The organism is Streptomyces sp. NPDC088246, assembly GCF_044741025.1.
Lineage (GTDB): Bacteria > Actinomycetota > Actinomycetes > Streptomycetales > Streptomycetaceae > Streptomyces.
This window is the reverse complement of the sequence record NZ_JBIURV010000032.1, coordinates 1-56,225: the sequence shown is the minus strand read 5'-3', so window position 1 is coordinate 56,225 and position 56,225 is coordinate 1. Positions and strand designations below refer to the sequence as shown.

The window sequence follows — 56,225 nt, the reverse complement described above, 5'->3', positions numbered from 1 at the left end:
GCGTTCGACCCGGAGCGTCAGGGGCGTTGGTCGTTCTCCTCGCAGCAGGCGACCTTGCGCCGGTTGGACAAGGCGTTTGCGGCGTTCTTCCGGCGGATCAAGGCTGGGGAGACGCCTGGATACCCGCGTTTTCGTGGGGTGAACTGGTTCGACACGGTGGAGTTCCCGAAGGACGGGGACGGCTGCCGCTGGGATTCCACCCCGCACGACCCTGTCACCCGCGTGCGCTTGCAGGGTGTCGGACATGTCAAGGTCAACCAGCACCGGCCCGTAGTGGGCAACGTCAAGACGGTCAGCGTCAAGCGCGAGGGCCACAAATGGTTCGTCGTACTGACCGCCGAGCAGGAGCGGCCCGAGCCACTGCCGCCAACGGGCAGCGTGGCCGGCATCGACCTGGGCATCGCCAACTTCCTCGCCGACTCCAACGGCGGGTTCGTGGAGAACCCCAGGCACGGACGCCGCGCTGCCGCGAGGCTCGAAGCCGCCCAGCAGGCGCTGTCCCGGTTCCCGCGCCGCAAGGCGAAGGACCGCACCGCCAACCACCGGCGGGCCGTGGAGCAGGTCGCCAAACTGCATGGCAAGGTGCGCCGTCAGCGCCTGGACCACACGCACAAGACCGCCCTCGGCCTGGTCCGCGCGCACGACTTCATCGCGCACGAAGATCTCAAGATCCGCAACATGAGCAGGGCCCCCGCCTCCAGGCCGGACCCCGACCGGCCAGGCACCTTCCTGCCCAACGGTGCCGCCGCGAAGGCCGGGCTGAACCGCTCGATCAACGATGCCGGGTGGGGGGTGTTCCTGACGATCCTGCACGCAAAGGCTGAAAGCGCCGGGCGGGAAGTGATCGCCGTGGACCCCCGCAACACCTCCCGTACGTGCCCCGAATGCGGGCACACCGCGAAGGAGAACCGGCCCACACAGGAGAAGTTCCACTGCGTCGCATGCGGCCACAGCGCACACGCCGACACAGTCGGGGCTCTCAACGTCCTACGGGCCGGGCTGGTCCGTCGCGAAGCCCAACCGGCATAGCGAGAAGCCCCGCTCTTCAGAGCGGGGAGGAGTCACGTGAGCCCGCACCCCGTCGGCGTCCCGGAGGAACAGGACGTGCCGCAGCTGGTTGACCTTGTCGGGGCCGATCGACCGCTTGGTGTTGTTGTCGAGCGGCCACTGCACGTTGGCGGGCGACGAGCCGAAGAAGGCGACGCCCGCGCCCGCCGCTGTGATCTTCGAGGCGGAACCGAACGCGAACGCCCGGTCCGGGTTCCCGGCCCCGATGCAGGTGGCGAGCAGGTCGGCGATCTCGACGGGCTCGTCGGTGAGGTGGTGGGCGGCGTAGGCGTTGTCCCAGAAGATCCGGAAGTCGGGCGCGGTGGCGCTCATCGAGGCGAGCCGCTCGGGCGTCGGGGCCGGTCCTGTCGAACCGAGTCGCTGATCTCCAGGTCCCGTGTGTAACCGAACTCGGCCCGCTCCGCAGGGGCCACCGGAGATGCCTCGGGGCGGGCCCGATCATGCCGCCTCGGGCGGGCTCGGCCCTGCGGCTGACCGCGAGGCGGGGGCAGGCCACCCGCTTGCGACATCGCATGGCATCACATGACGTCGGGTGGCGCGGCTTGGCGCCACCCGGTGTCACCCGGTGCCGCCTGGCGCCATTCCACGCGCCCAAATGCGCATGAGCACGCATGGTGCCACAATCACTCAGGTAGGCAGCAGTATGTTTTAGCAGGTCAGGGTGGTTACGTCGGGTGCCGGTCCGGAGATGTCACCTCACGGCTTGTATATAGAGCCATCGTGGTGCCATGATGGCGTCATGGACCTTACTCCGTATGTCGACACCCTCCGCCGCGAACTCGCGGTAGCCGCCGAAGCCGGCGGCGGCGAAGCCTGCGAGCTGGCCGAGAGGCTCACCGCTCCCCTGGAGTCGGCGGCCCGGCTGACCATGCTCAATGCGCTCTCCGCCGCGATGGACGAGATCACCCGTGAACTCGCCCCCGGCTCGGTCGACGTACGCCTGCGCGGGCTCGACCCCGACTTCGTGGTGACGCTGCCGCCCACCGACGGCGGCGCCCCCGCGGAGCCGGCCGCGCCCGTCGAACCGTTCAAGACCCCGGTCCCGGCCGACGGTGACGAGGGCGGCACCGCCCGCGTCAACCTGCGTCTGCCGGCCCACCTCAAGGCCCGCGCCGAGGAGGCCGCGAGCCGCGAGGGTCTGTCGGTCAACGCGTGGCTGGTGCGCGCCGTGTCGGCTGCGGTCGACGGCGGCACCCGGCCGCGTACGACGGAGAAGACCCGGACCATCGGACAGAGCTTCACGGGCTGGGTGCGCTAGCCGCGCCCCCGCCCGCACCGCTTCACCCACACCGCGTCCCACCGGCGGGGACGTCCCAGAGACCTAAGAGGGCGATAAGAGCCGGTTCCTCAGACTTGGTGCCGATCTGCCCCTCCTGATGGCGGGCTACCGCCTGCGGAATTCGCGTGGACGACCTCATTGGCGGGCTTCGACCCGTGACTCCCCACCTCGCTGGAGGGAGTTCTGTCCGGTAAGTCCCCCTGTGAGCCTCCGGAGTGATCGCGTAAATTGGGTCGAGCTGGCTCTTATCGCCCTCTAAGAGGACGGGGCGGCCATGCCTTCTTGACACTCCCGAACCGATCTCGGTCACCGCGCACGTGGAGGCCGGTTCCATCCAGTTCACCGCGGGCGACCGTCTCGGCACCGTCGTCCAGGTGCGACCCCGCGACCCGAAGCGGGACCAGGACCTACGGGCGGCCGACCAGACCGAGGTCACGTACGCGAGCGGCGTACTGACCGTCAGGACGCCCAAGTCATGCTGCTGCTCTTCGTCTACATCTTCGGCGATGTGATGAGGGCCGGGACCGGGGACGGCAGGGCGGAAGATGATCTGCGCCCGAGCGCGTGCCGACTCCTCGCGTAGTCGGAGCTGGTCCGGTGTCAGCTTTTTCCTACTCGTGACTGGCCGGGGCGGCGGATCACGGTGCGGCGCTCCGTCAGCGCCTGCGTGATCCTTTCAGCAGGGGCCGATCGTTACCGACCCGGGATTGCTTGTCGATGTCATGTGATTCCCCACCGCCGGCGTGGGCTTCCGGGCTTCGGACACCGTCCGTGCACGGTGTGTGTTGCGGGCAGACGGCGTTGCTTCGTCGTCGCTGGGAGGTGTCCTGGGTGTGTGTCGTTCCTCGGCAGCCGGAGGCTGCGGAGGAGGTATCCAGTGGCACGCGCTGCTCCGTCTCCAGTAGGTTCTGCGGATGCGGCAATTCGCGGACATCGAAGACCTGTCGGGGCTCGTGCGTGACGCACTGGGCGCGGGATGCCACGTCGTCGCAGTGGATCGGTTGCGCGGGGGGAGCAAGAAAGGGGTGTACCGGGTCCGCCTTGACGGAACCCGCACACCGAGCGTGATCGTCTACAGCTGGGCCGAAGCCGAGAACTTCTGGCCAGGCGCGCGCGAGGCCGACCCGGCTGACCCGTTCGCGCCCGCCTCCGGGCTGGTCCCGTTCCTGACCGCGCAGCGGAGCTTGGACAGCCTCGGGGCGCGGGTTCCGTGGATACTTCTGGCGGATGACAGCCGGCGTCGCTATCCGGCGGACGTCGCCGTGGTCGAGGACGTCTCCGGCGGCACGCTCGAAGCACTCTTCGAGACCGATCCCACGCGCGCTGCGGGAGCCCTGGGCGACCTCGCCGGGATCCTTGAGATGATGCACCGGCATCAGGGCGAGCACTACGGCAGGCTGGACCTGCTGGAGCGGGGCGGATCGGTGTCCGAGATCCCGTGCGAGCGGCGGGTCCTCGACCGCGCACTGCGGGACCTTGAGGAGGCGTCGGGGCGCGACCGCCGCATCGCGGCAGCCGGCGCCGCATTGCGCGACCGTCTGCAGGAGCTGGCCGATCGGGTGAGCCCTCGCACGGAATACGGGCTGATCCACGGAGAACTCGGACCCGACCACGTTCTGGTCGACGCCGACGGTCACCCCGTCCTGATCGACATCGAGGGCCTGATGTACTTCGACGTCGAGTGGGAGCACGTCTTCCTCCAGCTCCGTTTCGGCGAGCGGTATACCGCACTGGCCCGGCACGGTCTCGACCCGCAGCGGCTCGACCTCTATATGCTCGCGATGCGTCTGTCGCTGGTGGCCGGTCCGCTGCGTCTCCTCGACGGTGACTTCCCCGACCGGGCGTTCATGCAGGGGATCGCCGAGCACAACGCGAAAGAGGCGCTGGCGCTCCTGCCGTTGGTGTAGCCCTGGGATGCGCAGGACCGCGCGGAGCACTCGTCGACTCCTGCAAGAACCGGGCTGTCTGTTGCCGGGCCCACCCCTCCTTCATGGCGCGGACGACAGCGGGCGCCGGGTCCAAGTGGACGACGCCGGCCATCAGCACGAGACGCGCCGAGCCCGGTGCCTGAGTGACCACCCGCATGTCGTATCAAACGCAATATTATTGCGTCCATGCGCAGGCCTGCAGTTCACCGGCGCTGGTGAACCAACCCCTGGGTACACGCACTCAACTGACCCGAAAAGATGGAGAACTGGTCGCCTGCGGAATGTTGCAGCCGATGCAATTCATCCCGTTTCTCATCTTCGGCCAGGCCCGACGGACGGCGGAATCGCGCAGACCGGCGCGGCGAGCGGCCCCTCGTCGACAAGTTTTGCCATCATGGCGTCTGCTCTCCGAGCCGGAAAGCGAATGAACGTGTGGACCGCACGGGTGTGAAACATGATCGACTCCGCCGGTTCACGGCGATGGTCTTGCCCCGCTGTGTGACGGGGCTTACGTTCTCCTCTACGCACGTGTCTACGGGCGTAGAAACGCGTAGAGGCTCTCTGACGCCGCGTCGAAGGAGCAGCTCATGTCCCAAGTCGTACGCGCCGCACTCGTCCAGGCGACCTGGACCGGCGACACCGAATCCATGATCGCCAAGCATGAGGAGCGTGCGCGCGAGGCAGCCCGCCGGGGCGCGAAGATCATCGGCTTCCAGGAGGTGTTCAACGCCCCCTACTTCTGTCAGGTGCAGGAACCCGAGCACTACCGCTGGGCCGAGGCCGTCCCGGACGGGCCGACCGTCCGGCGGATGCAGGAACTCGCCCGCGAGACCGGCATGGTGATCGTCGTGCCGGTCTTCGAGATCGAACAGTCCGGCTTCTACTTCAACACCGCCGCCGTCATCGACGCCGACGGTTCTTATCTCGGCAAGTACCGCAAACATCACATCCCGCAGGTCAAAGGGTTCTGGGAGAAGTACTACTTCAAGCCCGGAAACGTCGGCTGGCCCGTCTTCGACACCGCCGTCGGCAAGGTCGGTGTCTATATCTGCTACGACCGGCACTTCCCCGAGGGCTGGCGTCAACTGGGGCTCAACGGAGCTCAGTTGGTGTACAATCCGTCCGCCACCTCGCGCGGCCTGTCCAGTTATCTCTGGCAGCTGGAACAGCCCGCGTCCGCTGTCGCCAACGAGTACTTCGTCGCCGCGATCAACCGCGTCGGCCAGGAGGAGTACGGCGACAACGACTTCTACGGAACCAGCTACTTCGTCGACCCGCGCGGCCAGTTCGTCGGCGAGGTCGCCAGCGACAAGGAGGAGGAACTCCTCGTCCGTGACCTCGACTTCGGGCTCATCGACGAGGTCCGCCAGCAGTGGGCGTTCTACCGGGACCGCCGACCCGACGCGTACGAAGGACTGGTGGAGCCGTGAGCAGCCTGCACCGACGCCATCTCGCCGTCAGCCCCGACTGGCTGGCGCTCTACTACAAGAACCCCCTGGAGATCACCCACGGGGAGGGCCGCCATGTCTGGGACGCAGACGGCAGGCGCTACCTCGACTTCTTCGGCGGCATCCTCACGACCATGACTGCCCACGCCCTGCCCGAGGTGACCAAGGCGGTCAGCGAGCAGGCCGGGCGGATCATCCACTCCTCCACGCTCTACCTCAACCGGCCGATGGTCGAGCTGGCCGAACGCATCGCCACGCTGTCCGGCATCCCGGACGCCCGGGTCTTCTTCACCACCTCCGGCACCGAGGCCAACGACACTGCCCTGCTGCTCGCCACCACGTACCGCAGGTCGAACCAGATCCTCGCGATGCGCAACAGCTACCACGGCAGATCCTTCTCCGCGGTCTCCATCACCGGTAACAGCGCCTGGTCGCCCACGAATCTGTCGCCGCTGCAGACGCTTTACGTGCACGGCGGCGTCCGCACCCGGGGACCGTACGCGCACCTCGGCGACGCGGAGTTCATCGCGGCCTGCGTCGCCGACCTGGAGGACCTGCTCGGCCACACCCGCGAGCCCGCCGCCCTGATCGCCGAACCCATCCAGGGCGTCGGCGGGTTCACCTCACCGCCGGACGGCCTGTACGCGGCCTTCCGCCGGGTCCTCGACCGCCACGGCATCCTGTGGATCTCCGACGAGGTGCAGACCGGCTGGGGCCGCTCCGGCGAACACTTCTGGGGCTGGCAGGCGCACGGCGAGAACGGGCCGCCGGACATCCTCACCTTCGCCAAGGGCATCGGCAACGGCATGTCGATCGGCGGTGTCGTGGCTCGCGCCGACGTCATGAACTGCCTCGACGCCAACTCCATTTCGACCTTCGGCGGCTCCCCGGTCACCATGGCGGCCGGCCTCGCCAACCTCTCGTACCTCCTCGAACATGATCTGCAGGGCAACGCCCGGCGAGTCGGCGGACTGCTGATCGAGCGGCTGCGTGCGATCGGCGCGGCCTCGGAGTGTGTACGGGAGGTGCGCGGCCGGGGACTGATGATCGGCATCGAGCTGGTGAAGCCCGGCACCGACGAGGCGAACCCGGAGGCGGCCGCCGCCGTACTCGAAGCAGCCAGGGAGGGCGGCCTGCTCATCGGCAAGGGCGGCGGCCACAACACCAGCGTGCTGCGGATCGCACCGCCGCTCTCGCTGACCATCCCGGAGGCGGAGGAGGGTGCGGAGATCCTGGCCGAGGCCCTTCGATCGGTGGCATGAGAAGCGACGGATGAGCGACGGGGGTGTGGGCGGCGGCCGGTACGCGGCTGTGTGGCTTGGTCGCCATCGCACCCCCGTGCAGCCATCGCACCCCCGTGTCCGCCCAGGAGCGCCACCACGCCCGAGAACACCCTCCCTCTCCCGTCCACCGCCAGGCCCGGCGCATCGGCAGCCGACGCCGACGCCGGGTCTTGGCCTGCTCGGTACCGGACGGCAGACAGGCGTACGGGGCGGCAGCTGTGGACTCCTGGGCGTGGGCGGCTGTGGTGGCGAGCGGCAGTGCGACGGCGGCGATGGTGGCGGCGGTCAGCACCGCAGGCGCGGAGCACGGCAGCGACACCTGATCTTCCCGGATCGGTCAGTGGATACCAGGCATCGGGGGCGTCCGGTGATGCGTCCGAGACTCGCCGTCGGTGGTGATCGGACCGCGCCGCGTAAGGGACGAGCGCATGAATCGCACCCAACATTTGGACCGGACCCGTCATCATTTCGTTATCTGACGGTGTCGCTATCATCGGCCGATGAACTACCGGCGCCTCCTCTATTTCCTCGCCGTCGTCGAGGCCGGGACCATCACTTCCGCCGCTGCCACCCTCCATGTCGCCCAGCCGGGACTGAGCCGTCAGCTCAAGACGCTGGAGCGCGAGGTCCGGATGACGCTCTTCGAGCCGCGCGGCAACCGGCTGGTGCTGACCGCCTCCGGACGCGCCTTCGTCCCCCTTGCCCGTCGGGTCATCGCGGAGACCCGCCAGATGGAGGCCGCGGTCGAGGGGCTCCGCTCCGGGCGGGTCGCGCAGTTGACGGTCGCCGCGACGGCGGCCACCATCCGGGGCTTCCTCGCGCCGTTCATCGCCACGACGGGCCCGGACGATCCGCCGCTGATCACCCGGCAGGCCGGCCACTTCGCGCTCAACGACGAACTCCTGGACGAGGCGGACTTCATCGTGTCCCCGACGCCGATGGTCGAGGGCTTCGAGACCGTCGACCTCGGCGGCACCGCGCTGAAGGCGCATGTCGCCCCCGACCACCCCTGGGCCGAGGAGGGTCGCACGGAGATCGGCCTCGCCGAGATCTGCGGCGACCGGCTGTTCGCCCACTCGCGCTCGAGCGTCAGCCGCGCCGTGCTCGACACCGCGCTCGGCGCGGCACATCTCGCACCCGAGCGACTCACCGAATGCGAGGACGGCCCGACCGTGGAGGCGCTCGCAGTGGCCGGGCACGGGATCGGGGTCAGCACGGATCTGCCGCGGTACGGGGCGCATGCGTTGTGGATCACGGTGGAAGGAGCCGGGCGCAGGGAGGTGCTTCAGGTACCACTCCATGTCGCCTGGCTGCCGGGGCACTTCGCGGCCGACACCATTCGCGCGACGGCGGTGCGACTGCGGGACTTTCTCGTGGGACAGGGGGACGCCGTGATCCCGGCGCCCCCGCGGCCCTGACAGTTCCGCGAAAGCGTGCGGATTCGCGGAAGCTACGGCGTGAGGCGGTCGAACTTCACCCAGCCGCCGTGGTTCTCGTCGTCCGTGCCCCAGATGGCCCGCCCGGCGCGCAGGAACGCGATCGCCTCGATCTTGCGGTCGTCCTGCTTGGTGAAGCGCCGCAGCGGGGTGAGCTCGTCCGTCTTCCTCAGTCGCAGAACGGCATGGTGCGCGCCGTTCACGGCGAGCCATCCGGCGTTGTAGACCGCGGAGCTGAACGGTCCGTCGTCCACGTTGGGATCCGATGCCGACGACACGAGGACGGTCCCGTCCGCCAGGACCTTCAGGTCACTGATGTGCCGCACCTCGTCCTCGTTCGGAAACGGTACGGCGAACTCCTGCCGCGCGGTGGGAGAGCCGAAGCCGAGGCTGAATGTGCCGATCCTTGCCGAAGCGGCGCGTACGACCGCCTTCCGCTCGCCGCTGCCGCGGTGGCCCACACGGCGAAAACCGTGCCCGACCTGTCGCGGTGCAACGCGAAGCTCTCGTAGCTGTCGCCGTCGTGCCTGTCCGGCACGGTGACGGGATCGCCCTGAACGGTCGCCCGGCCGTTCGCCACACGGATGTGGTACGCGTCGCCGTTGCTGGCCAGGGCGATGTAGTGGCCGGCGCGGCCGGGCACCGCGTCGAGCGCCTCCAAGTCCTTCGGCAGTACACCGAGCCAGGGCAGTTCGGTGGTCACGGGCGCTCTGCCGGGCCTCAGCCGCACAGTGGCCACCCGGCTCTCGCCATCCCCCTTGTTGTCCCGCACGATGACGGCATCGGCCCGGTTCGGCTCCACGGGGGCGCCCTCGGCCAGAGCCATGCCGCTGACGCCGCCCTGGATACCGGTCCCGACCTGTTGCCATCCGTCCGAAGGGCCGGCCGCCCGCGCCCCAGAGCCGCTGCGGCGATGGAGGCGCAGGCCACGGCCGACACGATGAGTCCATTTCTGATCACGGGGCCGAAGCAAGGCCGCGGACCCATCCACGGCCCGGACCGGTTCCGTGCCGCCCGGCAGATTCCCTCGCCCGGTGGCACGTTCGCCACCTTGCTTTCATGCTCAATGGTTATGATCGGGCTGCTATTTGTGTATTGGACGGCATGACCGATGCCTTCCGATACTGGGGGACCTGCCGAGCGCTTCCGTATCCGCAGTTGCGCCGCACCTCCCCGAAGGACCCGTCCGTGACCGTCATGTCACCCGCTTCCGCACGCCCCGGCACCGACCGCGCCCGCACCCGCTCCGCCGGTCACGCCATCGTCGAGTCCCTTGCCCTGCACGGGGTCCGGCGTGTCTTCGCCGTCCCCGGCGAGAGCTACCTCGACGTCCTCGACGGGCTGCACGACTCCGACATCACCACCGTCGTCTGCCGCCACGAGGGCGGCGCCGCCTACATGGCGGAGGCGCACGGAAAGCTCACCGGTGAGCCCGGCGTCGCCATGGTCACCCGCGGCCCCGGCGCCGCCAACGCCTATGTGGCCGTCCACGCCGCCTGGCAGGACGCCACACCGCTCGTTCTGTTCGTCGGCCTGATCCCGAGCGACCACCGCGACCGTGAGGCCTTCCAGGACTTCGACCCGCGTGCCTGGTTCGGTACGCAGGCCAAGCGCGTCCTCCTCCTCGACCAGCCGGAGCGCGCCTCCGAACTGGTCGCCGAGGCCTTCTTCGCCGCCCGTTCGGGCCGTCCCGGGCCGGTCGTCGTCGGGCTGCCCGAGGACATCATCACCCGCCCCGCACCGCCGCAGCTCCACCCGGTCGTCCCGGTGACGGACGGCGGCGTCGCCCCCGCCGAACTCGACGCGCTGCGTGAGATGTTCGTCCGCGCCGAGCGTCCGCTCATCCTCGCCGGCGGCCCCCGCTGGACCCCTCGCGCCGCCGCCCGGCTCACCGCCTTCGCCGAGTGCCACCGCATTCCGGTCGCCCAGGACTGGCGGGCTTCCGACAGGGTGCCCTTCGACTCGCCGGTCAATACAGGCCAGTTGGGATACGGGCGGCTCGACTCGCTGGCCGGCCGGGTCGAGGAGGCCGACCTGCTGCTCTGCGTCGGCGGCGTACTGACCGACGTGCCCAGCGACGGCTACACGCTGCGCCAGTCCCCGTCGTCCACCACCGTCGTCGCCAACATCGACGCCACCCTGCGTGGTCGCAGCGGCGCCCTCACCCGGCAGATACTCGCAGCCCCCGACCCCTTCACCGAAGCCCTGGCCGGCCTCGACCTGACCGGTCACCCCGACTGGACGCAGTGGACCGCCGAGGCCCGCGAGGAGCAGGCCCGGCACGCCGCACTGCCCGCCGAGGCCCGCACCGGCGCCGGGCTCCCGGCGACCGCACCCGGCACCGCGCACATGACGAGCGTCGTCGCCGAACTCGTCGAACGGCTCCCCGACGGCGCCGTCTACACCTTCGGCGCCGGCAACCACTGCATCTGGGCCCAGCGTTATCTGCCGACCCGGGTCTTCCCCAGCCAGCTCAGCATGCGCAACGGTTCCATGGGCTACAGCGTCCCGGCCGCCCTCGCCGCCTCGCTGGAGAGCCCCGGCCGGCTGACCGTCGCCATCGCGGGCGACGGCGAGTTCCTGATGAATGGTCAGGAAATCGCCACGGCAGTGCAGTACGGTGCGGCCTTTCTCGTGATCCTGATGGACAACCGGCAGTACGGAACTATCCGCGAGCACCAGGAACGCCACTATCCGGGCCGGATCAGCGGCACCCAGCTCGCCAACCCCGACTTCGCCGCCTACGCGCGTGCCTTCGGCGCCCACGGCGAGACCGTCACCGCCGACGACCAGGCGGCCGGGGCCGTCGAGCGTGCGCTCAAGGCTGTGTCCGACGAGCGCAGGCCCGCCGTCATCCACGTTGTCGTCGACCAGAACATCCCCCTGCCGTAAGGGAGTACACGTCATGACCACCACTCAGTACGCCATCGTCGATCCGGCAACCGGAGAACCGGTCCGGCACTATCCACAGGCCACCGACGTATCGATCGCCCAGGCCCTGACCGCCTCCGCCGCCGCGCAGACCGAGTGGCGCGGGCGCCCCGTCGAGGACCGGGCCGCCCTGCTGCACCGCGTCGCCGACCTGCATGCCGAACGCAGGGACGACCTGGCCGCCCTGATCACTCAGGAGATGGGCAAGCCCGTCACACAGGCCGGGATCGAGATCGACATCGTCGTGTCGATCTACCGCTACTACGCCGACAACGGCGCCGCCTTCCTCGCCGACGAGGAACTGGCCGTCGTCGCGGGCGGCACCGCCGTCGTCCGCAAGGAGGCGGTCGGGCCGCTCCTGGGGATCATGCCGTGGAACTACCCCTACTACCAGGTCGCCCGGTTCGCGGCGCCCAATCTGATGCTGGGCAACACCATCCTGCTCAAGCACGCCCCCCAGTGTCCCGCGTCCGCGCTCGCCGTGGAGCAGATCTTCCGTGACACGGGCCTGCCCGAGGGCGCCTACATCAACCTCTTCGCCTCCGACGAGCAGGTGGCCGACGTCATCGCGGACCCGCGGGTGCAGGGCGTCTCGCTGACCGGCTCCGAGCGGGCGGGGGCCGCGGTCGCCGAGATCGCCGGAAGGCACCTGAAGAAGGTCGTACTGGAGCTCGGCGGCTCCGACCCCTTCCTCGTGCTCGGCGGCGCCGACCTGACCCGCGCCGTCCAGCAGGCCTTCATCGGCCGGTTCGGCAACGCGGGCCAGGCCTGCAACGCAGCCAAGCGCATCATCGTCCTCGACGAGCAGCACGACGAGTTCGTCGAGCAGTTCACCGCCGAGGTACGGGCGGTCGAGCCCGGCGACCCCACCGACCCCGCCACCTTCCTGGGCCCGCTCTCCTCCGTCGCCGCCGCCGAGAGTCTCGCCGCCCAGGTCGACGACGCGGTGGCACACGGCGCGACGGTCCTCACCGGAGGCCACCGCATCGACCGCCCCGGCGCCTGGTACGAGCCGACGGTCCTCACCGGGGTGACCGACCGGATGCGCGCCTTCCACGAGGAACTGTTCGGCCCCGTCGCCCTCATCCACCGAGTGGCCGACGAGGAAGAGGCGATCGCGCTCGCCAACAACAGCCCATACGGCCTCGGCGCGGTTGTCCAGTGCGACGACGAGGAGCACGCACTGCGAGTCGCCGACCGCCTGGAAGCCGGGATGGTGTACATCAACGACGCCCCCGGCACCGCCGCCGAGCTCCCCTTCGGAGGGATCAAGCGGTCCGGGATCGGCCGTGAACTCGGCAGGTACGGCATGGACGAGTTCGCCAACAAGAAGCTGATCCGCGTCAAGCGCTAGCCGCCGCGTTTCAGTTCTGTGCTGCTGAGCTGGGTTGATTGCACTGGCGGTGGTAGGCGGGTGCTTGGTGGTGGGTGGGCATGCCGAGGGCCCAGCGCACTGGCCGGGTGCTCCGTGGGTCCTCGGGGCGTGGGTGGGCAGGGGCGGTGCGACGGGTCAGGTGACCGGTCGGGGCAGCATCGCGAGGCGGGCGAAGGCGGCGGTCAGCTCATGGCGCCAAGGCCAGGTCACGGCGATGCGCAGGTGCGATCGCCGCCCGCCGCGTGTGATGCGGGCGGCGGCGTGCAGGATCCGGTAGCGGCGTCTCTTGGGCTCGGCGGTGGCCAACTCGCCGTCCAGCAGCAGGACGCGGGTCCAGGCGGGCAGATCGATGGCGGTCAGGGACAGCCGAGCCAGACGGCGTTGACCTGGGAGTGGCGGGAAGGGAAGCGGCCGAATCCGGTCGCCTTGCCGCAGCGAATGCGGTGCTTGACGCGGACATGTGCGCGGTGGCGGACCTCAAGCTGCTGCAAGGAGCCTTGGCTTTAGGGCGTATCCGTGAGGAACACCTGGTGGCGCATGCCCTCGTCCAGATCGAACAGCGACAGCTGTGCGCCGGGACGGGGGCGCTCGTGCCGGACGGTGATCCGGGTGCCGCCCGGGTAGCCGGCCGGATCGATCAGACCGGTCGGCTCCGCGACCTCGGCCCCTGCGCGCAACGTTCCGTCCTGCTCAAGCGTGGGATGGCGCACCACGGAAGAACGGACCGGACGGCGTGCCGCCGCTGAATTCGTTCTGCAGGCCGGCGGTGATCTGTGCTTGCTGCCCGGCTGCGATGTCGGCGGGCACGGAGTGGATCGTCAGGACCAGCCAGGGCTGGAAGTCGATCTGCCCGACCGCCGTCCCGGCCACGTGATCGCAGCTCGGGCCGTTCGGCATGTCGTTGCAGCCCCACCAGTTGAACCGTGCGTCGATGTCCGCGGCAGGATCGTTGTTGACCAGGCCCTGCCCGGAGCCGCTGTCGACGATCCGGTTGTACTGGACCGTCATCGGCCCGTTGTAGGCGCCGTCCGCGACGAAGATGCCGGAGCCACCCGACCTGGTGATGGTGTTCTGCCTGATCACGGCACCGGAACTGGGTGTCGTCTGGCCGCGCAGGGTGAAGCCGATGGCATCGTGACCGGAGTCGATGATGCGGTTGTTGCGCAAGGTGACGCCACTGGTGTCGGAGATTTCCACGCCGAAACGGCCGGTGAACGTTCCGGTCCGCTCGATGGTGTTGTCCTCGACGGTGATATTCGTGTTCGTCACCGCAGCAAACCCGGTGAAGAGCAGGACGCCGCCGTGGGTCTTGTCGGCGATCGTGTTGTGCGTGATCGTGATGTTGTGGCAGGCGCCGGACACCTGGACACCGCTGAAGCCGCCGATCATGCTGTTCCGTGTGACGACGGCGTCCGAGACAGCGACGAAGACGACCGGGAACTCGCCGTCCATGTTGTTGTCGTCGATGGTGATGTTCTTTGTTGCCCCGGGGACTTCACCTCCGGCGATATTGATCGGCGCGTTGCCGTTGTCCTGGAATGTGTTGTGCGAGAACGTCGCGTTCGTCAGGGGCCGGAAGGTGAAGACCCCGTTGCCCTGTGCTCCGGGGTGGAGTGTGGCGTTGTTGTTGATGAAGAGGTTCTGCTGGAAGACCGAGGGGATCGCGCCGTTGGAGGACGGGGCGAATCCCTTGAGGTTGTTCGAGAAGATGTTGTTCTCGACCTGGTAGCCGCTGAAGTTCTCGCTGGTGCTCACCCCCGCGCCTTCGGCGTTGCCGGTGAAGGTGAAACCGTCGATCGACACCCCGTTGGCCTGGGCGATCCACATGTCCTCTTGGATCGGGGTGTTGAGCGTGGTCGTGATGACCGTCTCACCCGGGCCGCCGGGGGTGCGGGTGCGGGCGTCCACGCCGGCCTGGGCGCCTTCGAGATGCAGGTCTGCCTTCCGGATGACCAAAGGAGTGGTCATGACATAGGTGCCTGCCTGCACCCTGATGGTGTCTCCAGGGGCGGCCTCGTTGTAGGCGAACGGGATCGATGCGCACGGCGCGGCGACCGAGCCGCACCCGGGTGTGTCGGCCCCGGTGGTCGCGACGTTGATGACGGTCGCGGCGGCGGCCGGAGGCGCGGCCCCCAGCACCGGGGCCACTGCGCCGAGCACCCCCGCCAGGAGGTAAGCGGGCCAGCGTTTGTTCATCGAAAGGGACCTCTCGAGCTTTGATTGCAATCCGTACCGGATCGTGGCGTTGAGTGACGTGCTCTCTGTGCGTGTGCACCCTCCGCGCGAGCTCGCACCCTCTGCCGCCGATGCCGTACGCCTTCAAGCTGAGGGAAAACCTGGGCCGGTCCGCGCATTGCCGGCCTTGCCCGGCGTAGCGCATGACATCAAGGCCGCACGCACCCATGGCATCCTCGACGCGCCCAGCGCCGCGGGGGCCGCGTGCTGGGCGGACAGGTCGCACCAGGGCGCCCGCCCCGCCGTCCGCGTCTCCTGCTGCGGCCGCTGCCAGGTGGCCTTCCACCGCGCCTCCGAGGGCCGTGCCGGTGCCGAGTCGATGTGGGCGCGGGTGCTGGGCGAGGAGTTCTACGCGCCGTCCGAGGAGGCCAGGGGGCGGACTGCAGAGGGCTGGAACGCGAAACAGTGTGACTGCGCATCCGTGGCGGAGTTCCACGGTGCGGGCGTGCCCGGCGTTCATGAACCCGGCTTCCCGGGTCATCCGGGCTTCCCCGGCGAGTACGGCGAGGACTGCGAGCCCGAGGAGCCTGGGGAGCCCCCGGATCCCACCACCACCGAACTCCCCCCGCTCCCCACCAACCTGCCCTTCCTGCAGGGTTTCGAAGTGTTCGCGTCCACCGCGGCGCACTGTGGGCCGGTGGAGTGCCAGGCGGATGAAACAGAAACGTCTTCAGCGGTTAGCCGCAGCGGTATTGCCACAGTGGGTAACCGACTTCTACGTTCTTCACCAGGCACCTTGTCTACGTGCGTAGACCCATTCCGCCACAGTGAGGAGGGGTACATGAGCCGCACCGTCATGCACGGTGGTCTCGTCATCACCGCGTCCGACGAAATCCATGCCGATGTACTCATCGAGGGCGGCCGCATCGCCGCCCTCGTGGCGCACGACACCGACGAGGCCGAGAGCTGGAGCGCCGACCGGAGGATCGACGCCACCGGAAAATACGTCATCCCCGGCGGTGTCGACGCGCATACGCACATGGAGATGCCGTTCGGAGGCACCTACGCCGCCGACACCTTCGAGACCGGCACCCGCGCGGCCGCCTGGGGCGGCACGACCACGTGCGTCGACTTCGCCATCCAGTCCGTGGGCCACGCGGTCCGCTTCGACGCCTGGTACGCGAAGGCCGACGGCAACTGTGCCGTCGACTACGCCTTCCGCGTGATCCTCTCCGATGTGAACGAGCCCTCGCTCAAGGAGATGGACCTGCTGGTGTCGGAGGGCGTCACCTCCTTCAAGGGTTTCATTGGCTCGGGTGACCAGGGATGTTCAGCCCGAGTAGGTGCCTGACCTGCAGGAACACGCCTATCTCGGCCGGTCGGTAGGGCAGAGTCGCCTCATCTGTCCCGCCGACGGCGCCCCATCGGGCGTATCGGGCATACGGAACGGATCACGAGCGAGTACCCCGTATTCGACGTAAAGGGAGCAGAAGCTATGGCACGCACTCTGATCACCGGTGGCCTGGTCATCACGGCCTCCGACGAGTTGCACGTCGACGTGCTCGTCGACGGTGGCCGCGTCGTGGCCATGGCCACCCATGACAGTCATGAGTGGACGGCCGATCATGTCATCGACGCTGCGGGGAAGTACGTGATTCCAGGCGGTGTCGACGCCCATACGCATATGGAGATGCCGTTCGGCGGCACGTTCGCTTCCGACACCTTCGAGACCGGAACTCGGGCTGCGGCCTGGGGCGGCACGACGACCATCATCGATTTCGCTATCCAGTCCAAGGGCGGATCGCTTGGTGAAGGGCTCGATGCGTGGCATGAGAAAGCGGATGGAAAGTGCGCGATCGACTACGCGTTCCATATGATCATGTCCGACGTGAACGAGTCCTCGCTCAAGGAAATGGACACGCTCGTCTCGGCCGGCGTCACTTCGTTCAAGCTCTTCACCGCGTACCCGGGGGTCTTTCTCTCCGACGACGGTCAGATTCTCCGGGCCATGCAGCGCGCCGGCTCGAATGGAGGGCTGGTGATGACGCACGCGGAGAATGGTCTCGCCATCGACGTGCTGGTGGAGCAGGCGCTGGCACGTGGTGAGAGGGACCCGCGCTACCACGGTGAAGTCCGGAAGGCACTCCTTGAGGCGGAGGCGACGCATCGAGTGATCAAGCTGAGCCAGGTGGCGGGGTCTCCTCTCTACGTGGTGCACGTGTCCGCGCAAGAGGCCGTCGCCGAATTGGCGCGGGCTCGGGACGAGGGCCTTCCGGTTTTCGGTGAGACCTGCCCGCAGTACCTCTTCCTGTCGACCGACAATCTGGCAGAGCCTGAATTCGAAGGCGCGAAGTATGTCTGTTCCACTCCGCTGCGTCCGAAAGAGCATCAGGCGGCGCTGTGGCGTGGGCTGCGGACGAATGATCTGCAGGTGGTTTCCACGGACCATTGCCCGTTCTGCTTCAAGGGACAGAAGGAGATGGGCCGTGGGGACTTCTCGAAGATTCCGAATGGCATGCCGGGTGTCGAGAATCGCGTGGAACTGCTGCACCAGGCCGTGGTGGACGGGCATATCAGCCGCCGTCGTTGGATTGAGATCGCCTGTGCGGCGCCGGCCCGGATGTTCGGCTTGTATCCGAAGAAGGGCACGATCGCTCCGGGGGCCGATGCCGATATCGTCATCTACGACCCGCATGCTGAGCAGATCATGTCCGCCGAGACGCATCACATGAACGTCGACTACTCGGCCTACGAAGGCAAACAGGTGACGGGGCGGGTGGAGACGGTGCTGTCACGCGGTGTTCCGGTGATCGACAAGCGCTCCTATGTGGGCCACGCGGGGCACGGGGCGTATCTCCCGCGTGGAATCTGTCAGTTCGCGAACTGAGATGTCTCGCGGCGAAATCCCTCGTTCTCCTGTTCGAATGGTGCCTCGGCAGAGAGTCCTCCGGATCCCGCTGGTCGGCCCGGAGACCGCCGACGCGATCAACGGCCTGGTGACCCGGGCGCGGCGCTTGGTTTCGGTGTGCACGGTGCCTTCCTCCTCGCCGGGGCCGGGCTCCTCGACGGGCGTACGACGGCCACGCACTGGCAGTACGCCGATGAACTGGCCCGTCGGCACCCGAAGGCAAAGGTCGACGCACGCGAGGAGTTCGTGGAGCAGGTCCGGGTGGCGTTCGCGTCCCGGCTGCTGACCGAGACGGCCGACAGCCAGGAGGCGATGGCGCGGCAGGCCGGCTTCGGTACGGAAGCCACATTGCGCCACGCCTTCCTGCGGGTGCTGCGTGTCTCGCCGCGCGAGTACCGCGAGCGGTTCACCCGAGTCCGATCTCCGACTGGCCGGGAACTCAGGGCGCGTTCGTCCCGACTACTGGACCGGGTGACGGAGGATCGCCCGCGTGCCGAGTGGATCCGGGAGTTGTTCGATGCGTTCTCGTGTGTGGGGCGGTACGGCGGCCGTCGTGCTGGGCGGCCTGCTGGCAGCCGGCTGCGGCGGCGGGGGGAAGGACAGGGCGGACGAGAGTGCCGGGAAGGCCGTCTCTGGCGGCTACCCCGTTTCCGTCACCGACTGCATGGGCGCCAAAACCACCTTCCCCAGCGCCCCGAAGAAGATCGTCACCAGCAATGCATCCAGCCTGGAGCTGCTGCTCCGTCTCGGCGCCGGTGACGAGGTGATCGGCACCGGCTTCCCGCCGGGCAAGGGGACCCTGCCCGACGACCTGGACGCGCAGGCGCAGAAGGTGAAGGCGCTCAGCGACACCGTCATCCCGAAGGAGAAGCTGCTCGGCTCCGGCGCGGACCTCTACATCGACACCTTCGCCAACATGAACATGGGCGGCGGGATGGGGGACGCGCCGACGGGGGAGGAGTTCAAGGCCGCCGGGATCAGGCACATCTACCTCAAGTCCACCGCCTGCGCCGCGACGAGCAAGAGCGCCGTGACCGACCTTTCGGCGGTCGAGGCCGACATCACCTCCCTCGGCGCGGTCACCGGCACCAGCGCCAAGGCCAAGGAACTCGTCGCAGAGATGAAGGAGAAGACGGACGCCGTCCAGCAGGCGGTCGGCGCCACGGCGCAGAGCGCGCGGCCCACGTACTTCTTCTTCGACTACGACACCGGCACCAAGCAGCCCACCGTCGTCTGCAACCGCCAGGTCGCCAACGCAGTCATCACCCTGGCCGGCGCCCGCAACGTCTTCGCCGACTGCGACGGCGACTACAGGCAGGTCGGCTGGGAGGACGTCATCGCCAAGAACCCGGACTGGATCCAGCTCGGGGTCCGCAACCGGGGCAGCGGGGCGGCGAACGACAAGGCGTTCGACGAGGCCGAGCAGTGGCTGAAGTCCAACGCGGCCACCAAGGGGCTGAAGGCGGTCAAGGAGGGCCATTTCCTGCGCATCGGCTCCGAGCAGACCACCATCGTGGGCGTCGAGAACGCCGACGCCGTGGAGACGATCGCCAAGACGCTCCACCCGGGCAAGGTCGGCTGACCGTGGCCTTCACGCTGGTGCGCCGGAAGGCCACCACGGTAGAGGCGCGTGCCGGTCTGCCCGCCGGACCGCTGGCGGCCGTCCTGGGCGTGGCACTCCTGGCCGCGCTGACGGCTGCCGTGGCCTGGGGCTCGACGTCCGTCCCGCCCGGCGAGGTGTGGAGCGCGGTGTGGCGCCGGCTGTCCGGAGAGACGCCGCGCCCCGGCACGGACGACCTCATCGTGTGGCAACTCCGCGTGCCCAGGGCCCTGTTGGCCGCGCTTGTCGGTGCCGGACTCGGTCTGGTCGGTACGGCGGTGCAGGCGCTGGTGCGCAACCCGCTGGCCGACCCCTACCTGCTGGGTATCTCCAACGGTGCCTCCCTCGGGGCGGTCGCTGCCATCGTGCTCGGCCTCGGGGCGGGCGGGGCGCTGGGGCTGGGCCTGTCCGGTGCCGCCTTTGCAGGCGCACTGGTCACCTTCGCGCTGGTGTGGGCGGTCGCTCGCCGCGGCGGGGGCTTCGCCCCTCTCCGGCTGGTCCTGGCCGGGATAGCGATCGGGCAGTTCTTGTCCGGATTCACCAGCTACTTGGTGCTCCGGGCCGGGGACGAGCAGCAGACCCACAGCGTGCTGTTCTGGCTCATGGGCAGCCTCAGCGGGGCGAACTGGGAGCTGCTCGCGGTGCCCGCGGTCGCGGTTGTGGCCGCCGGGTTCTGGCTCCAGGCCCGCGCCCGCGGCCTGAACGCCCTGCTGATGGGCGACGAGACGGCGGCCGGCGTCGGGATCGATGTGACGCGGTTGCGCCGCGAACTGTTCACGGTGACCAGCGTGCTGACTGGTGTCCTGGTCGCGGTCTCGGGCGCGATCGCCTTCGTCGCGCTGATGGTGCCGCATGTCTGCCGCCTGGTCATCGGCGGCGACCACCGCCGCCTGCTGCCCATCTCGGCACTGTTCGGCGCCCTGCTGCTGGTCGTGGTCGACATCGTCTGCCGTACGGCAATGGACACGCAGGAGCTGCCGGTCGGCGTGGTCACCTCGCTCATCGGGGCTCCAACCCTGCTGTATCTGCTGGACCGGCGCCTGGGGAGCGGCAGTTGAGGATCGACATCGAGGACCTGCACGTCGCCTACGCCGGCCGCACGGTCGTGTCCGGCGCCCACCTGATCGCGGCCGAGGGCGAGATCGCGGGCCTTGTCGGGCCCAACGGCAGCGGCAAGTCCACGCTCCTGCGCACGGTCTACCGGCATCTGAAGCCGGCGGCCGGGCGGGTGCTGCTGGACGGGACCGACATCCGGGAGATGACCCCGGCCCGGTCGGCCCGTCATGTGGCCGCTCTTCCGCAGGAGCGGGGCAGCGATTTCGAGCTGACCGTGCGCGAGGTCGTCGCCATGGGCCGTACGCCCTACAAGCGGGCCTTCGCCGGGGAGAGCGCCACCGACCGTGACGTTGTCGCCCGTGCCCTCACCGACGTCGGCATGGACGGGTACGCCGGACGCCGCTTCACGGCCCTGTCCGGTGGCGAGCGCCAACGCGTTTTGCTGGCACGGGCGTTCGCACAGGACCCCGACGTCCTGGTCCTGGACGAACCGACCAACCACCTCGACGTCCGCCACCAGGTCGAGTTGCTCGCCCTGCTGCACACCCAGCGCCGTACGACACTCGTGTCGCTGCACGACCTCAACGCCGCCGCCGCCGTGTGCGACCGGCTGCACGTGCTGCACGCCGGAGCCGTGGTGGCTTCCGGTCCGCCCCGCGAAGTCCTCACGCCCGCTCTGATGGCAGAGGTGTTCGGGGTGCGGGCGGCGGTGGTCGACCACCCGCTGACTGGGGACCCGCTGATCGCCTTCGACCACCGGACGCCGGCCCCGGCGGGGCCGCCCGTGGCCGCGGAGACTCACGCGGGCGGATGACGAAGAGGCTGGGCGGGATGGCTACGTGTCCTGCCCAGCCTCTTCGCGTACTCAGCTTGGCGTTTAATGGACAAGGATGCCCGAACGTGCGATGGTGCCGCACCGCAGACGGGCTCGCCAAGGAAAGCCACTCGGAACACTGCTGGCACCCTCCCCGAATACGCGAACCGCCCGGGTGTGCCTTTCGTTCCACCGGATCCGCGATCCCTGGGAGATCCCTCTCGCCTGGCGAGAGGCATCACCGCGCGAAGCCTGGCATGTGGTCTTGGGGCATCGGTGGAACGCCGTTGCCCGACGGCAAGGGCCCGCCTCCGGCACACCGATGTAACGGTTGAAGCACCCTCCCAGGTCATGACGTGATGGTGGGGTGCGTGCACCCACACGCGCGGTCACGCCGCCGGGGGAGCACCGCCCCGTCTGCCTTGAGCCGATTTCAGGCGAAGAGCGGTGGTGGACACTCAGGTCCCGCCACCGCACGTTCGAAGGTGAGGTCGAGTACTGCGGCGGCTGCGGTTGTCTGGTGATCCTGCTCAACGGCGAGATGATCAAAAGTCTCCCTGCCGCAGGCCCGGCCGGCAGACGCCCCCGGAACTGTCCCCTCCAGTGCCGAGCAGCGCACGCTTGGAACGGTGAACGCGATGTCGGCCAGGACTGGACCGTGAAGCTTGGCGAATGGCTCCATGGTCCCGACCGGTTCTCATGAACGGTCATTTGTGAGAGTCGCCGTGTGCGGCGATCTCCGCACACGGCGGCATGGGCAGCCCGCAAGCCCGCCACCGCCCCAGTCGGGCCCTGACCGTGTTCAGGCCGATGTGGTTTGCAGCTGCTTGTGCGGAGCAGCGTGGTCGGCCAGCGGTTGCCTCAGGGAGAGGATGATCAGCAGAGCGAACGCGGTGAGGGCGGTGAGCGTGCGCAGGTTGTTGAACAGCTCCCAGCGCCGCAGGATCTCCGCGTGATCGGCCGGAGCCGAGGTGAGCGCCCATTCCTTGATTCGGCCGTTGATCGGCACATTGCCGAACCGGGTTATCAGGAAGGACGCGAAGGTCAGCAGAGCTGCCGTACCCGCGATCAGCCGGGCGCGGCCGCGTGTCAGGGTCGCGAGAGTGAGGGAGCTCAGCGTCGACACGGCCATCGCCGCCTGCATGGTGATGCCGTTCATCTTCATCAGTTCGGTGTGGAATGACAGCCGCATGTCGAGCGGTACGGCATTGAAGGTGGGGACGAGGTTGGCCGCACCGTAACCGAATGCGCCGGCGAGGAGGCCGGTGGCAAGCAGGGCGAGTCCCTGGAAGAGTCGGATGCGCATGTTCGTTGGCTCCAGTACATGGGTGCTATGGGACCAGGTCCGTTCGACGTCCTGAGTGGTGGCGGTGTTGGAAGTCCAGAGACAGACCGGTGGTGCCGCATGGTCACAGGCAGTCGTCGTGTTCCCGCAGGTCGGCGACCACCTGGCGTGACAGCCGGTCACGGCCACGACCGTGACAGTTCTCCGACTGTCCGGTGCGGAGGTTCGGGGGACTCGACCGGTATTGGTTCTGCGGCGCGGCGCGGCGCAGGGCGGGCGGGTTGCTGCCTGCGATGTCGTCGTTGGCCGGCAGGCGTACAGATGACCGCCCACGGACTAGCGCAGTCACGCCTGCGCAGCGACGAAGCGATCGTGCAGTGCGCCGCGGAGGTGCCCCGGGGGGAGCCGTCGGCCGTATGCGAGCAGGAGGAGGTCCTGTGCGGCGCCGGACACAGGCGTTCCGGTACCGAAGGACCAGTCGAGGTCGTCGGCACGGAGTTCGATGCCGTTGAGGTCGGCTCCGAAGAACCTGAGGGTCCTGGCGTTGACGCTCTCGAGGAGTATGCGCAAGCGGTCTTCGGGAACCCGGCGGCCGAGGCCCAGCGCGACCGCGATGTCCAGACCGTGGATGACATCGTGGCCCAAGGCCGCCTCGATCCCGCCGACCGGCGGCCTCCAGGGGTGATCCGCGTTGTCACTGAGGAATGCGGCGAGCTCACGCGTCGAATAGGCGGCCGCGTCCTTGTGAGCGCATCGATCGGTCATCCGATGGAGGTTGCCTCGCGATCTGACCAGTTCCACCGCCATCTTGGAGAGCGAGTACCGAAACCCCATCGTCATGTGGGCCGCAACTTCCCGTACCCGCCACCCCACGCACAGGGTCGGAGCGTCCCACTCATCGGCCGACAAGCCGTCCAGCATGGCCGCCAACTCCCGGCGTTCGGCCGCGATCGCGGCTCTGATGTCCGTCGCTGGTCTCCGGTACGTCGTGTTCCCCATGGCCTCAAGGGTCTCGGCAGCTCCGCCATAAGTCCAAGAGTTTGTATGTCTCGCAGCTAGAATGATCAGTTATGGGCATTCGGCAGCTGCGGTACTTCGTCACGGTGGCGGAGGAAGCCAACTTCACCCGCGCCGCTGCCCGGCTGCACCTGGCGCAGCCAGGTGTGAGCGCCCAAGTCCGGCAGCTCGAAAAGGAACTCGGGCATCCGCTGCTCGACCGCTCCGGCCGGTCGGTGACCCTGACGGAGGTGGGCGAGGCCGTACTGCCGTACGCGCGGGCCGCGCTCAGCGCCGTCGAAGCGGTACGGCAGACTGCGGACGAGTTCACCGGGCTGCTCCGCGGCCAGGTCACCCTCGGCCTCGTCTCGGGCGCAGCCGCGGCAGCCCATGAGTTCGACCTTGCCGCCGTCCTGGCCGGCTTCCACGAGGACCACCCCCAGGTCGAGATCGCCCTGATCGAGGACACATCGGAGCGGATGCTCACCGCACTGAATCGCGGGGAACTCGACATCGCCGTGATCGGACTCGCGGACGACGAACCCCCACAGGGCATCTCCATCCAGGTCCTGGTCGACGAACCCCTGGTCGCGGCCGTCGCCCCGGACGACCCCGCCCTCATGCCCCCGGACCGCACGAGCATTCCGGTGGCCGAGCTCCGCGATCGCCCGCTGATCAGTCTGCCGCGTGGCACAGGGCTGCGCGGGGTACTCGACCGCGCGTGCGCGCAGGCGGGGTTCCAGCCCCGCATCGCCTTCGAGGCGGCCGCTCCGCTGTTCCTTGCACAGCTCGCTGCCCGCGGTCTCGGTGTAGCAGTGGTTCCGGCCCTCCCCGCCGGTGCGACGTCAGCTTTCGGGCTGCGGACGCTGGAGATCACTCAACCGCAGCTACGCGGACGGGTCGCTCTGACCTGGCGGACGGACGGCCCCTCGAGCCCCGCAGCCACCGTCTTCCTGAACCTGCTGCGTACAAGACTCACCGCGCCAGAGACCGGCTGATGGCTGAGCCAAACAGCGGGAAACAACAGGACGCCATGACCGCAGATGGCTCAAACGGTCTTTCAGCCCTCTGTCCCCTCGTCGTCATCGTCAAGTTCGACCGCGTCCGGATCGCGCAATGGCCTCCCCCTCGCGAGGGGGAGGCGGTGAAGCTGCAGCGGCCGAGGACGTTGAGGTTCTTGTACTTGAGCGGGGACAGCCGCGCGACGTCCTCGTCCTTGATGTCGTGGCCCTCGGCGCGGAGCTGGACGACGGCGACGTCGATGTACCGGTCCATCCAGATCACGAGGGCGTTCAGGACGAGTCCGAGTGAGCCGAGCTGAATTTACCCGCATGCGCCGTTCACGTCCGAGGGGGTGGATGGGATGAGTTTGGAAGGCATGGCCGGCCTGCGGGCGACTATCGACGATGTCCGGGCGGTGCTGCCGCTGCTGAGTGGCGACGAATGGGCTGCCCCGAGCGCCGCCACCGGCTGGTCAGTCAAGGACGTTGCCACTCACATAGCGGATTTGATGGGCATCCTGATGGCCGCGGCCAGAGGCGAACTGGACACCGGCCTCGGTATTGAGCGGCTCAACGACGTACACGTGTCCGAGAAGGCCGCTCGGGCTCCCGACGACGTGCTCAAGGACTTCAAACGCGTCTCCACCGAAGCCCTGATGCTCTTCGACACGCTGCAGAACGAACCGTATGCCTCCGCGCAGGCGCCCTACCTCGACTTGGGGACGTATCCCCTGCACACCATGGCCGACCTGTGCGCGTTTGACTTCTAAGACCATCTGCGATGGGACATTCTGGCTCCCCGCGGTCCTCTGCGGCGTCAGCTGCCCCAACCGGACGAGACCCGGTTGCGGCCCGCCGTGGGATGGCTCCTGACTGGCCTGCCGAACATGCAGCCGGGCCTCGTCGACCGCCTGGCCAAGCCCATCCGGCTGACGCTGACCGGGCCCGGCGGTGGCGGGTGGATGCTCGATCCGGGTCAGGGACAGATCACCGTGACACCGGCAACCGACGGTTCCCGGCCAGCTGCCACCGTGGAGTCGACGGCGCATGACTTCACGGCCTGGGCCACGACCCGAGTGTCCTGGCGCGACTGTGTGACCGTGACCGGCGACCACCAGGTGGCGGGCCCCTTCCTGGACGAGCTGAACCTTGTCTGAGAGCGAAGCCTGCGCACTGCGCCGACCGACCGATGACCACGTGCCCCGCATTCCGCTGTCGCCCAGGGGCGCCATGCTCCGGTTGCGCCATGGCCGTGGGCGCTGCACGCTGCCCCTATGGACCGCACCCCAGAAGCCAGCGGGCTGCCCATTTTGGTGACCGGCGCTGCGGGCAGCGTCGGCGCCGTCGGGCGATCCGTGGTCGAAGGCCTTCGGCGACGGGGCCTGCCCGTGCGGGCCATGGTGCGTCGCGATGACGAACGTGCGCAGGCGCTGCGCGCGACGGGCGCCGAGGTCGTTGTCGGAGACCTGACGCATGCGGGCGACGTCGCCGACGCCCTGGCCGGCTGCGGACGCATGTACTTCGGCATGGGCGTGTCGGCGCAGTACCTGGAGGCTGCCGTGACGGCAGCGGCCGTCGCGCGCGCGTACGGGCACCTGGAAGTGTTCGTCAACATGTCGCAGCTGACTGTTGCCCAGATGGACCTCACCAGCACCTCCGAATCGAATCAGCAGCGACAGCAGTGGCTGGTCGAGCAGGCTCTCGACTGGTCAGGCCTGCCCGTCGTCCAGATCAGGCCCACGGTGTTCATGGAGAACCCGCTCTTCCGCGTCGGCTTCTCCTCGATCGCCAAGGACGGCACCATCAGACTGCCCCTCGGCCAGGCGAAGACCTCACCGGTGGCGGCCGGCGACGTCGCCGCGGTCGTGGAGGAGATCCTGGCCGACCCGGCCGCGCACATCGGCCGGACCTACGAACTGACCGGCCCCCGCTCGGAGGACATCACCGCCATGGCCGCGGAGGTTTCCTCAGCCCTGGGCCGACCGGTCAGCTACACCGACGTCCCACTGCAGGAATGGATCGACAACGACCTCAGACCGATAGGGCTGCCGGACCATGTCTTCCAGCACATCTCCACCATGGCCCGCCTTCACGCGGAGAATCGTTACGACCGCGAGGCGGACGGTGTGGAGCAGGTCACCGGGAGGCCCCCGTCAGGGATAGCCGACTTCGTCCGTAAGAACGGCGACCTGTTCACCCGCTGAAACCATCTCTTTCGAAGCGTCGTCCAGCGTCCTACGTCGTGGGTTGGTCGCCGCAGGCACCGGCCACGGTCTGCGGGCCCCGCCGCCAACCGGCTTCGGGCACCAGATCAAGCTCCTACGCGGAAACCGCCGGAAAGGACCTGGTCATGAGTGACGGACTCCTCGACCTGGCAATCGCCACAACCGGCGGCCAAGAACTCTGGAACACCCTGCGTGGCCTAAGAATCGATATCTCCATCGGCGGCCCGATCTGGGCGATGAAGGGCTGGCCCCCGGACAGGACGTTCGACCAGATCCTGACACTGGACACGGTCAGGGAGCACATCGTGTTCAGCCCGTTCACCCGCCCCGACCGGCGGATGGTCTTCGACGCCGCCACCGACAGCGTCACCATGCAGACCCTCGACGGCGAACCGGTCGAGACCCTCACCCCCGCACGTGCACGCTTCAAAGGAATGCTGCGCAACACGCCCTGGGACGCCCTCCACCTTGGCTACTTCCTCGGCTACGCGTGCTGGAACTACTTCACAACGCCGTTCCTGTTCACCAATCCGGATGTGCGAGCCCATGAAATCGAACCGTGGCGCGAAGCCGGCCAGACCTGGCGACGCCTGCAGGTGCGCTTCCCACCCCGGATCGCCACGCACAACCCGGACCAGGTGTTCTACTTCGATACCTTCGGAATGCAACGCCGCATGGACTACATCACCGAAGTCAACGGCAGCACCCTCGTAGGCCACTACACCAGCCGCTACCAGACGTTCGACGGATTGCTCGTGGCCACGCGCCGCCGGGTCTTCCGCCGCAACCCCGACAACAGCGTCAACCTCAACCTGCCGTCCATCACCCTCGACATCCACGACGTCGAACAGGTTCGCTCCGGCGACGAACAGGCACAGCCATGACCACTCATGACGCCGTCATCGATCATCCCGCCCGGCGGCTCGTCGTGGCGCTCCCGCACCCATATGACGCCACCCGTGAGCACTACGAAACCCTCGTACCAGAGGTCGATCTCGCTCGCTTCTTCCAAATGGCCTCGTGGCAGGCCACGCTCGAGCTGGCGGAGATCAACGCCCCGCACGGCTTCATGCGCTACTACCGCAGTGACATCACCGCCGTCATGGCCGGGTCGCCGTCCGTGTGGAAGGCCACGCAGTACCTGATGGGCAACCACACCATCGCCGAACGCATGTTCTGCCGGGACCCGTCAGTCATGCTGCACGCACCACTGCGGACCCTGCTCTACGCCGACCCGGACGGCGACACCAAACTCGCCGTCGACCAGCCCGGTCTGCTGTTCGCCAGCTACGACAACCCGCAGATCGCCGACGTCGGCCGCGAACTGGACATGCTGCTCGCCCAACTGATCACCCTGCTCGGCGGCGACCCACCCCCGCAGCTCGCGGCCAAAGGCTCTTGAACCGCGGCACTCGACCCCTCGCCCAGCGCGCAGCCACAGCGCCCGCGATCGCCTGGCGCTTGCTCGCCCATCTGAGCTTCGGCTTGCCGACGTTGCCGCCCTTGGCCTCGATGTGCCAGTACAGCCGCAAGACCCTGGCCCACTTCGCCGACCACCACGCCGGCCGCCCGCCCGCTGCTGCCGAGCACGCCCACCCGGCCCTGTTCCCCACCCGCATCCTCAACCCCGACGGCCACCGGGCACTGTCCTGCACCTGGTTCCACACCGGCTTCCGCAACTGGATCGCCGACCTCGACCTCGGCGGTCACTACGTCGCCCACCAGATCGCTGTCGAGCCCGTTGGCTAGGCTGGCCGGCATGACTGACCTCAGACGCCTCGCCTGGCCGCCTGCCCCGATAGATACGGAGCGGCTGGTACTCCGCGAGTCCGAGGCGCGGGACCGTGCGGGGGTCATCGAGCTGAACGCCTCGCCAGAGGTGGGTACCTACCTCGGTGGCCCTCGACCGCGTGATGAGCTCGAGCGCGCGGTGCCCGAGGTACCCGGGCGGCGCCCTGGCTTCTTCGTGGTCGAGCTCGATGGGGCGATGATCGGCACGATCCAGCTCGACCCGCGCGACCCGGAGCGTCCGGGGTACCGTCGTCCGGAGGCCGGGGGGACCGAGCTCGGCTACCTGTTCCTGCCGGAGGCGTGGGGATACGGGTACGCCACCGAGGCGTGCACAGCGGCACTCGACTGGTTCGCCGGCGCGCTTCCCGGCGAGCCGGTGGTGCTCTGCACACAGACCGCCAACGTCCGCTCGATGCATCTCGCGGCGAAGCTGGGGTTCACCGAGGTGGAGCGGTACGAGGAGTGGGGCGCCGAGCAGTGGTTCGGCGTGCGGTCTTCGGTCACGCCGCCCGCTTGAGCTCGTGCCCGGCAACACGTCGGATCTACGAGGCCGCCGAGCGGTCGTCGGCCTCGGCGCGGACAACAATCGAGTACGCCGGAGCTGAGCGAGGGCGACAGGTGACTTGGGCTACTGCTCAAGCGGTGGCTCGAGGAAGGCTCTGACGGCGTCGGCGTAGCGCATCGCGGCGCGCTCGCTGATGCCGAAGACGACGGCCAGGTGGAGGGCGTAGGGTCCGTGGGTGGGGGCCTCTTCCCACTGCCGGTCCTGGCGACATGCGTGGCTGGGTTCTTCCGTACGTGAGGGCGTTCAGCGGCGGCGTGCGGGCAGACGTGCTGGGTTAGCTGGGCGACGGCGTGGCTATCGGCTCGGCACCGCGTTCGCGGGGCTCAGCGCTGGCGCAGTACGGGAGACTGAACGTCACCCACCGGCTTCGACGGTTGTGACGTGGTAGCGCGCGTCGGGCCTGCGAGGACCGTGCGTGTCTCATCGAGTGCCTGCTGGGCGCTGCGCAGATGGATGCGCAGGTTGCTGCCGCACAGCGCCGCAACGCTCAGGCGGACCGTCACCTGCCCGGGTATCGGCTCGGGTTCGGGGCGTCGGGGACATTCTCGAACGTTTGGGGCTCGCAGGCGTAGAGCGTGTACGACGGGTCCTTTCGCGGAGAGTGGGAGCCGCGAACCCGGCCGGTAATCCTGGCCGGGTTACGGCGCGTCGGGGTGGAGCAGGGCGGACACTCGAGCGGCCAGAGCGTCGATGTCCACCTGGTCGAAGCGGGTGGTGTCCACGGTCAGTACCGGCCCTGGCAGGTCCAGGGGCTCGTTCGGCAAGGGCACCCGTACAGCCAGACGCGGTGGCGGTTCAGCTGATCGGCGGGGCCTTGCGGCCCCGGCTCGCCGTACGGCGACGGGAACGGCGGCCCAGCGCCTGGCGTTGAGACGGGCATGGTGATGATGTCGAGCCTCTTAGTGATGGCCGTGCTGGTGATGGTGCCGTTCCTGCTGGCCTCAGCCCGCTACGCCGTCGTCCGTACTGGCCGGCCCGGCTGGTTGCGACGTGTCCTCGCGGCCCGCACGCCTCGTCATGGGCTGGGCGTGGGGGCCTCGGTCGCCGATGAGCTGCACGCATTCCTCAACTCGGCGAAGCGCGTGGAGATCGAGCACCGGGTGGAGGAACAGGTCCTGAAGGACGATGCGCTGGACGGCGCGCCGCCCCGCATGGGGGTGGACCTGGACGCCGGGACGGCGGTGGTCAGGCGGAAGCCGGAATCCTGAGCCCGGACCGGACGGGGCCGCCCCTTCTCGAACTACTGGACGTCCAAGTAGTCGTGACCAGCACGGTGTCCGGAGCCCTCCGCAACGCAGGTTGCCGCTTCGGGACCTGGTTCGACGACCATGAGCGCCTGGTGCCGCCGGTACTCACTGACGAGCAGTGGGCGTGTGTAGAGGACCTCTTCCCAAGGCCCGAAAAGCGGTCCAGGATTGTCCCCCCGCGACTCGCGTTCGAGGCGTCGTTGGGCAAGGTTCGGCACGGCCTGATGTGGAAGGATCTCCCGGAGCACGTCACCCAAGGGCAGCGCCCCCAGGGCCTCTGCCAGCGTGCGCCTGAGTACCTGAAGACCGGAGTTTGGGAGAGGGCGGTATGCGCGCTGGGCGACTACGACGGCACCCCGGTTCCTCCTTTGTACGGGCTGCGACCACTGCCCCTTCTGCTTCTCCGGACAGAAGGAGATGGCCGCGGTGACTTCTCGAAGATCCCCAACGGCATGCCAGGCGTGGAGAACCGGATGGACCTCCTCCATCAGGCGGTCCTGGACGGTCACATCTCGCGCTGCCGCTGGATCGAGATCGCCTGCGCCTCCCCGGCCCGGATGTTCGGCCTCTACCCGAAGAAGGGCACCATCGCCCCCGGTGCCGACGCCGACGTGGTCATCTACGACCCCGCGGCCGAACAGACCATCTCCGCCGAGACCCATCACATGAACGTCGACTGCTCGGCGTACGAAGGAAAGCACATCACCGGTCAGGTCGAAACGGTCCTCTCGCGCGGTGAAGTCGTCATCGACGGAAGGAAGTTCACCGGTCGGCCCGGCCACGGAACGTACACCCCGCGCGCCACCTGTCAGTACCTGGACTAGGAGCAACCGTCATGGACTTCGGACTCGTCCTCCAGACCGACCCGCCCGCCTCGGCCGTCGTCGGCCTGATGCGCCGCGCCGAGCGCAACGGCTTCCGCTACGGCTGGACCTTCGACTCGGCGGTGCTCTGGCAGGAGCCGTTCGTCATCTACAGCCAGATCCTCGAACACACCGAACACCTCGTCGTCGGCCCCATGGTCACCAACCCGGGTACCCGCACCTGGGAGGTCACCGCCTCCACCTTCGCCACACTCAACGACATGTTCGGCAATCGCACCGTCTGCGGCATCGGGCGTGGCGACTCGGCGATGCGCGTCGCCGGACGCAAGCCCAACACCCTGACCCGTCTCGGCGAGGCCATCGACGTCATCCGCGACCTCGCCGAGGGACGGGAGGCAACCGTCGACGGGCAGCTGGTCCAGATCCCCTGGGTGAAGGACGGCAGACTGCCCGTCTGGATGGGCGCGTACGGCCCGAAGGCGCTCGCCCTCGCCGGACAGAAGGCCGACGGCTTCATCCTCCAGCTCGCCGACCCGTTCCTCACGGAGTGGATGATCAAGGCGGTACGGGACGCGGCGGCACAGGCGGGCCGAGACCCGGACTCCGTGACCATCTGCGTCGCCGCCCCCGCCTATGTGAGCGACGACCTCGACCACGCCCGCGAGCAGTGCCGCTGGTTCGGCGGTATGGTCGGCAACCACGTCGCGGACCTGGTCTCCCGGTACGGCGAGCACTCCGGACTTGTCCCCGAGGCCCTGACCGCCTACATCGCCGGCCGGTCCGGCTACGACTACAGCCACCACGGCCGCGCCGGAAACCCCGACACGGCCTTCGTACCGGACGAGATCGTCGACCGTTTCTGCCTGCTGGGCCCCGCCGAGGCACACATCGAGAAGCTCCAAGCCCTGCGCGATCTGGGCGTCGACCAGTTCGCCGTCTACAACATGCACGATGCACGCGAGGCGACGATCGACGCCTACGGCTCCGAGATCATCCCCGCCCTGTCCACCTGACCTGTCCGCCCCACGGTTGTACGCACCCCCGTCCCACGGTTGTACGCACGCACCGCGCCCTGCCCCGCACGGCACCGCTCCCGAGCGAAGGGTCCAGCCGCCATGACATCGACCGTCCCACCCACCCCACCCATCCCACCGCTTCCACCGCAGGACCGGATACCCGGCCCGGCGGGCCGCGTCGAACTCGCCCCCGGTGCCGTCCCCACCGACAACCGGTTCGTCAACGAGGACCTGCTGCCCGTTCCGCTGGATCGGCGCCGCTGGACGACGTACAACTTCGCCGCGCTCTGGGTCGGCATGGCCCACAACATCCCGTCCTGGCTGCTCGCCTCCGGCCTGGTGGCCCTCGGCATGGACTGGAAGCAGGCCGTCCTCACCATCGCGCTCGCCAACCTGATCGTGCTCGGCCCGATGCTGCTCACCGGGCACGCCGGACCCAAGTACGGCATCCCCTTCCCCGTTCTGGCCCGCGCCTCCTTCGGTCTGCGTGGCGCCAACCTGCCCGCGCTGATCCGGGCCGCGGTGGCCTGTGCCTGGTTCGGTATCCAGACCTGGATCGGTGGCGTCGGCATCTTCACCCTGCTCGGGAAGATCTTCGGTGGCTGGGCGAAGGCGTCCGAGATCGGCGGGCAGCCGTGGACGCTCTGGCTCTGCTTCATTCTCTTCTGGGCGCTCGAACTCGCCATCATCTACCGGGGGATGGACACCCTGCGACGGTTCGAGAACTGGGCCGCCCCGTTCGTCATCATCGGTGCCGTGGTGCTTCTGGTCTGGGTCGCCGTCAAGGCCGGCGGCTTCGGCCCGCTGCTCGACCAGCCCTCCAAGCTCGGCTGGGGCAAGGAGTTCTGGCCGGTCTTCTTCCCGTCCCTGATGGGAATGATCGCCTTCTGGGCCACGCTCTCCCTGAACATCCCCGACTTCACCCGCTTCGGGGCCGGCCAACGCGCCCAGATCTGGGGCCAGTCGCTCGGCCTGCCGACCACGATGACGCTCTTCGCCCTGCTCTCGGTTCTGGTCACCTCCGGCTCACAGGCCGTGTACGGGGAGGCGATCTGGGATCCGGTCCAGCTCGTCGCCAGGACCGACAACGTCTTCGGTCTGCTCTACGCCCTGGTCACCGTGCTCGTGGCGACGGTCTCCGTGAACATCGCGGCGAACGTCGTGTCACCCGCGTACGACTTGGCGAACCTCGCACCCAAACTCATCAAGTTCCGTACGGGCGCCCTGATCACGGGCGTCGTCGGCGTTCTCATCATGCCGTGGAAACTCACCGGGACCCCCGAGCTGTACATCTTCACCTGGCTCGGTCTGGTCGGCGGACTGCTCGGTACGGTCGCGGGCATTCTGATCGCCGACTACTGGATCGTCCGCCGCACCGTGCTCGACCTCGCGGACCTGTACCGTCCCGGCGGCCGCTACTGGTACGCGAACGGCTGGAACTGGCGGGCGGTCGCCGCGTTCGCAGTCGGCGGCATCCTGGCGATCGGCGGCTCCCACTCCGCTCCCGGCACGGGCCCGTTTCCGGCCGACGGCCTGATCCCGTTCCTCAAGCCGCTCGCGGACTACGGCTGGGCGGTCGGGCTGGCCTCGTCGCTGGTGCTGTACGTGGTGCTCAGCGGTCGGTCCGAGGTCACACCGGCGACATCGGGCGGCTCAGCAGCGCGCTGATGTCGTACGTCTGATCCGGTGGCGGTGTGGCCGTGGGTACCGGCTTGTCGAAAGCCGAGAAGCCCAGGACCGCGCTCGCCCCACCACCCTGCACCGTGATCCTCAGCGGGTACGGCTTGCCCGTGGCCGCGACGTACGTCGTCATCGTCCTGCCGTCCCTGAGCCTGGTCAGCGGTACCACCGAAGCCCCGCCGAGCGTGGTCTTCCTGCCCTTGTTCAGCGTCCCGCGGTCGTTGTCCGCGTGGTCGCCGACCAGCTTCTGGAAGGTGTCCAGATCGCAGCCGTTCACCAGGTCGCGCAGTCTCGGGTCGTCGGCCGAGCCCTTCATGTACCGCCCGTTGAGGATTGCGGCGAAGGCCGAGCCGACGCCGGGAACCTGGCTCTTCCAGAAGTTCGCATCCGGCTTGACCCAGACGTTGTCACCGCGCTTCACGATCCGGGCCGACCCCTGATCGTTGCCGAGGTTCACCGAACCGTTGCAGTTGCCGTCCCGGTCCAGGGTGAGATCCAGGGTCGGCGCCGGGCTGCCGCTGTCGTAGTGGCCGCGCGCGCTGAGGTGCAGGGAATGGACGCTCAGCAGCGCGTCACGTGACCGGTCGGCGATCTGCTGGGCGGGGAGCGTGTCGATGTCGTTGTCCGCCCGTGCCACACCACCGCCGATGACGCTGCCGCTGGTGAGTCCCAGTACGAGGACCGCTGCCCAGGCGGCCCGGCGTGTGCCGATGAGTTGGCCGGTCACGGCGCCTCCCTCGAAGGGCCCGTCGGGCCTGTTCAGGTGTGCGATCCGATCCTCTTGAGCGTACGTCGGAGCGGGGCGGGTCGCGCGACGGAGGGGAGCCACCGGACCGGCCAACGGCCCTGGTGGGCGGCCCTGCCCTCAGCGCTGCCGGGCGCTCCGCTCCAGCAGTTGTGGAAGCGCACCCGCCAACCGCTCCCGCAGCCGGCCCGGATCGCTGTCCACCCACGGATGGACGGCGTGGAACGCGGCCCGGTCCACCATCCGGTCCAGCACCGTTCGGGCGTGAATCCCTCCGCGTGCGGGCCGAGCACGGTGCGCAGCAGGCGGGGCGACAGCCGGGTCGATGGGTGTTCTGCGAGCAGCACCGCGTCGTACAGGTTTTTGGCCGCCGGCCGGCCCTCGGCCTCCTGGTCCTCGGCGAGCCACAGCAGCTTCCACGCGAGCGAGAGGCCCGGACTCGCGGTACGGACCGGTGTGGGCGGTCCGCCGTCGCCGCGCGGGCAGGCGGTCCATACCGGGGCCCGGGGCAACCGCTCGTCCTGGGCGAAGTCCATCCGCGGGTCGCCGGCGGCAGCCCGTCGGCCTGCCAGGGGACGACGACGCGCGTGCCGGGCGTCTCGTACTCGCGGTACAACCACACGCCGTCCGAGGTCACCGTGTACGGATCGATCGTTCAGGCCGTTGCGTTCCGTCCAGCGCTCCAGACGGCACTCTCGTACGCCTCGCCGCCGCCCGTACCGGGGCGTGGGTCGAGTCGCACTGTCAGATGCGTTTCGAACTCTCCGTCGAACTCCGCTTCCACACGTCCCCCAGCAGTACTTTTGCCGTCCACTCCCGTCAGTGAACGCAGCAAGCGGCACTGAACAGCCTCCGGCCGCTCTCCGCCGAACGGTTGAGCGGACCGCCCACTACTCGTTACCCTCCGGTAAGTTCGTTCGGGCGTACAGGTGCGGGCGCGCGCGCCTGCCGATACGAGGAAGGCAGGCAGCCCATGTCCTCAGCGGAAGCCGTCGAAACGACCGAACCGGCCGGCCCGACCGGACTGGCCGACAGCGCGCTGGAGCTGGCCGAAGGCCGTACCACCTCGACCGAGCAGGTGTCCGCCGCCCTGAGCCGTATCGAAGCGAGCCAGGGCACCCTCAACGCGTTCAGGCACCTGCGCGCCGAGGCCGCACTCGCCGAGGCCGCCGAGGCCGACCGCCGACTCGCCGCGGGGGAGCGGCTGCCGCTGCTCGGGGTTCCGGTCGCCGTCAAGGACGACACCGATGTCGTCGGGATGCCGACCTACTTCGGCTGCGACGGCGATCTGCCCGCCGCCACCGCCGACAGCGAGGCCGTACGCAGACTGCGGGCGGCCGGGGCCGTGATCGTCGGGAAGACCAATTCCTGCGAGCTGGGCCAGTGGCCGTTCACCGAGGGCCCGGCCTTCGGCGCCACCCGCAATCCCTGGAACACCGGACACACCCCCGGCGGCTCGTCCGGCGGTTCGGCGGCGGCCGTCGCGGCGGGGCTCGTACCCGCCGCGCTCGGCTCGGACGGCGCGGGGTCCGTCCGTATCCCCGCAGCCTGGACCCATCTTGTCGGCATCAAACCGCAGCGCGGCCGGATCTCCGTCCACCCGCACGGCGACGCCTTTCAGGGCCTGACCGTCAACGGCCCCCTGGCCAGGACCGTCGCCGACGCCGCCCTGCTGCTCGACGCGGTCGCCGGAGCCCACCCCGACGACCCGCACCGCCCGCCCCCCGTCGAGGCATCGGCCGCAGCCCGCCGCGACCCGGGCAGACTGCGCATCGCCGTCGCCTGGCGCCCCCCGCTCACCCTCACCGGCTCCACGCCCCACCCCGATGTGCGCAGGGCCGTCACCGCACTGGCCGAGGCCCTCGCCCGCCTCGGCCACGACGTCGAGGAGGCCAGGCCCCGCTACGGACTGATCGGCCTCGGCTTCGTCCCCCGCGCCACCGCCGGGATCGCCGAACTCGCCGCCCGCCACCCCGACCCCGCGCTCCTCGACCCGCGCACCCGCAGCGCCCTGCGCACCGGCACCCGGCTGGGAGGCCGGGTGGTGCGCGCGGCCAGGGAGCGGGAGGTGCGCCAGCACCGCAGGATCGGAGCGTTCTTCCACACGTCCCGGGCCGGCGCCGGGTACGACGTACTGCTCACCCCGACGACTGCCCTGCCACCGCCCCCGATCGGCAGGTTCGACGGGCTGAGCGCCTGGCGCACCGATGTGATGATGGCCGAGGCCTGCCCGTACGCCTGGCCCTGGAACGTACTGGGCTGGCCCGGCATCAACGTACCGGCCGGATTCACCTTCGACGGGCTGCCCGTAGGCGCCCAGCTGCTGGGCCCCTCCCGCAGTGAGGAACGGCTGATCTCCCTCGCCGCCCAGTTGGAGGCCGACCGTCGCTGGTACGAGCACCGGCCCCCCGCCCCTCCCACCTCGGTCAGACCGGGCGGCGGGCGCTGACCACCCACACCCCCGCCCGCATCAGCACGCCCTCCGGGGTCTCGTGCGGCAGCAGCACCTCCGTCATCGAGGCCCGGGTGGCATCGGAGACGGTGAGCCCCGGCGTCCGGGAGACGAAGAACTCCACCGCGTCCGCCGCATCCCGGCCCCAGCAGGTGGCCGCGGTCACGCCGACCGCGACGATCTCCGTGAACCCGGCCGCCCCCAGGACCTTGTGGAGACGCTCCGGCTCCGACAGGGAGGCCATCGCCGTCGCCACCGCGTTCTCCGACGCGTGGTCCCGCCCCAGCAGCGAGGCCAGCAGGCCCAGCGCCTTGCCTTCCCCGCCGTCGGCATGCGGGGGCTGCGGGCAGATGAAGGCGAGCCTGCCGCCGGGCCGCAGCGCACCGGCGATGTGGGTGAACGCGGCGATGTGGTCGGCGAAGAACATCACACCGCCCCTGCTGATCGCCACGTCATAGCCGCCCGGCTCCAGCGGATGAACCTGCGCATCGCCCAACTCGTATGAAATGAAGGGGAATTGATCTGCGGGAGTGAGGGAACGAGCCCGTTCCAGGAGCGGCTTTGAGATGTCCACGCCGGTGACCCGCCCCTGCGGGGCGCGCCGCGCGGCCATCCGGGTCGTGAGGCCGCTGCCGCAGCCGATGTCGAGGACCCGTTCGGCGGAACCGATCGCCGCCACGTCGAACAGCGGCGCGTCGAATCCGGCCAGCATGGCGTTGTAACGCTCCGGATGGTCGGCCCAGTGCAGGCCGAGCGGCCCGTTCCAGGCGTCGGCGACAGTCATGCGTGCTCCTTCATGGCGGTGGTGAGGGTGGCCTCGATGCGTTCGACTGCGCAGAACGCACCGAAGGCGATCAGATGGACCAGGCAGTGATCGGTGTGCGGCGGTACGAGCCAGGCGGCCACGTCGTCGTCGGTGATCCGGTACGGCGCGCGGGCCGCGAGCAGTGCAAGCCGGGCGCCCGGCAGCTCGTCCCGGCCCGGCAACTGTGCGCCGTGCAGCGGCAGGGGAGTGACGCCGTCCCAGGCCGCCACCGATTCCCGTACGACAGTCAGCTCCTCGTCGCTCAGCAGCCCCGCGCCGAGATGCGCCGCCGTACGCAGCGCGCCGAATGCCGTGCCGATCGCCGTGCCCGCCGCCCAGTACGGTGGCTCGCCCTCCGTTTCGAGCAGCGCCAGGCTCTCCCCGGACATCAGCTCACGGCGCACGGTGCCGGCCAGGGAGCGGCCCGCCACGGTCCGTACGAGGCGGTACTTCTGGGCGCCTCCCGGCAGCATGTCCTCGGTCAGCAGCGACGACACGATCCGGTTGATGAAATGGAAGGCGAGCCCCGTCCCGATGTACTCCGCGGCCTGCTCGGCCGGGAACGGCTGCGCGGTGCTCATGTCCTTGCCCCAGGCGAGCAGTTGGCGGTGTACAGGGGCCTTCGGCTGCTCGCCGCGCACGATCGTCTCGGCCAGCCGGTGGTCGCCGGTGGCATGCAGCAGCACGGTGTGCGCGACCACGCAGAACGGGCAGCGGTTGACGAGCGACACCCCGGCAGCCACCACCTCCTTGTCCGTGCGCGGCGCCTGCCCGGCCAGCAGGGACTCCCGCATGACGGCCCAGGCACCGGCCAGCAACGGTGGCGCGGCGGACAGGACGACAAAGGTCGAGGCACGTTCGATGCCGAAATCGGTGCCCAGTCGGGCGTACACATCGGCGACCGTGCCGGTCGCCGACTTCGGCGGTACGGGTGAGGTGTAACGGAAAGGTCCGGTCATGGCAACGATGCTCGCCCGCCGACCCGCTCCCGGTCGTCGTACACCCGAAGGCGGTTGCCGCTGATCCCGCGTGATTCAGTGCCACCGCGACTACTTCCCCGGGAGTAGTCGTGTCCCCGTCCCTGCGGCTGATGCCGCCGCAGCCGTACGGAGGTTAGGGTGCCGCACATGCGGGGGGAAACGAAGGACATCGACCGGCGAACTCGCCTGCTGGACACAGCACTTGCCGTTGTCGTCACAGCGGCGGTCACCGCCGCGGCACTCGTCGCCTCGGCGCCCGGCGCCCTCGACCTGCTGCTCATCGCGGCCGGCGCACTCGCACTGGCCGGGCACCGCAGCGCCCCGCGCGCGGTCCTCGCCGTCACCACGCTCTGCATGCTCGGGTACGTGATTCACGCCCACCCGGGAAGCTGGGCGGCGTTCCCCGTGCTTGCCGCCGTGCACGCGGCCGCCCGCAACGGACACCGCGCCTGGGGCGTTGCCGCGGGCGCCCTCTTCCTCACCGGCTACTCCACGGTCCTCGCCGTCACCGCACCGGCCACCCAGGACACCGTCGAACGTACCCTTCTGCTGCTCGGCTGGTTCCTCTGCGCAGGCGTCACCGGACTCATCGACAAGAACTGGCAGGCGTATCTGCGCCAGACCGAACAGCGCGCCCTGGACGCCGAACGCAGCCGGGACGAGACCGCGCTGCGCCGGGCGGGGGAGGAGCGGCTGCGGATCGCCCGCGAGCTGCACGACTCGCTCACCCACTCCATCTCGATCGTCAAGCTCCAGGCAGGAGTCGCCGTGCACCTCGCCCGCAAACGGGGCACCGAGGTGGAACCCGCACTGCTCGCCATCCAGGAGGCGAGCGGCGAGGCGATGCGTGAGCTGCGGGCAACGCTGGAAGTACTCCGGACCGACGTCGTGGAGCCCGGCACCGGGCTCGACCGCATCGACGAGCTGGCCGAGCGGGCCCGTACCGCGGGCATCGCGCTCGCCGTCACGGTCAGCGGCGACGAACGGCCCCTGCCCCCGGCCGTCGACCGGGCCGCGTACCGCATCGTGCAGGAGGCCCTCACCAATGTCGCCCGGCACGCCGACCGTGCCAGGACGACCGTCCGCCTCACCTACACCGAACGGGCCCTGACCGTGCACGTCGACGACCAGGGCCCCTGCGTCGCCGGTGGCACCGTCACCGCGGGCACCGGCCTCACCGGCATGCGGGAACGCGTCACCGCACTCGGCGGCACTCTCGACGCCGCACCCCGCCCGGCCGGCGGCTTCTCCGTACGCGCGGAGCTCCCCCTGCGCACCGCCGGAACCGTCGGATGACCGACGAAGACGCCCCGGCGATCCGAGTGCTGATCGTCGACGACCAGGCGTTGATGCGGGCCGGATTCCGGGCGCTGCTCGAAGCGGAGGACGGCATCGAGGTGATCGGCGAGGCCGCCGACGGCCGCCACGGCCTGGAACTCGCCCGGCTGCACACTCCGGACGTCGCCCTCGTCGATGTACAGATGCCGGTGATGGGAGGCATCGAGGCCACCCACGAGATCGCCGCAGACCCGCTGCTGGCGGGCGTCCATGTCGTGATCCTCACCAATTACGGCCTCGACGAGTACGTCTTCGACGCCCTGCGCGCCGGAGCCGCCGGTTTTCTCCTGAAGGACACCGAGCCCGCCGAACTCCTGAGGGCCATCCGCGTCGCGGCCGGCGGTGACGCACTGCTCTCGCCCGCCGTCACCCGTCGGCTGATCGGCGAATTCGTCGCCAGACCACCTGACCGGAGCACTGCGCCCGGCTTCGAGACCCTCACCCGCCGGGAGCGCGAAGTCAGCGCGCTCGCCGCTCGCGGTCTCACCAACGAGGAGATCGCCGCACACATGGTGATCAGCCCGTTCACCGCGAAGACCCACATCAGCCGCGCCATGACGAAGCTGGGCGCCCGCGACCGGGCGCAGCTCGTCGTCTTCGCCTACGAATCGGGCCTCGTCGCACCCCGGGAGCCCCGCTCCTGAAGGCGGCGCGACAGCAGCCTCGCCCGCCCGGTCCATGACGGCGGACATTCGCACCGGAGCGCCGTAGGCGGGATCATGGACTGGAACGGAGCGGATGGGTGGTGACCAGTATGGCGTCGGAAGGCCCGCCGTCGGCGCCCCAAGCCGAACCGTCGCGGCCCAGGACCCCCCAGCACTCCTTCGGCACGGCAAATGACGCGACCGCGGTGATCGCCGCTGCCGGAACGGTCATCGGCTGGACGCACAGCGCACAGGACCTGCTGGGATACCGCGCCGCCGAGGTGGTCGGGCGGTCCGCCGGCTTCCTCCTCGCGATGCCCGAGGACCCGGTAAGAGTGGCGAGGATCGCCGAGCGGTGCCGTGCGGGCGTGGGCTGGAGCGGCCGCGCCGATGTGCGCCGGAGCGACGGCCGGCAGATCGAAGTGGATCTGCGGGTCTCGGCCTCGTTCCACCTGGACGGCCGGGAGTGTTTCCTGGTCTCCGGACGTGAACGGAAGCCGGAGTGGACGGTCGGGCAGTCCGTGCTGGATGCCTTCCTGACCAGCGCGCCGATCGGCATGGCGGTGATGAGCCCGCAACTGCGCTACGTCTGGATGAACGAAACCCTGGAACGCATCGGCGGCGTCCCGCGTGAGCAGCGCGTGGGCCGCCGGATGAGTGAAGTGCTCCCGGGACTGGAGACCGACGCCATAGAGCCCCTCATGCGCCGTGTGCTGGACACCGGGGTACCCGTCATCGACTTCGAGTACCGGGGCTGGAGCTGGGCAGATCCGCACCGTGAGCGCGCCTACTCCACGTCGTTCTTCCCTCTGACCGACGGCGACGGTACCGTCACCGGCATCTGCTACATGGTCCTGGACGTCACCGACCGGTGGAAGGCCCAGCAGCGCCTGGCCCTGGTCAACGACGCCGGAGCCAGCATCGGCTCCACCCTGGACGTGATGCGCACGGCTCAGGAGCTGGCCGACTTCGCGGTGCCGCGGTTCGCCGACTTCGTCACCGTCGACCTGCTGGAGCCGGTTGCCAGCCCCGAGGAGACCGGTCCGTGGTCCTCCGGCACGGGGCTGTCCGGCCTGAGGCTTTCCGGTACGGGAGCCGCCCATCCCGGTGCGCGTGCCGAGCCGGCCCGGCCGAGGATGCGCCGCGCCGGGATGAGTTCGGTGCGGGAGGGCTGCCCGGAGGCGGTCTGCCGGGTCGGGGACCCGGTGGATTTCGTGCCCCCGCCCCACGACATCCGCTTCCTCATCGACGGTGAACCCATCCTGATCCCGGTCCTCGACTCCGTCAGACATCTGTGGGCGGTCGAACAACCCGCCAGGGCGGCGCGCATGCGCGAGTACGGTTTCCACTCCCTCATCGCCGTACCCATGCGGGCCCGGGACACGGTGCTCGGCCTGACCACCTTCGTACGATCGGTGAATCCGGTCCCTTTCGAACCGGACGACGTGCTGTCGGCCCGCGATCTGGTGGCACGGGCGGCGGTGTGCGTGGACAACGCCCGCCGCTACACCCGAGAGCACGCTGCGGCGCTGACACTGCAGCGCAGTCTGCTCCCGCACACGCTGCCCGGAGGGATGGCTCTGGACGTGGCCTCCGCGTATCTCCCGGCGGACGCCAAGGACGGTGTCGGGGGCGACTGGTTCGATGTGATCCCGCTGTCCGGCGCCCGGGTCGCCCTGGTCGTCGGCGATGTCGTCGGCCACGGCATCAGCGCCGCCGCGACCATGGGCAGGCTCCGCACCGCGGTGCACACCCTCGCCGACATGGACCTTCCCCCCGATGAACTGCTGGCCCACCTCGACGACCTCGTACTCCGCCTGAGCGACGAGGAGCCCGAGGGCGAGTCGAGCGGCACGACCGTGCTGGGCGCCACCTGCCTGTACGCCGTCTACGACCCGGTCACCCAGCTCTGCACGATGGCGCGCGCCGGCCACCCGCCCCCCGTCGTCATCTCCCCGGACGGGCGCGTCAACTTCCCCGAACTGCCCGCAGGCCCGCCGCTCGGCCTGGGCGGGCTGCCCTTCGAGACAGCGGAGATCGAGCTGCCGGAAGGCAGCCTGATCGCCCTCTACACCAACGGTCTCATCGAAGGCAGGGACCGGGACGCCGACCTCGGGATGTCCCGCCTCGGCGCTGCCCTGGCGCAGCACGGACTTCCGCTCGACACACTGTGCGCGACGGTCGTGGAGCAGTTGCTTCCCGGGCCGCAGCCCGACGACGTCGCCCTGCTGCTCGCCCGCACCCACGAATTGAGCGCCGACCACGTCGTCTCATGGGAGGTACCCGCCGACCCGGCAGCCGTCGCGGGCGTCCGGGCCCGGACGGCCCGACTGCTGAGGACCTGGGGCCTGGAGGAGCTGCAGATGACGACCGAGCTGATCGTCAGCGAGCTGGTCACCAACGCGCTGCGCCATGCCACCGGCCCGATCCGGCTGCGGCTGCTGCGCCAGTCCGTCCTGATCTGCGAGGTCTCCGACGCCAGCAGCACATCACCCCGGCTGCGCCACGCCAGGACCACGGACGAGGGCGGTCGCGGCCTCTTCCTCGTAGCCCAGCTCACCCGCCGCTGGGGTACCCGCTACACACCCGAAGGCAAGATCATCTGGACCGAGCAGGAACTGCCGGCGACGGGAACGTAGGGACGTTCCGGGGAAGCCGTTCACGGCACCGGCTCTGCGGCACCGGCACTACGGCACCCGAGCGGTCCACTCCTCGGTGCCGAACTTCGTACGTACGAGCTCCTCGGCCTGCGCCATCTCCTCGTCCGTCACCTTGCCCTGGGTGAGGCCGTGCCGGTTACGGAAGGAGGCGATCATCCGCTCGATGACGGCCTCGCGCGCCAGTCCGGTCTGGCGGCGCAGCGGGTCGACACGCTTCTTCGCACTCTTGGTGCCCTTGTCGGAAAGCTTCTCCTTGCCGATCCGGAGCACCTCCAGCATCTTGTCGGCGTCGATGTCGTACGACATGGTCACGTGGTGCAGAACGGCCCCCTCCCCGCCGGCCACACGCTTCTGCGCCGCGCCCGCGATCTTCCCGGCGTCCGTGGCGATGTCGTTGAGCGGCTGGTACCAGGCCTTGATGCCCATGTCGCCGAGCGCCTCGAGCACCCAGTCGTCCAGATAGGCGTAACTGTCGGCGAACGAGAGGCCGGAGACGAGGGCGTCCGGGACGGAGAGCGAGTACGTGATGGTGTTGCCGGGCTCCACGAACATGGCCCCACCACCGGATACGCGGCGGACGACCGTGATGCCGTGGCGTTCGGCGCCTGCCGGGTCGACCTCGTTGCGCAAGGACTGGAAGCTGCCGATGATCACGGCGGGCGCGGCCCACTCCCACACCCGGAGCGTCGGCGGACGCCGGCCCGCGGCGACCTCGGCGGTGATGACCTCGTCGAGGGCCATGTGGAGTGCGGGGGACTGCGGGGCCTCGTGGATGAGCTGCCAGTCGTAGTCGCTCCACTCGGTGGCGTGCGCGAGGGCCCGGCGTACGGCGACGGCGACGCCCTCGGAGGTGAGGCCGAGCATCACGGTCGAGGCGGGGAGCGCCGCGTCGATCCGGGTGGCGAGAGTGGCGGTGTCGGTGTCGGCAGGGGCGCCCTCCAGTGCGGCGTCGATCGCGAGGATCGCCTCGTCCGGCTCCAGGAAGAAGTCCCCGGCCACCCGCACGTTGCGCAGTACCCCGCCCTCGACATCGAGATCCACCACGACGAGCTTGCCGCCCGGGACCTTGTACTCACCGTGCACAGCCATGCCTCCAGTCTCGCCCGACTCTCATCGTCACGAATCGGCTCCGATCAAGGACAACTCCGCCGCCGTACGGTTTAATCCGCACATTCGCAGTGACGGACGTGCTGTCCGGGATCACGCCGCCTGGTGTACGGACGTGGTCCCGATGGTGCATCACGTGGAGCGCATGGCAATTCCTGTGCCTGTCGCACAGCCCCCGCGACCTGCGGTTCCGGGTCGTGAGCATCCTGTCGCCGCCCGGGGGCACCAGCCTGAGAGCAGGGTGTGCGTACCGTAGTAGTTGCCGTGGACGTCGACCTGCGCAAACTGCGCTACTTCATGGCCGTGGCCGAGGAGTTGCACTTCGGCCGGGCCGCCGAGCGGCTGCATGTCACGCAACCCGTGCTCTCCCGGCAGATCCGCACCCCGCTGCTGTCGGAGTTCGCCGGCATCGCCGCCGCCCAGCGGTGATGCCCTGAGGACATCACCGCTGACGGAAGAGGTCTTGGACGCCGTACGGGGCACGGCGCGAGGGTGGACGAGCGGCGGATATCCCGACGCCATCCGAAAGGACACCGAGGGCTATGCAGGTCTTCATCACAGGCGGCTCCGGCTACATCGGCCGCTCCACCATTCAGGCGCTGATCCGGCACGGCATCGAGGTGACGGCGCTGGCGCGCAGCGAGCACTCCGCGCGCACCGTGTCGGACCTCGGTGCCGACTCCGTCGCGGGGGCGCTCACCGACACCGACGTCCTCCGGGAGGCGGCCCGCCGGGCCGACGGGGTCATCCACCTCGGGGTGGACTACGCCGAGGGCACGGCGGACGTCGACCGCGCTGCGGCCCAGGCACTGCAGGACGGCGCGGGAAGCCGCCCCTATGTGCACACCGGCGGGGTATGGGTGTATGGCGACACCGACGGGATCGTCGACGAGGACGCCCCGCTGAACCCGCCGCGCATCACCGCCTGGCGGATGGAGAACGAGAAGCGTGTGCTCGCCCGGGCCGTCACCGGAGGGTGTCCGGTGGTGGTGATGCCAGGGCTGGTCCACGGCCGCTCCGGCGGGCTGGTGCAGTCGTTCTTCGTCGAGCCGGGACGCGCCGCCGGTGCTGTGCCCTGTATCGGGGACGGCTCCAACCACTGGGCGCTGGTCCACGTCGACGACATCGCCGAACTGTACGTCCTGGCACTGAACGCCCCGGCCGGTTCCGTCTACGCCGGGGTCAGCGGACAGAACCTCCCGCTGGCGGCCATCACCCGAGCACTCGGCCACGCTGCCGGATGCCCGGGGAGGATCGACTCACTGACCCTCGATGAGGCCGTGCAGCGGATGGGCCCGATCGCCGAGGCGTTCGCCCTCGACCAGCAGTTCACCGGCGCCCGGGCCCGTCGGGAGCTCGGCTGGACACCCGTACGTCTCGATGCCCTGGCCGAACTGGCTCAGGGCTGAACCACACCCGCCCCGGCGGCGCTGTCCGGCTCCCGGCACCGCCGGGTGTGGGGGCAGGCCCGTACCGCAGTGCTTCACCGCCCGCCACGCCGCCCGACCGGCGTACCGGGCAACCGGCCAGTGCCCGTTCGACCGGCGGCCGGCGGGCTGACGAAGCGAACCAGAAGCCCCACCCGGGGCTGTGTGTGGTGTGCCTCGCCTGTCCGAGTGAGACCAGGGCTGCGCCTCTGCTGCGACGGGCATCAGGGAGAGGGGCGCCTGCCCCAGCGGGAAGGCGGCGCCGAATGCGGGGCCTGGAAGTCACCGTGGTGGTCCTCGCGGCCGTGGCGATCTCGACGTGGCCGGCTCGCCGCCTTCGCTGGAACGAGCCGGTCCTGCTGGTGGCAGGCGGCTGCCTGATCGGTCTCACGCCCGACTTCCGCACGGTGGTCCTGCCTCCCGATGTTGTACTGCTGCTGTTCTTGCCACCCCTGCTCCACTGGGAGTCGCTGACCACCTCGCTCCGCGAGATCCGGACGAACGCGCGCGGAATCACGCTGCTCGCCACCGGTCTGGTGCTGACCACGGCCGCCGCCGTGGCTGTGGTGGGACACGCGCTGGGCCTCTCCTGGCCGCTCGCCTTCGTCCTGCTCGCCTTCGTCCTGGGCGCCGTCGTCGCCCCCACCGACGCCATCGCCGTGGCGTCGCTCGCCCGGGACCTGCCCCGTCGTGTCCGGACCATCCTCCGGGCGGAGAGCCTGATCAACGACGGCACCGCGCTCGCCCTCTACGCGGTGGTGGCCGGGATCGTCGTGGAGGACCAGGGCTTCAGCCGGACGGGCGCCGTCGCGCGCTTCCTGCTGGCCTATGGCGGCGGTATCGCGATCGGCTCGGCCTGCGCCGTCGTCGTGGTGGCACTGCGCAGGCAGTTGCGCGACCGTGTGTTGGAGAGCGCCCTGGCCGCGCTCACCCGCGCGACGGGACCCCCGAGGAGTGAGCGTCCGCGTCCGGGGACGGATGGGATCGCGGCCGTGGACGTGGACGTGGCCGTTTCTTCGGGGCTGTCGATCCGGCCATTCCGCTGCACGCGCTCTCCGCTGCCGAGACTCCGTGCCGGCGAACTGCTGTGCCGCAGGATCCGCCGGCCGGGACAGGACGGTGACCTCGGCGCCCATGATGTGGGCGATCTCGAGGGCGACGTGGCCGAGTCCGGCGAGGCCGTTGACGGCTACCTGCCTGCCGGGGCCGGCGGGAATGAACACGCGGACCACTACTGAGGGTCGCGGACGACATCGGTGATCCAGCGTGCGTCCGGTGATTCGCCGTCCGGGTGAATTCGGCACCGTACAGCTCATTTGCAGTGTCATCAGAAGCACTGGTGGGGTTGTCTGGTGACCCGGAGTCCGGCGGGAGGTGTGCACATGGTGCCCAGCAGCGGCAATGTGATGCGCCTGCTGTCCCGTGCCCTCTGTGCGATCACGCTGATCACTCTGGCGACGCTGGCACACGCCGTCTCGCTCCCGGCCTGGCAGCAGCCGACGTCCTCGCACATCGGCCTGGAAGGCCGCACTGTGCACACCGTGACCGAGGACATCGACAGTGCCGCTCTCCCCGTAGTGGGGTCCGCCGTCCCGGACTCCGGAGGTCACGCGGGCGGCCATGGCTGGCGAGTGGGTTCGACTTCCATCGGCAAGCCGAAGCATGCTGCCGACCTCGCGGGTGCTTCCTCTGTCATCTCGCACGCGGTCCGCCGGGATGCAGAGGCAGGCAGTGGAACTGCAAGGCCCGCTCCTGCCGCAGTCGCGGGCGCTGCCGGGTTCTCCTCAGGGTGCGCCCTGCGCTGCTGAGCGGACCCGGCCTCTTCGACGTGCCTGCCAGTGGGCGGGGCGCCGCGGAAGAGGCCTGCCGTCACCGTAGTTGACGCTCATTGACTTCGCAGGAGCACTCCGTCATGCCCGCAGACGTCTTTGCGGCCATGGGCGCGTTGGTACGCGCCGAGGCCGCCCGGAAAGTCACCTCACCTGCCCCGCCCGTGAACATCGCTCCATCTCCACTCAGCGATGGGTCCGTTCACGGCCCCCGTCCGCTGCCACAGGCACCACGTCCTACGAAGGCGCCGTCCGGGTGGTGGCGCCGGGTTGTGGTCACGCGGCACCCCTGGTGTGTCACATTGTGCCGCCACGACCCCATCGGGGACGGCTCACCCGAACCCCGCCTCTGACTGCTTCCCGGCGGTAGGCGGGCCCAGCGGCGTACGCCGCGGTCCCTTCTGCCCGGGTGCATTCATCCATGTCACAGACGCACCCCGGGCGCATTGGGCTGCGATCCTGCCGTCCGCCCTCTCCGCGGTGCCACTCGCCTCGCTGGCCGGGGTCCTGATCTACTTGGGCGGCAAGCTGATCCCCGTCAGGGAATGGCGCGGACTGTGGCGCGAACAGCGCGGAGAGGCCGTGATCCTCGTAGCAACGGCAGTCTCGATCGTCGTGGTCAACATGTTCGAAGGCGTGCTGATCGGTCTGGCGTTCGCTGTGGCCTAGGCTGCTTGGGACACCTCCCACCTGCGCTTGGAGGTGTCCGATCAGGGCAATGGGCCGGTCAAGGTGTACATGATCGGCAACGCCACCTTTCTGCGGCTGCCGAAGATGCTGGACGCGTTGGAGGCACTGCCTCGAAACCGCAGCGTGGAAATCGACCTGACGGGCCTGCGCCACCTTGACCACGCATGCCGCACTGCATTGTCCACATGGGCGGAGCCGCGCGCGATGGAGGACGCACCCAACCGGTCACCGTCATCGATGCCTCATGAGCCGGCCCACGCACTCGGATACATCCGACGGGCGTCGAGTGCTCCGCGCGCAGACCGGCAGCGTCGGGGAAGCCCCACAGGTGACGGTGCGGAGCCTTGGCCACTACGGATGTCGGGCCGAGTCGCATGGCGAGGAGGATCGTTCAGATGCCCGAGGCGCGGCGCCGGGCCCGTCGTTGCCGATGACCCCCGCCGAGGAAGACGCCCGCGGAGCACACCGCTGGGCTCACCGGCTGAGTTCCTTAGCAGATTCGCATTGCTCGTACGGTCTCGATGAGGTATTTCACCCTTAACTCCCCATAAATGCACATCGCTTCCTGTTTGGCGATACGGTCGGGGGCGTGCCGTCCGTTGTTGTCCCGGGGCCGGGTGTTCGCCGCCTCGTCATCACTCTGCTCCTGAGCCTGGCGATCGCCGCCGTGGCCCATGTGCTGACATGTGGCGTGCAGGCGCTGGACGGACACCACGTGTCACTCCTCAGCGGTCCGCCGCCCGCAGCCGACCACGTGCGGGACAAGGGCCCCGTGTTGGACACAGCGGAGACCACCGACCGCGACGTGTCCGAGACCGGGCATCATCCGGCGACTCCCGGCGGATGCTGTGATTCGGCGGTGCTCCTGGTCGAGGCGCCGACGCGCTCCGGGCTCCCCCTCCTGGCGGCGCTGCTGAACACCCTCGCAGCGTGGGGACTCATGGAGGCGGGCCTCTCGAGTCCGTCGCGGCGCCGTCCCGTCGGTCTCGCAGCCGGCGGGACGCCATGCCCCACGGGATTCTCTCTGCTGCAACTGGTCTGCGTCAGCCGTACGTGACACGGCTCGGTGCGCCCGGCCGCTCCCGCGACCGCCCGCACGAGCCGCCCGTACCCGTACCGCTCTCACGTGACGGCCCCGACCCGGTTCGCGGCCGTGGAAAGACCAGGTCGCCATGACCGCTGCCATGCGCAGCATTTCCACCGACGACGTGCACGCCTTCGTGGCCGCACACGGACTCCCCGAACCGGCAGGTGCGCCCCGTCGCACCCCCGCCGGCATGGTGGGCAACACCCCGGTCCTCTGGGTCGGAAGCCCTTTCACTCCCGCCGGCCGAGGCTTCTGGGCCAAGTTGGAGGGCGCCAATCCCGGCGGCATCAAGGACCGTCCGGCCCTTCACATGGTTGCGGCTGCCCGGGCCCGCGGAGAGCTCCGGCCCGAAGCGCCCGTCATCGAGTCCACCAGCGGGACGCTCGGACTCGGTCTCGCGCTCGCGGGCATCACCTACGGCCATCCGGTCACTCTGGTCACCGACCCCGGCATGGAACCGCTCATGGTCCACCAGCTCCGCGCCCTCGGCGCCCGGGTGGAGGTGGTGGCAGAACCGAGTCCGGCCGGCGGCTGGCAGCAGGCGCGCAGGGACCGCGTCCGCTCCCTGCTCGCCGCGCATCCGGGCTCCTGGTGCCCCGACCAGTACCACAACCCGGACAACCCGGCGGCGTACGCGAATCTTGCCCTCGAACTCGTCGTACAGCTCGGCCGGGTGGACGTGCTGGTGGCCGCCGTCGGAACGGGCGGGCACTCGGCCGGGACCGCCCGTGCCCTGCGCGCGATCTTGCCGGGCGTGCGGCTGGTGGGCGTCGACTCGGTGCGCTCCACCATCTTCGGCCAGCCCGCCGGTGTCCGCCTGATGCGGGGCCTGGGCAGCAGTATTTACCCGCGCAACGTCGACCACGCCGCCTTCGACGAGGCCCATTGGGTCGCACCGAACGAGGCGGTCCGGGCGGCCCGACAGCTGGCGAGGCACCACTGTGCGAGCGGCGGCTGGAGCGTCGGCGCCGTTGCGCTGGTGGCCGGCTGGCTCGCCCGCACCCACACCCCGGGTACCCGCATCGCGGCGATCTTCCCCGACGGAGTCCACCGCTACTGGGACACGGTCTACAACGACGACTACTGCCGCACGCACGACCTCCTCTCACGCCGGCCCGCCGACGACCCCGATGAGATCGCCCATCCCGGCGAGCGCGTCGTGGAGCGCTGGACGCGCTGTGTGAACATCACCGCGCCCCGCGCCGACGAGGAGGCCACACGATGAGGGAGCTCGCCCGGCAGTTCCGCCTCTTCGACGGTGCCGTACGGCTGTTGATGGTCCAGCAGTTCACCATCAACACGGCGTTCTACATGCTCATGCCCTACCTTGCGATCCACCTGTCGGGTGGCCTGGGCATGGCAGCCTGGGCGGTCGGACTCGTGCTCGGCGTAAGGAACTTCAGCCAACAGGGCATGTTCCTCATCGGCGGCACGCTCGCGGACCGGCTCGGCTGCAAGAGCGTGATCGTCGCCGGATGTGTGCTGCGGACCGCCGGCTTCGGACTGCTCGGCTTCGTCGACTCGCTGCCCGCGCTGATCGTCGCGTCGGCGCTGACGGGCTTCGCGGGGGCGTTGTTCAACCCGGCTGTGCGGGCCCTGCTCGCACGGGAAGCGGGGGAGCGACGGGTGGAGGCGTTCGCGCTGTTCAACGTCTTCTACCAAGTGGGCATGTTTGCCGGCCCCTTGATCGGTCTTGCCCTGATCGCACTGAATTTCCGGCTGGTGTGCGCGGTGGCGGCACTGCTCTTCCTCGGACTCACCCTCGTACAGGTCAAGGTCCTGCCCGACCGCGGGCGCCCGCCGGCTGCGAAGGAGCGGTGCCAAGGAGTGCTTGCCGACTGGCGCACTGTCGTGTCCAACCGACCCTTCCTGCTCTTTTCCGCAGCGATGATCGGCTCGTACGTCCTGTCCTTCCAGGTCTACCTGGCGCTGCCGTTGCAGGCGCAGCGGGTGGCCCCGGGGAGCGGGGACGGCGTCACCACGTCGCTCTTCGCCGTATCGGCGGGTGTTGCCGCGGCCGGGCAGCTGCGCATCACCGCATGGGCGCGGGCGCGTTGGTCTCCGGGCCGGTCCGTCGTGTACGGCTTGACGCTGATGGGCGGCGCCTTCGCACCGCTCCTTGTCGCGGGCGCACCGCCTCGGGGCGAGGGACTGCTGATCCGGGCGGTGGCCCTGACACCGCTGTTCCTTGCGGCCGCCCTGCTAGCCCTGGGTACGGCCCTGGTGTATCCGTTCGAGATGGACACCGTCGTCGCGTTCTCCGGCGAGCGGCTGGTCGCCACCCACTACGGCCTGTACAACACCATCTCGGGCGTCGGGATCACCGTGGGGAACCTTGCGACCGGCGCCGTGTGGGATGCCTCCACTGAGCAACCGCGTCTGCCCTGGCTCGTGTTGTGCATCGTGGGCGTCGTGTGCGCCGCAGCGATCGCCGGCTTGACGCGCACCGGGAGACTTGGGCCTCTCCGGGTCGGCCGGGCGGGGGAACCGGTTCCGCAGCGGTGAGGCAGTGCCGTCCGGCGCGATGGCCTGCCTCAGGTCAGGTCAGGTTCAGTCCTCCGTCGAGCACGATGACCTCTCCGGTGAGATAGGTGCTGGCGATCACCGACGCCACCAGGTCGGCCACGTCGGCGGGCTGAGCCGGGCGGCGCATGGGCGCGCGGTCCCGCCACAACTCGTGCGCCTGAGCCCAGTCCTTCGTCATCGGCGTGTCCACCAGCCCCGGAGCGACCGCGTTGACCCGCACATCCGGCCCGAGCGCAGCCGCGAGCAGCCGGGTCACGTGATTCAGCGCGGCCTTGCTCGCTGCGTAGGGCACCGACGAGCCCTTGGGGCGCACCCCGGCATGGCTGGTGATGTTCACGATGCTGCCGCCTGCGGGGGATCGGCGCAGCATCGGAAGTGCCGCCGTGCACAGCACCCAGGGTGCGATCAGGTTGACTTCCAGCAGCTGCCGCCAGTCCGCCGGCGTCGCAGCGGCCAAGTCGTCGTGCGGGATCGGCCAGCTGATGCCCGCGTTGTTCACCAGCACGTCCAGCCGCCCGAACCGGCCGAGTGCCGCCTCGACCAGCCCCCGGACTTCCTCCTCCACCGCCAGATCCGCCTGTACGTAAGCCCCGCCGAGCTCCGCCGCCAGCGCCTCCCCGGCCTCCGCACTGCGCCGCGAGTGCACGACGACCCGCATTCCGTCCGCCGCCAGCCTCCGCGCAACGGCCTCCCCGATCCCCGACGTGGACCCGCTGACCAGGGCGACGGGCCTATCCGCTTGTTCAGTCCTCATGCCGACGGATCCTGCCACGGCCTCCAGCAGAGATGTCGGGTCGTGGCCGCGAGGTGCTGCCGCATGGCCGGAGCAGGCCGGGGGGACGCTGGTCGGAGCCAGCCGGCACGGCGGAAGCTTCGGTGGATGACGAGGCGGGCGGTAGCCATGACTCCGAGGGCGAGGGGGTACCCGTAGGTCCAGCGCAGCTCCGGCATGTGGTCGCAGTTCATGCCGTAGACGCCGCAGACCATCGTCGGTACGGCGGTGATCGCCGCCCCTGCCGTGATCTTGCGCATGTCCTCGTCCTGGGCGACGGTCACCTGGGCGAGGTGGGCCTGGAGGAGTACGCCGTCGTCGTAGATCACGTGTGACCGGGGCCGCGGCCGGCCCGTCGCTGCCGGCCGGGGTGGTGGTGACGAGCCTGTACGTCGCCGGCCTCGACCGCCTGCTGCGGCGCCGCCTCCACCGCCTCGCAGAGGCCCACTGCTCAGTCGTGCACGGCAGCGCCGCCGAGGTGGTGGTCGGCGAGGTTCAGGACTTCGTCGACCACACGTCGCAAGTGCCCGTCGGGCAGGCCGTAAATCATGCGCCTACCCTCCTTGCGTACGGACACGAGCCCCGCCAGTCGCAGCTTGGCCAAGTGCTGGCTGACCGCCGGACGAGCGGCTCCGCAGGCTGCCGTCAGTGAGGTGACATCCGCTTCACCTTTGCCGAGCGTGTGCACCAGTGCGAGCCGGGTGCGGTCGGCGAGCAGGCCCAGGACCGCGGCGGCGTGGGTGAGCTGTTCGGCGCCTGGATCTCGCGGGTGCGTACCGTGCGCAAGTGATAGGTGCATGCGTGCGCTCATGTGCACATAATGGATCAGGGCGCCCTGCGGTGTCCACATCCCCGTCCCGCGTCGAAAGGCCGGACCGTGAGCGAGCAGCCTGGACACACCCACCACCCGCACGAGTACCGGCACATGCGCGGCCATGACCACGGTCGGGACAGCGGGCAGGCCCGTGGGCACGGTGGCACCGGCCGCCGGGCACGGTGGCGGCATCGGCTCGGCGACCTGGTGAAACCGCACTCGCACGAGTCCGCCGACAAGGTCGACCGTGCCCTGGAGTCCTCCGCGCAGGGCATGCGGGCGCTTTGGATTTCTCTGGCGGTGCTCGGCGTCACGGCTGTGACGCAGGCTGTGGTGGTCGTCCTGTCCGGCTCGGTGGCTCTGCTCGGCGACACTGTGCACAACGCGGCCGACGCACTGACCGCACTGCCGCTGGGCGTGGCCTTCGTCCTGGGCCGCCGGGCGGCGAACCGCCGCTTCACCTACGGCTACGGGCGGGCCGAGGACCTGGCCGGCATCGTCATCGTGGTGACCATTGCGGCCTCCGCATTCTTTGCCGCCTGGACCGCGATCGACCGGCTGCTGAACCCGCAGGGGATCAGCTGCCTCCCCGCCGTCGCTGCCGCGGCCGTGGTCGGCTTCGTCGGCAATGAGTGGGTGGCCCGCTATCGCATCCGAGTCGGACGCGAGATCGGCTCGGCTGCCTTGATCGCCGACGGACTGCACGCCCGAACCGACGGATTCACCTCGCTCGCCGTGTTGTTGGGCGCAGGCGGTGCCGCGATCGGCTGGCGGCTTGCCGACCCGATCGTGGGTCTGGTCATCACCGCTGCGATTCTGCTGGTGCTGCGCGACGCCTGCCGGGAAGTCTTCCGCCGGGTGATGGACGCCGTCGATCCTGCCCTGGTCGACGCGGCCGAGCACGCGCTGGAACACGTGCCGGGCGTAAGGGCGGTGGGTGAGCTGCGGCTGCGCTGGATCGGCCACCGGCTGCGTGCGGAGGTCGCGGTCGTTGTCGACGGCGAGCTGAATGTGCGTGAAGCCCACCAGGTGGCCGTGGAGGCCGAGCATGCCCTGCTGCACGCCGTACCGAAGCTGACCGCGGCCTTGGTCCATGCCGACCCGACTCCGGCGCCGGGTGCCCCGGACCCGCACCTGGTCCTGGCACACCACGGGACCTGAGTCGAGAGATCTGCAACGGCACCAGCACCACGAGGACTTCGTCGGTCGTGGCCGGCGAATACGAGGGCGTGGACCGGCCGGTCCACGTCGTCACGGTCACTGGCTGGATCTCCGGCCTCGACCTGGGCAATATCGGCTGCATCATCGTCGGACTCTTCGTTCCGGTGTGGGCGGTGGCGGCGGCGTACTGGAGGATCGCGAACCGCCGACAGCGGCTGACGCCGACTTCGTCCGAACCGGTAGGGGACGCCGTCGGATCTGCGTCGATGGTGATCGGAAACGGTCCGGGGCCGCGCGGTGAGTTCACACCACGCGGCCCCGGACCGTCGGAAAGGGGTGCGGCTGGACGGCGGGTCAGCCCTTGCGGGACTTGACCTCGTCGGTGAGCTGGGGGACGACCTGGAAGAGGTCGCCGACGACGCCGTAGTCGACGAGGTCGAAGATGGGGGCCTCGGCGTCCTTGTTGATCGCGACGATCGTCTTGGACGTCTGCATGCCCGCCCGGTGCTGGATCGCGCCGGAGATGCCGGAGGCGATGTACAGCTGCGGGGAGACGGACTTGCCGGTCTGGCCGACCTGGCTGGAGTGCGGGTACCAGCCGGCGTCGACCGCGGCACGCGAGGCGCCGACGGCCGCGCCGAGGGAGTCGGCCAGCGCCTCGATGACCGCGAAGTTCTCCGCACCGTTGACGCCACGGCCGCCGGAGACGACGATCGCGGCCTCTGTCAGCTCCGGACGGCCCGTCGACTCACGCGGCGTACGGGACAGCACCTTCGTGCCGGTGGCCTGCGCGGAGAACGACACACTGAGGGTTTCGACCACGCCCGCCGCCGAAGCGGCCTCGACCGGAGCCGAGTTCGGCTTGACCGTGATGACCGGGGTCCCCCTGGAGACACGGGACTTGGTGGTGAACGACGCGGCGAACGCGGACTGCGTGGCGACGGGGCCCTGCTCACCGGCCTCCAGGTCGACGGCGTCGGTGATGATGCCCGACCCGATCCGGACCGCGAGACGGGCCGCGATCTCCTTGCCCTCCGCGGAGGACGGGACCAGCACCGCCACCGGGGAGAGGGCGTCATGGGCGGCCTGCAGCGCGTCGACCTTCGGCACGACGAGGTAGTCGGCGAACTCCGGCGCATCGGCGGTCAGGACCTTCACCGCGCCGTGCTCGGCGAGCACACCGGCGGTGTCGGCGGCACCCGCACCGAGCGCGAGCGCGACCGGCTCACCGATCCGGCGGGCCAGCGTCAGCAGCTC

Annotated in this window: 49 protein-coding genes and 11 pseudogenes (1 of these 60 running past the window's edge); 42 read left to right on the top strand and 18 right to left on the bottom strand. The window is 69.5% G+C overall.

Translation table 11 applies throughout. From position 1 onward, the window contains the following. Positions 1-1,029: the 3' portion of an RNA-guided endonuclease InsQ/TnpB family protein gene (locus ACIPEK_RS33665; protein ID WP_402004017.1), read on the top strand. 186 nt of this gene lie to the left of the window's left edge; 1,029 of the gene's 1,215 nt are visible here — the last part of the coding sequence; the start codon falls outside the window, past its left edge; it ends in the stop codon at positions 1,027-1,029. A gap of 21 nt (positions 1,030-1,050) precedes the next feature. On the opposite strand, the pseudogene ACIPEK_RS33660 reads toward ACIPEK_RS33665, so the two are convergent. Then, a pseudogene (locus tag ACIPEK_RS33660) lies at positions 1,051-1,401 on the bottom strand (aminotransferase); the annotation flags it as partial. Positions 1,402-1,807: 406 nt separating this feature from the next. Between ACIPEK_RS33660 and ACIPEK_RS33655 the strand changes: the two are divergent. The 7 genes and pseudogenes from ACIPEK_RS33655 to ACIPEK_RS33625 all read left to right on the top strand — a co-directional run bounded on the left by ACIPEK_RS33655 (position 1,808) and on the right by ACIPEK_RS33625 (position 8,424). Then, complete coding sequence (locus ACIPEK_RS33655; RefSeq protein ID WP_402004014.1) at positions 1,808-2,326, top strand: hypothetical protein; 519 nt, start codon at positions 1,808-1,810, stop codon at positions 2,324-2,326. A gap of 248 nt (positions 2,327-2,574) precedes the next feature. Next, positions 2,575-2,820 (top strand): annotated as a pseudogene (locus tag ACIPEK_RS33650) (hypothetical protein); the annotation flags it as partial. A gap of 441 nt (positions 2,821-3,261) precedes the next feature. Continuing rightward, complete coding sequence (locus ACIPEK_RS33645; RefSeq protein WP_402004011.1) at positions 3,262-4,254, top strand: phosphotransferase family protein; 993 nt, start codon at positions 3,262-3,264, stop codon at positions 4,252-4,254. 608 nt (positions 4,255-4,862) lie between these two features. Further along, complete coding sequence (locus ACIPEK_RS33640; protein WP_402004008.1) at positions 4,863-5,705, top strand: nitrilase-related carbon-nitrogen hydrolase; 843 nt, start codon at positions 4,863-4,865, stop codon at positions 5,703-5,705. Beyond that, positions 5,702-6,985: an aspartate aminotransferase family protein gene (locus ACIPEK_RS33635; protein ID WP_402004005.1), complete on the top strand. Its 1,284-nt coding sequence runs from the start codon at positions 5,702-5,704 to the stop codon at positions 6,983-6,985. The genes ACIPEK_RS33640 and ACIPEK_RS33635 overlap by 4 nt, the downstream gene beginning before the upstream one ends. Before the next feature lie 95 nt (positions 6,986-7,080). Beyond that, a complete protein-coding gene (locus ACIPEK_RS33630; RefSeq protein WP_402004002.1) occupies positions 7,081-7,329 on the top strand; it encodes a hypothetical protein in 249 nt (82 codons plus the stop codon). A gap of 177 nt (positions 7,330-7,506) precedes the next feature. Beyond that, the gene (locus ACIPEK_RS33625; RefSeq protein WP_402003999.1) at positions 7,507-8,424 is read left to right on the top strand and encodes a LysR family transcriptional regulator; all 918 of its coding nucleotides are present in this window, start codon (positions 7,507-7,509) and stop codon (positions 8,422-8,424) included. 32 nt (positions 8,425-8,456) lie between these two features. On the opposite strand, the gene ACIPEK_RS33620 is transcribed toward ACIPEK_RS33625, so the two are convergent. Next, positions 8,457-8,903: a hypothetical protein gene (locus tag ACIPEK_RS33620; RefSeq protein WP_402003996.1), complete on the bottom strand. Its 447-nt coding sequence runs from the start codon at positions 8,901-8,903 to the stop codon at positions 8,457-8,459. A gap of 736 nt (positions 8,904-9,639) precedes the next feature. Here ACIPEK_RS33620 and ACIPEK_RS33615 point away from each other — a divergent pair. Both ACIPEK_RS33615 and ACIPEK_RS33610 read left to right on the top strand, forming a co-directional pair. Then, positions 9,640-11,334, top strand: coding sequence for a thiamine pyrophosphate-dependent enzyme (locus tag ACIPEK_RS33615; protein WP_402004090.1), 1,695 nt, complete (start codon positions 9,640-9,642; stop codon positions 11,332-11,334). A gap of 13 nt (positions 11,335-11,347) precedes the next feature. Further along, positions 11,348-12,727: an NAD-dependent succinate-semialdehyde dehydrogenase gene (locus ACIPEK_RS33610; RefSeq protein WP_402003993.1), complete on the top strand. Its 1,380-nt coding sequence runs from the start codon at positions 11,348-11,350 to the stop codon at positions 12,725-12,727. Positions 12,728-12,883: 156 nt separating this feature from the next. Here the strand turns inward: ACIPEK_RS33610 and ACIPEK_RS33605 are convergent. After that, positions 12,884-13,491 (bottom strand): annotated as a pseudogene (locus ACIPEK_RS33605) (transposase); the annotation flags it as partial. Further along, positions 13,439-14,575, bottom strand: a complete 1,137-nt coding sequence (locus ACIPEK_RS33600; RefSeq protein WP_402004087.1) for a right-handed parallel beta-helix repeat-containing protein — start codon at positions 14,573-14,575, stop codon at positions 13,439-13,441. The pseudogene ACIPEK_RS33605 and the gene ACIPEK_RS33600, both read right to left, overlap by 53 nt. Positions 14,576-15,764: 1,189 nt before the next feature. Here ACIPEK_RS33600 and ACIPEK_RS33595 point away from each other — a divergent pair. The 6 genes and pseudogenes from ACIPEK_RS33595 to ACIPEK_RS33570 all read left to right on the top strand — a co-directional run. After that, a pseudogene (locus ACIPEK_RS33595) lies at positions 15,765-16,232 on the top strand (amidohydrolase family protein); the annotation flags it as partial. Positions 16,233-16,418: 186 nt separating this feature from the next. Continuing rightward, a complete protein-coding gene (gene hydA, locus ACIPEK_RS33590) occupies positions 16,419-17,810 on the top strand; it encodes a dihydropyrimidinase (protein ID WP_402003990.1) in 1,392 nt (463 codons plus the stop codon). Between the two features lie 138 nt (positions 17,811-17,948). Beyond that, positions 17,949-18,176 (top strand): annotated as a pseudogene (locus ACIPEK_RS33585) (hypothetical protein); the annotation flags it as partial. 172 nt (positions 18,177-18,348) lie between these two features. Then, positions 18,349-19,413: an ABC transporter substrate-binding protein gene (locus ACIPEK_RS33580; protein WP_402003987.1), complete on the top strand. Its 1,065-nt coding sequence runs from the start codon at positions 18,349-18,351 to the stop codon at positions 19,411-19,413. Between the two features lie 2 nt (positions 19,414-19,415). After that, positions 19,416-20,489, top strand: coding sequence for a FecCD family ABC transporter permease (locus tag ACIPEK_RS33575; protein WP_402003984.1), 1,074 nt, complete (start codon positions 19,416-19,418; stop codon positions 20,487-20,489). Next, entirely contained in the window at positions 20,486-21,301 is an 816-nt protein-coding gene (locus ACIPEK_RS33570; protein WP_402003982.1) for an ABC transporter ATP-binding protein, read from the top strand. Before ACIPEK_RS33575 ends, ACIPEK_RS33570 begins: the two co-directional genes overlap by 4 nt. Before the next feature lie 802 nt (positions 21,302-22,103). On the opposite strand, the gene ACIPEK_RS33565 is transcribed toward ACIPEK_RS33570, so the two are convergent. Next, a complete protein-coding gene (locus tag ACIPEK_RS33565; RefSeq protein WP_402003979.1) occupies positions 22,104-22,607 on the bottom strand; it encodes an anthrone oxygenase family protein in 504 nt (167 codons plus the stop codon). A 324-nt stretch (positions 22,608-22,931) separates the two neighbouring features. After that, positions 22,932-23,585, bottom strand: coding sequence for a maleylpyruvate isomerase family mycothiol-dependent enzyme (locus ACIPEK_RS33560; protein WP_402003976.1), 654 nt, complete (start codon positions 23,583-23,585; stop codon positions 22,932-22,934). Between the two features lie 71 nt (positions 23,586-23,656). Between ACIPEK_RS33560 and ACIPEK_RS33555 the strand changes: the two genes are divergently transcribed. Next, positions 23,657-24,580 carry a LysR family transcriptional regulator gene (locus tag ACIPEK_RS33555; protein ID WP_402003974.1) on the top strand — a complete coding sequence of 308 codons (924 nt, stop codon included), beginning with the start codon at positions 23,657-23,659 and terminating at the stop codon, positions 24,578-24,580. A gap of 62 nt (positions 24,581-24,642) precedes the next feature. Here the strand turns inward: ACIPEK_RS33555 and ACIPEK_RS33550 are convergent. Then, positions 24,643-24,902, bottom strand: a pseudogene (locus tag ACIPEK_RS33550) (Tn3 family transposase); the annotation flags it as partial. Positions 24,903-24,945: 43 nt separating this feature from the next. Here ACIPEK_RS33550 and ACIPEK_RS33545 point away from each other — a divergent pair. From ACIPEK_RS33545 to ACIPEK_RS33515, 7 genes are all read left to right on the top strand, one after another. Beyond that, entirely contained in the window at positions 24,946-25,353 is a 408-nt protein-coding gene (locus ACIPEK_RS33545) for a maleylpyruvate isomerase N-terminal domain-containing protein (RefSeq protein ID WP_402003972.1), read from the top strand. Between the two features lie 117 nt (positions 25,354-25,470). Then, on the top strand, positions 25,471-25,740 hold the full coding sequence (locus tag ACIPEK_RS33540) for an SCP2 sterol-binding domain-containing protein (RefSeq protein WP_402003969.1): 270 nt from the start codon (positions 25,471-25,473) through the stop codon (positions 25,738-25,740). A 117-nt stretch (positions 25,741-25,857) separates the two neighbouring features. Then, positions 25,858-26,787 (top strand): NAD(P)H-binding protein, encoded by a 930-nt coding sequence (locus tag ACIPEK_RS33535; protein WP_402003966.1) that lies wholly within the window; start codon positions 25,858-25,860, stop codon positions 26,785-26,787. A 146-nt stretch (positions 26,788-26,933) separates the two neighbouring features. Continuing rightward, positions 26,934-27,692 carry a hypothetical protein gene (locus ACIPEK_RS33530; RefSeq protein WP_402003964.1) on the top strand — a complete coding sequence of 253 codons (759 nt, stop codon included), beginning with the start codon at positions 26,934-26,936 and terminating at the stop codon, positions 27,690-27,692. Next, positions 27,689-28,210 (top strand): hypothetical protein, encoded by a 522-nt coding sequence (locus tag ACIPEK_RS33525; RefSeq protein WP_402003961.1) that lies wholly within the window; start codon positions 27,689-27,691, stop codon positions 28,208-28,210. The genes ACIPEK_RS33530 and ACIPEK_RS33525 overlap by 4 nt, the downstream gene beginning before the upstream one ends. A 101-nt stretch (positions 28,211-28,311) precedes the next feature. After that, on the top strand, positions 28,312-28,557 hold the full coding sequence (locus ACIPEK_RS33520) for a hypothetical protein (RefSeq protein WP_402003958.1): 246 nt from the start codon (positions 28,312-28,314) through the stop codon (positions 28,555-28,557). Between the two features lie 10 nt (positions 28,558-28,567). After that, the gene (locus tag ACIPEK_RS33515) at positions 28,568-29,116 is read left to right on the top strand and encodes a GNAT family N-acetyltransferase (RefSeq protein ID WP_402003955.1); all 549 of its coding nucleotides are present in this window, start codon (positions 28,568-28,570) and stop codon (positions 29,114-29,116) included. A gap of 371 nt (positions 29,117-29,487) precedes the next feature. Here ACIPEK_RS33515 and ACIPEK_RS33510 read toward each other — a convergent pair whose 3' ends face one another. After that, positions 29,488-29,667 carry a hypothetical protein gene (locus ACIPEK_RS33510; protein WP_402003952.1) on the bottom strand — a complete coding sequence of 60 codons (180 nt, stop codon included), beginning with the start codon at positions 29,665-29,667 and terminating at the stop codon, positions 29,488-29,490. A 135-nt stretch (positions 29,668-29,802) separates the two neighbouring features. Continuing rightward, complete coding sequence (locus ACIPEK_RS33505; protein WP_402003949.1) at positions 29,803-29,928, bottom strand: hypothetical protein; 126 nt, start codon at positions 29,926-29,928, stop codon at positions 29,803-29,805. 114 nt (positions 29,929-30,042) lie between these two features. Between ACIPEK_RS33505 and ACIPEK_RS33500 the strand changes: the two genes are divergently transcribed. The 5 genes and pseudogenes from ACIPEK_RS33500 (at position 30,043) to ACIPEK_RS33480 (ending at position 33,919) form a co-directional block, all read left to right on the top strand. Further along, positions 30,043-30,372, top strand: coding sequence for a DUF6191 domain-containing protein (locus tag ACIPEK_RS33500; RefSeq protein WP_402003947.1), 330 nt, complete (start codon positions 30,043-30,045; stop codon positions 30,370-30,372). 53 nt (positions 30,373-30,425) lie between these two features. Continuing rightward, a pseudogene (locus ACIPEK_RS33495) lies at positions 30,426-30,674 on the top strand (transposase); the annotation flags it as partial. Positions 30,675-30,792: 118 nt separating this feature from the next. Continuing rightward, a pseudogene (locus tag ACIPEK_RS33490) lies at positions 30,793-31,235 on the top strand (amidohydrolase family protein); the annotation flags it as partial. A gap of 11 nt (positions 31,236-31,246) precedes the next feature. Then, positions 31,247-32,248, top strand: a complete 1,002-nt coding sequence (locus tag ACIPEK_RS33485) for a TIGR03842 family LLM class F420-dependent oxidoreductase (RefSeq protein WP_383076671.1) — start codon at positions 31,247-31,249, stop codon at positions 32,246-32,248. Positions 32,249-32,350: 102 nt separating this feature from the next. After that, positions 32,351-33,919, top strand: coding sequence for an NCS1 family nucleobase:cation symporter-1 (locus ACIPEK_RS33480; RefSeq protein ID WP_402003944.1), 1,569 nt, complete (start codon positions 32,351-32,353; stop codon positions 33,917-33,919). Here ACIPEK_RS33480 and ACIPEK_RS33475 read toward each other — a convergent pair. Further along, positions 33,882-34,658 carry a hypothetical protein gene (locus ACIPEK_RS33475; protein ID WP_402003941.1) on the bottom strand — a complete coding sequence of 259 codons (777 nt, stop codon included), beginning with the start codon at positions 34,656-34,658 and terminating at the stop codon, positions 33,882-33,884. The genes ACIPEK_RS33480 and ACIPEK_RS33475 overlap by 38 nt on opposite strands. A gap of 32 nt (positions 34,659-34,690) precedes the next feature. Continuing rightward, positions 34,691-35,212 carry a hypothetical protein gene (locus ACIPEK_RS33470; protein ID WP_402003938.1) on the bottom strand — a complete coding sequence of 174 codons (522 nt, stop codon included), beginning with the start codon at positions 35,210-35,212 and terminating at the stop codon, positions 34,691-34,693. Between the two features lie 437 nt (positions 35,213-35,649). On the opposite strand from ACIPEK_RS33470, the gene ACIPEK_RS33465 reads away from it, so the two are divergent. Beyond that, a complete protein-coding gene (locus ACIPEK_RS33465) occupies positions 35,650-37,125 on the top strand; it encodes an amidase (RefSeq protein ID WP_402003935.1) in 1,476 nt (491 codons plus the stop codon). Here the strand turns inward: ACIPEK_RS33465 and ACIPEK_RS33460 are convergent. Further along, on the bottom strand, positions 37,103-37,912 hold the full coding sequence (locus ACIPEK_RS33460; RefSeq protein WP_402003932.1) for a class I SAM-dependent methyltransferase: 810 nt from the start codon (positions 37,910-37,912) through the stop codon (positions 37,103-37,105). The two genes, ACIPEK_RS33465 and ACIPEK_RS33460, sit on opposite strands and share 23 nt — an antisense overlap. Continuing rightward, complete coding sequence (locus ACIPEK_RS33455; RefSeq protein ID WP_402003930.1) at positions 37,909-38,892, bottom strand: carboxymuconolactone decarboxylase family protein; 984 nt, start codon at positions 38,890-38,892, stop codon at positions 37,909-37,911. Before ACIPEK_RS33455 ends, ACIPEK_RS33460 begins: the two co-directional genes overlap by 4 nt. A 168-nt stretch (positions 38,893-39,060) precedes the next feature. On the opposite strand from ACIPEK_RS33455, the gene ACIPEK_RS33450 reads away from it, so the two are divergent. The 3 genes from ACIPEK_RS33450 (at position 39,061) to ACIPEK_RS33440 (ending at position 43,534) form a co-directional block, all read left to right on the top strand. Then, positions 39,061-40,209, top strand: coding sequence for a sensor histidine kinase (locus tag ACIPEK_RS33450; RefSeq protein ID WP_402003927.1), 1,149 nt, complete (start codon positions 39,061-39,063; stop codon positions 40,207-40,209). Next, positions 40,206-40,895, top strand: a complete 690-nt coding sequence (locus ACIPEK_RS33445; protein ID WP_402003924.1) for a response regulator — start codon at positions 40,206-40,208, stop codon at positions 40,893-40,895. The genes ACIPEK_RS33450 and ACIPEK_RS33445 overlap by 4 nt, the downstream gene beginning before the upstream one ends. 110 nt (positions 40,896-41,005) lie before the next feature. Continuing rightward, the gene (locus tag ACIPEK_RS33440) at positions 41,006-43,534 is read left to right on the top strand and encodes a SpoIIE family protein phosphatase (RefSeq protein ID WP_402004084.1); all 2,529 of its coding nucleotides are present in this window, start codon (positions 41,006-41,008) and stop codon (positions 43,532-43,534) included. A 48-nt stretch (positions 43,535-43,582) separates the two neighbouring features. Here ACIPEK_RS33440 and ACIPEK_RS33435 read toward each other — a convergent pair whose 3' ends face one another. Beyond that, on the bottom strand, positions 43,583-44,638 hold the full coding sequence (locus tag ACIPEK_RS33435) for a biotin/lipoate A/B protein ligase family protein (protein WP_402004081.1): 1,056 nt from the start codon (positions 44,636-44,638) through the stop codon (positions 43,583-43,585). Between the two features lie 288 nt (positions 44,639-44,926). Here ACIPEK_RS33435 and ACIPEK_RS33430 point away from each other — a divergent pair. The 8 genes and pseudogenes from ACIPEK_RS33430 to ACIPEK_RS33395 all read left to right on the top strand — a co-directional run. Beyond that, a pseudogene (locus ACIPEK_RS33430) lies at positions 44,927-45,043 on the top strand (LysR family transcriptional regulator); the annotation flags it as partial. A gap of 161 nt (positions 45,044-45,204) precedes the next feature. Continuing rightward, complete coding sequence (locus ACIPEK_RS33425; RefSeq protein ID WP_402003921.1) at positions 45,205-46,071, top strand: NAD-dependent epimerase/dehydratase family protein; 867 nt, start codon at positions 45,205-45,207, stop codon at positions 46,069-46,071. Between the two features lie 284 nt (positions 46,072-46,355). After that, positions 46,356-47,327, top strand: a complete 972-nt coding sequence (locus ACIPEK_RS33420) for a cation:proton antiporter (RefSeq protein WP_402003918.1) — start codon at positions 46,356-46,358, stop codon at positions 47,325-47,327. Between the two features lie 144 nt (positions 47,328-47,471). Next, positions 47,472-47,897, top strand: a complete 426-nt coding sequence (locus tag ACIPEK_RS33415) for a hypothetical protein (RefSeq protein ID WP_402003915.1) — start codon at positions 47,472-47,474, stop codon at positions 47,895-47,897. Between the two features lie 468 nt (positions 47,898-48,365). After that, positions 48,366-48,803: pseudogene (locus tag ACIPEK_RS33410) on the top strand (SulP family inorganic anion transporter); the annotation flags it as partial. A gap of 394 nt (positions 48,804-49,197) precedes the next feature. Further along, positions 49,198-49,665, top strand: coding sequence for a hypothetical protein (locus ACIPEK_RS33405; protein WP_402003912.1), 468 nt, complete (start codon positions 49,198-49,200; stop codon positions 49,663-49,665). 127 nt (positions 49,666-49,792) lie between these two features. After that, positions 49,793-50,920 (top strand): PLP-dependent cysteine synthase family protein, encoded by a 1,128-nt coding sequence (locus tag ACIPEK_RS33400; protein WP_402003909.1) that lies wholly within the window; start codon positions 49,793-49,795, stop codon positions 50,918-50,920. Beyond that, the gene (locus ACIPEK_RS33395) at positions 50,917-52,200 is read left to right on the top strand and encodes an MFS transporter (RefSeq protein WP_402003906.1); all 1,284 of its coding nucleotides are present in this window, start codon (positions 50,917-50,919) and stop codon (positions 52,198-52,200) included. Before ACIPEK_RS33400 ends, ACIPEK_RS33395 begins: the two co-directional genes overlap by 4 nt. A gap of 34 nt (positions 52,201-52,234) precedes the next feature. On the opposite strand, the gene ACIPEK_RS33390 is transcribed toward ACIPEK_RS33395, so the two are convergent. The 3 genes and pseudogenes from ACIPEK_RS33390 to ACIPEK_RS33380 form a co-directional block, all read right to left on the bottom strand. Continuing rightward, the gene (locus ACIPEK_RS33390; protein ID WP_402003903.1) at positions 52,235-52,975 is read right to left on the bottom strand and encodes an SDR family NAD(P)-dependent oxidoreductase; all 741 of its coding nucleotides are present in this window, start codon (positions 52,973-52,975) and stop codon (positions 52,235-52,237) included. A gap of 95 nt (positions 52,976-53,070) precedes the next feature. Then, positions 53,071-53,301: pseudogene (locus ACIPEK_RS33385) on the bottom strand (CorA family divalent cation transporter); the annotation flags it as partial. A 143-nt stretch (positions 53,302-53,444) separates the two neighbouring features. Continuing rightward, a complete protein-coding gene (locus tag ACIPEK_RS33380) occupies positions 53,445-53,804 on the bottom strand; it encodes an ArsR/SmtB family transcription factor (RefSeq protein ID WP_402003900.1) in 360 nt (119 codons plus the stop codon). Between the two features lie 114 nt (positions 53,805-53,918). On the opposite strand from ACIPEK_RS33380, the gene ACIPEK_RS33375 reads away from it, so the two are divergent. Then, the gene (locus ACIPEK_RS33375; RefSeq protein WP_402004078.1) at positions 53,919-54,968 is read left to right on the top strand and encodes a cation diffusion facilitator family transporter; all 1,050 of its coding nucleotides are present in this window, start codon (positions 53,919-53,921) and stop codon (positions 54,966-54,968) included. A 354-nt stretch (positions 54,969-55,322) separates the two neighbouring features. Here ACIPEK_RS33375 and ACIPEK_RS33370 read toward each other — a convergent pair. Beyond that, positions 55,323-56,225, bottom strand: a 903-nt coding sequence (locus ACIPEK_RS33370) for an electron transfer flavoprotein subunit alpha/FixB family protein (protein WP_402003897.1), incomplete at its 5' end; no start/stop codon positions are given.

Bases quoted from the DNA above. Each gene is read 5' to 3' on its own strand.
- ACIPEK_RS33640 (WP_402004008.1), top strand. From the start codon at position 4,863: ATGTCCCAAGTCGTACGCGCCGCACTCGTCCAGGCGACCTGGACCGGC.
- ACIPEK_RS33390 (WP_402003903.1), bottom strand. From the start codon at position 52,975: ATGAGGACTGAACAAGCGGATAGGCCCGTCGCCCTGGTCAGCGGGTCC.
- ACIPEK_RS33450 (WP_402003927.1), top strand. From the start codon at position 39,061: ATGCGGGGGGAAACGAAGGACATCGACCGGCGAACTCGCCTGCTGGAC.
- ACIPEK_RS33655 (WP_402004014.1), top strand. From the start codon at position 1,808: ATGGACCTTACTCCGTATGTCGACACCCTCCGCCGCGAACTCGCGGTA.
- ACIPEK_RS33500 (WP_402003947.1), top strand. From the start codon at position 30,043: ATGGTGATGATGTCGAGCCTCTTAGTGATGGCCGTGCTGGTGATGGTG.
- ACIPEK_RS33420 (WP_402003918.1), top strand. From the start codon at position 46,356: ATGCGGGGCCTGGAAGTCACCGTGGTGGTCCTCGCGGCCGTGGCGATC.
- ACIPEK_RS33565 (WP_402003979.1), bottom strand. From the start codon at position 22,607: ATGCGCATCCGACTCTTCCAGGGACTCGCCCTGCTTGCCACCGGCCTC.
- ACIPEK_RS33540 (WP_402003969.1), top strand. From the start codon at position 25,471: ATGCAGCCGGGCCTCGTCGACCGCCTGGCCAAGCCCATCCGGCTGACG.
- ACIPEK_RS33610 (WP_402003993.1), top strand. From the start codon at position 11,348: ATGACCACCACTCAGTACGCCATCGTCGATCCGGCAACCGGAGAACCG.
- ACIPEK_RS33400 (WP_402003909.1), top strand. From the start codon at position 49,793: ATGCGCAGCATTTCCACCGACGACGTGCACGCCTTCGTGGCCGCACAC.
- ACIPEK_RS33615 (WP_402004090.1), top strand. From the start codon at position 9,640: ATGTCACCCGCTTCCGCACGCCCCGGCACCGACCGCGCCCGCACCCGC.
- ACIPEK_RS33525 (WP_402003961.1), top strand. From the start codon at position 27,689: ATGACCACTCATGACGCCGTCATCGATCATCCCGCCCGGCGGCTCGTC.
- ACIPEK_RS33515 (WP_402003955.1), top strand. From the start codon at position 28,568: ATGACTGACCTCAGACGCCTCGCCTGGCCGCCTGCCCCGATAGATACG.
- ACIPEK_RS33560 (WP_402003976.1), bottom strand. From the start codon at position 23,585: ATGGGGAACACGACGTACCGGAGACCAGCGACGGACATCAGAGCCGCG.
- ACIPEK_RS33440 (WP_402004084.1), top strand. From the start codon at position 41,006: ATGGCGTCGGAAGGCCCGCCGTCGGCGCCCCAAGCCGAACCGTCGCGG.
- ACIPEK_RS33480 (WP_402003944.1), top strand. From the start codon at position 32,351: ATGACATCGACCGTCCCACCCACCCCACCCATCCCACCGCTTCCACCG.
- ACIPEK_RS33395 (WP_402003906.1), top strand. From the start codon at position 50,917: ATGAGGGAGCTCGCCCGGCAGTTCCGCCTCTTCGACGGTGCCGTACGG.
- ACIPEK_RS33600 (WP_402004087.1), bottom strand. From the start codon at position 14,575: ATGTGGATCGCCCAGGCCAACGGGGTGTCGATCGACGGTTTCACCTTC.
- ACIPEK_RS33535 (WP_402003966.1), top strand. From the start codon at position 25,858: ATGGACCGCACCCCAGAAGCCAGCGGGCTGCCCATTTTGGTGACCGGC.
- ACIPEK_RS33625 (WP_402003999.1), top strand. From the start codon at position 7,507: ATGAACTACCGGCGCCTCCTCTATTTCCTCGCCGTCGTCGAGGCCGGG.
- ACIPEK_RS33380 (WP_402003900.1), bottom strand. From the start codon at position 53,804: ATGAGCGCACGCATGCACCTATCACTTGCGCACGGTACGCACCCGCGA.
- ACIPEK_RS33470 (WP_402003938.1), bottom strand. From the start codon at position 35,212: ATGGACTTCGCCCAGGACGAGCGGTTGCCCCGGGCCCCGGTATGGACC.
- ACIPEK_RS33455 (WP_402003930.1), bottom strand. From the start codon at position 38,892: ATGACCGGACCTTTCCGTTACACCTCACCCGTACCGCCGAAGTCGGCG.
- hydA (WP_402003990.1), top strand. From the start codon at position 16,419: ATGGCACGCACTCTGATCACCGGTGGCCTGGTCATCACGGCCTCCGAC.
- ACIPEK_RS33530 (WP_402003964.1), top strand. From the start codon at position 26,934: ATGAGTGACGGACTCCTCGACCTGGCAATCGCCACAACCGGCGGCCAA.
- ACIPEK_RS33545 (WP_402003972.1), top strand. From the start codon at position 24,946: ATGAGTTTGGAAGGCATGGCCGGCCTGCGGGCGACTATCGACGATGTC.
- ACIPEK_RS33375 (WP_402004078.1), top strand. From the start codon at position 53,919: ATGCGCGGCCATGACCACGGTCGGGACAGCGGGCAGGCCCGTGGGCAC.
- ACIPEK_RS33580 (WP_402003987.1), top strand. From the start codon at position 18,349: ATGCGTTCTCGTGTGTGGGGCGGTACGGCGGCCGTCGTGCTGGGCGGC.
- ACIPEK_RS33415 (WP_402003915.1), top strand. From the start codon at position 47,472: ATGGTGCCCAGCAGCGGCAATGTGATGCGCCTGCTGTCCCGTGCCCTC.
- ACIPEK_RS33465 (WP_402003935.1), top strand. From the start codon at position 35,650: ATGTCCTCAGCGGAAGCCGTCGAAACGACCGAACCGGCCGGCCCGACC.
- ACIPEK_RS33555 (WP_402003974.1), top strand. From the start codon at position 23,657: ATGGGCATTCGGCAGCTGCGGTACTTCGTCACGGTGGCGGAGGAAGCC.
- ACIPEK_RS33460 (WP_402003932.1), bottom strand. From the start codon at position 37,912: ATGACTGTCGCCGACGCCTGGAACGGGCCGCTCGGCCTGCACTGGGCC.
- ACIPEK_RS33485 (WP_383076671.1), top strand. From the start codon at position 31,247: ATGGACTTCGGACTCGTCCTCCAGACCGACCCGCCCGCCTCGGCCGTC.
- ACIPEK_RS33645 (WP_402004011.1), top strand. From the start codon at position 3,262: ATGCGGCAATTCGCGGACATCGAAGACCTGTCGGGGCTCGTGCGTGAC.
- ACIPEK_RS33425 (WP_402003921.1), top strand. From the start codon at position 45,205: ATGCAGGTCTTCATCACAGGCGGCTCCGGCTACATCGGCCGCTCCACC.
- ACIPEK_RS33445 (WP_402003924.1), top strand. From the start codon at position 40,206: ATGACCGACGAAGACGCCCCGGCGATCCGAGTGCTGATCGTCGACGAC.